The following is a 57671-nucleotide window of genomic DNA, read 5'->3' on the forward strand; positions in this document are numbered from 1 at the left end:
TTTGCTAGTTAAGGGATACTCTGCTCTTGATGAGCTGCGGAGATCATCCACGAGTAAAGGGGTGAGGCAATACCTTGACGGGCCTCATGCGAAATTCCGCGAATTCTATCGGGAATGGCGTCAAAATCTTATCGAGAATCAATTCAAGCTGACCCGGTACTATGGAGGCGATCTTGCTAATAATACAATTCATGTGGATGAGGTAGATAAGGCGCCGGTTGATAATTTAGGCTCATCCAATCCCTGTGCTGCTCCGGGCTCTGATGACAGCTATGATATTAACAAGATCGCGGTGCAGGTAGAGTGCTATGTTAGATTTGCGGCTATTACGCATGATAATATAAATTCTGATAGTTCTGCGGTTGATGGCTCTTTGGTTAGGAATATTGGTCGTATGTCCTCGATTGAAGGAGATCTGAATAACCTCATGAATAACTACGAAGTTTCATACGTGAAAATGCTTCGAAGTTTGGATGACCGTCTGACGCAGCTCGGCGCTAGAAAAGTTGTTGTCGTCGTGCGCCCTGACTCAGCACAAAAGAGCACCGAATCGTACTGAAGGATGGAGGCTGCATCCTCCGATGCGGATTATGGGGAGGGCGGCAGGCGCAAAGAGTTTGCTCTGCGGGAGGTGTGGCGTCCATCCATGGCTGGGCATTGGGGTCGAGCGATTTGGCCCGCTCATGGTGTGGTGGGCTTGCTGAAATGCGAGCTGCTTTACTAAAGCTCATCACGAATTGGTCATTTTGTTTCTGATCCCGGGACGCTCGTTTTGGCTACCAGCCAACTCGGCTTCCTCACTGCTTTTTGTTTTGCTGAGACCAGATTTCGATCAATTGCGAGGAGACTCAAACTCAGTCCATTTTCTTCAAGTGATTGCTGACCGTCTGACGAGCAACCCCCAACCGCCTGGCCGCCTCAGCCTGGCTCAACCCCTCATCAATAAGAGCCTTGATCCGTGCGCGCAGCTCCTCAGCCGCAACCGTTACCGGGTGCGATGTCTTGTGGGGAAGGGAAGGGATTTCGCACTCCAACAGCCCAGTAGCTGTGAGGTCGCCCAGGAGGTGACCCACGACCTGTTGCGGCGTCTGACCTCGCTCCGCAGCGTAAGTCAGTACCAAAAGCGTTAGAGGATCTACGTCCAGTGCCACAGCAATGGAGTGGCTTACGTCGAGAGTCACTGAGCGCTCACCCCGTTCAAGCCGGCTGATGTAGGAACGATCAATAGCATGGCCCAAATCTTCCTGAGAGGCGTCCTGGCGTGCACGCAGGAATTTCAGGGTAGAGCCGTATGCGATGCGGAGCGACATAAGCGTTTCCGGTTAAACGGAACGATATGCTGAATTTGCTTTGTCATACGCAAGTGCCTATAGTCACACAGATTGACGTTGAGTTCTCCGCTTGCTTGCGCGCAGCCCTGTCAGACGGATTTTCTCAATATAGCCATAACCCGACATTTAGCTCTGACGTGCAGAAAACGGGCCTTGGCCCCGCGAGCCACCCTGCGCACCACGTAGCAAACTCCTAAGCCTCGACGCCCATGAAAGTACTGCTCTACTCAGATTTGCATAACGAGTTCGACCGCTTCATCCCGCCGCAGCTGTCGGCAGATGTGGTCATCCTCGCTGGTGACATCGACCTTCAGGCACGCGGTGTTTTGTGGGCAAATGAGACCTTCAAAAGCCAGGTCATCTATTGCGCCGGCAATCATGAGCACTACAAAGGCAACATTAACCGAACAGTCGAGAAGATGAAGGCAGCGGCGGCGCCCCACGTGCACGTCATGGAGAACGAGTCATGGGTTTTCGAGGATGTGAGGTTTCTGGTAGCAACCGGCTGGACGGATTTCTCCAGCACTGGCGATGTGACTGCCGCGTCCATGACCTGCTCCAGGGAAATGAATGACTTCAAGATGATTCGCGCCGATACAAACTACCGTCGGTTGCGGCCGGCCGATGTCATTGCCAAAAACCAGGCCACCCGAGAGTTTCTCTCGCGAAAGCTGAGCCAGCCCTTTCCTGGCCAGACCTTTGTGGTGACCCACCACTGCCCGATTCCAGAGGTCGCGGGGGATGAGCATGATGGTCATGTCAGCGCCGCCTATTACAACAGGTGGCACAGCTTGGCCGAACAGGCGGACTACTGGGCGTTTGGCCACACGCATCACTCGATCGACACGGTGCTTGGTGGCTGCCGATTTTTGTCGAATCAGCGCGGATACCCGGGGGAAGAATGTGGTTTTGATCCTGCGAAAGTTATCGAAGTTTAGCGAGGAAGTATTGCGTGAGTGCTTGTGAACTGATGGAGCGTCCAGCCGCAATTGCGCGAGCCAGCGCTGTCGAGTGGGGCGTCATCGTTGATGCGTACCTGACAGACGCGGCGCGAGTAGGCGATCGTTATGCTGCTCTGGTTTATCACGACCTGTCCGGCGTCATCCCTGATGGGATGACGATTGTTACCCCTCCGATTCGGCCAGTAGTTGAGAGAGACGGCTATCTATTAGTGCGCAGTCTCGATGAGGGAGATCACTACGTGATCGTTTCCACCCTTTCGGAAAGCTATGGGCGATCGGCAGCCCTCGCTAGCCGTGCTGATTTATGAATGGGGATCAGTGTGTCCATTAACAGTAGGGCATCGAGTGTCTGATTAAACGTGGCTGATGATATTCGGATTAAAGCAAGCAGCTAGGTGACGTAACCCCAAAGAATACGTGGGGCCGACACGTGTACCCAATTTGTGTGTGAACAACGGAAATGGTTTTCTCGTAATTAAGGACAGTTATGTCAGATCTCAAGAAGCTTACCCTTACAATCAATAATTCTAATCTGAAGGCCAGTGGCGATTTCGATGCGCTGTACACCATGGTTCGCTGCGAGGACTCGGAGGGGAAAACCTTCCACTTCAAACGTGTCTTAGTGCTCGATTACCTCAAAAACCATGGCGCAATGGTGACTGACAAGCCGCGCACCTGGTTCTACAAACACCTTAGTAAAAAAGAAATTGTCATCGTGGCATTCGAGAAAAGTGACGGTAAGATTGAATACGACCTGGATCATATGAGCCTTATTGCAAGGTCGAGTCTTATCAAGGGCATCATTTATGGCCTGGGCTCTATACCTGGTGGCGTTATTGCAGCGACCGCCACCTTCGGCGTGGGCCTGTTGATCATCCCTGCCGGTCTCTATTACGGCTATCGACATATCTTCAAAGTACCCGCCATGTTGAGTCGCAAGACGCTAGTAAATGATTTGGCGGATTATGGGATTATCGTCAAATAGCAGTTTATTTGGTATCTGCGCGAGGCATGGTGCTCCAGCGTCAAAAGTTGCACGTACCAGGTACCAGCAACGACCCAAGCGTTCGTGTACTACCTGCATTAGCTACGCGTTGAAGTGGAAGGCGTTGAATAAACGCGCGTCTTCCTGTGGAAGATCAGAGGTTCAGGGGATTTTGAGGGCAGGGCATGAGTGAGGATGTAAAACGTGCAATCTTCGATTGGCTAGAGGGCCCAAGCCTCGTTGCAGAAGGGCTGGACGCGACGCTTCCAGACGCGGTCATGCTTGTGAAAGAACGCTTCCCTGATCGCAACTTCTGCATCGTCAGGGAATGGTGCTGGATAGAGTTCTCAGCTTCAGCCTTGATCAAAGAAGGAATGGCAGCTCAAGGAGAACTGCCAGCTCTTTTGCTCGCTAGCGGAATACTGCATGACAGTCGAGATCGGTTCAGACCAGGCAGGGGGGTGCGAACATCGTTTCTGGCCGAGCGGCACGAAGGGCCATTCTTTGTCACCAAAAACACCGTATACGTCCTGCTAGGCTCTGGTAGGCGTAAGCGAGCGCAATTCGATTCTCTGAGCCTGTTGTTCTGATCTCAGAGTGTACGGGGTCTTCTACGAACATCAAAACTATGCTCAACAAGCTTGTAGGCCGAGCGCTCCACCATCCGCAGTCCTCCCTGTATAACCTCAGCCGGCATTGCCGGTATTAATGAAGCATTAGCGTTAGCACCATGGGAAAGGGTAACCGTTGATGCCTTGCCAATGGTTAGCCTTACCAATCTACGATTATTGCGGTGCCGGAGATTTCGCTCGGCCTCAAGCCGTGGCTCCCCTGCCGTGGGAGAGTGGGCGGACTTTGCTCGCATAATGATTCGACTTGTGGTTCGATTCCCATTGTCCGCGCAGCACCCCATTTACGTCTGCGCGCGTTCTCCTGCATGCAAGATGCAAAACGGACTGTCCGACTCGCGATAGGGATCATCAATGAAGCCCAGTATTTCTGAGTTCTCGTATGGCTATGCGGTGACCAACGAAGTGGTGAAGTTCCTGGGGACGTCTATCGCGGCCGCCCCGCAGTTTCCTACGCTGTACGCTGAAGGTCAGGCAGGAGGAGGGTATGACGTCAAGATCGTAGGGGGCAGCCCGATTTTCTTGCAGTTCAAGCTGAGTCACCACATGGTGCGAAGCAATTGCAAGGAATACGGACTCATGGGCGGCCCATACTATCGCTGGCACCTGCATTCGCTCCAGCGCTCAGATCAGCACAACCTGCTCCTTGATCTAGAAAGCAAAGGAAACCTCGTACTCTACACAGCCCCGATGTTCCATGAGGCTGCAGAGCTGAACAGCCATTTCTTGCATGACGGAATCCTGGATAGCTCTGCCGCCTTTGCCCCTTCCGACATTGGGCCACTTCCGGATGAGAAGGATCACTATATGGTCTTCAACAGAGCAGGTGTGGTTCATCGCTGCTCTGAAGACCCCGTTCCGGCAAAATTCCATATCCTGAGTCGATTCCTACAAGATCAGGTGAACAAGCCTGCGACGCGATCGCTGGAAGCCGGAGGGGTAATCAAATTGGGCGATCAGATCGTTGAGGCTGTTAAGGTCGCCAGGTCGCGCCGTAGCCAAGACAGCGTTTCTCGACCATCAGAGATTGATACCGAGGAACTGAGCAAGGTGATCCGAGCACGGCCTTCGCTGGAGACCCTTTCACTGATCTCCCGGACAGTCCTCGACTCTGAACTGCTTGTGATCAACCCTCAGTGGCAACGCACGGCCAAGCACTCACCGTAACCGTTGTGAACACTCTCGACCGTCACGGTGCCCCGGTGAAGGCTCATGATGGTTCTCACGATCGCAAGTCCCAGGCCTGTCCCACCTTCATGCCTGGATCGGCTCGCATGCACCCTGTAGAACCTGTCGAAGAGTCTTGGGAAGTGTATGGGGTCGATGCCTTCACCCGCATTGGTTACCTCGATCTCGACCGATTCCTTGAACTCGGCAACGGCTATGACCACGACGGTGCTGGGCGGACTGTGGCGGATCGCGTTCGACAGCAGGTTCGAGATGGCTCGCTGGATCATGATTCGGTCACCGATCACCAGGCCTGAACTGGTACAGGTGAGCTGTATGTCCTTGTCTTCTGCCTGTAGCGAAAAGAGCTCGATGACCTTCTCGACCTCTTCTGAAAGCTGGACATCGGCTGTCGATCGTAAGGAAGATGGTTGGCTGACGCTGGCCAGGAAAAGCATCTGCGATACCATCTTCGAGAGTCGATCGAGTTCCTCAAGGCATGATTCCAGCGCCTGTCTGTACTCCGAGGAGGGGCGCTCTCGGGCCAGCGTGACTTGGGCCTTACCCATCAGATTATTGATCGGAGAGACGGTGCTGCGCGAGACTGTCACAAGTGTGGGGATGGGCTTGATATCCGCTACGGATCCGTAGTTGATGGTTGGGCTGGATTGAGGAGAGAGTGATACGATTTGGCGGTGCCGAGACGTTACAAGGAAGCGATTTAATGACACTACTGGACAACATCTGGCAAGAGATCCTTATCCAGGAAGACGCTGAGGAACCCATGTTTGTTTGTGTGGCCTGCATTGGCGACACTTGGCTCAAGCAATTGTCTTCTAGACGTTCGCAAGCCCATCTCTGCGCTCGTTGTGGAAAATCAGTGGTGGAGGCACTCACGTCCAGCAAAATTGCAGACACCATCAAAAAACACCTTTCAGATCACTTTGCCATCGACTATGGGCTTCACCCAGGCTACGAGATGGGTCTCAGCCGAATTGTTGGGCTTGCAATCCAGTGTGATTCGAAAGCCGTATGTGATGCGGTGGCAGGCCGACTTATTGATCCGGATGCCGATGAGGAAGACTTTTACTTCGACGGGCAAGAATACTGCTGGGCATCAAGCCCATTTGAGTCTGAAGAGCACGAGCGATGGTGGGTCGAAGGTGATTGGGCACGGATAGCGACTGAGCTTGTGCATGGCCGCAGATTTTTCAATACCAATGCCAGCACATTTTTCGAGTCCCTGATTTTTGAGGCGATGCGAGCCCAGAGCCTCGAAAATGCTGACGTTGCTTCGGTCGTCAAGATTGCCCCGCAAGGCACTCGTTTTTATCGAGCGCGGATCGCTTCTACGCATAGTCAGCTCCTTGCGTTTCAAGATGATCCCGCCAAGCAGCTAGGAGCACCTCCAAAGGAACGCGCGGCCAATAACCGGATGAGTCCTTCGGGCGTGCCGCTGCTTTACGTCGCGGACGACGCCCAGACGGGGATTGCGGAGGTGCGGCCCTCGATTGGCGACAAGGTTGTGGTGGCAGAATTTGTCTCGACTCGACCGTTGGAGTTCTTTGATTTCACGGCACTCACTGCGTTAAAACATCAAGCACTCAGCTGGTTTGAGCCCGGTTATCAGAAGCGAACTGACCGTCGTCTGTTGCTTGAGTATCTCCACGATCTGATCGCCCGGCCCGTGCGCGCGAACGATACGGATTATGTGGTGACTCAAGCGCTAGCTGAGTTCATTCGGTACTATGACAAGCAGAGGTTTGATGGCATCTCGTTCCGCTCAGTCCAGCGAGAGGGTGGCGTCAACTATGTGATTTTCGACAGAAGTCCGCTTGAGTCATTGCAAATTCCTGACTGGGTGCCTCAGTTCGATCTCGTCCCTTCAAAGGATGGTGTGTCGGTCTTTGAAATCGCGGGGGTTGAATTTCGCACGACCAAGCTAGGCGGTTAAGACCTTCCCCGTACCCTGCTCCAGGCTGAGTGCAACCGTACGTACGGGGGAGGGGCACCCCTGTTACCAGGCCTCGAAAGGTGGATTCGACGTTGGTGTGAGGTGGGGGCCGTTGAGTGATGACAAGCGAAAGGGCTTGACGATAATGCAGTGCTTTCCATACCATTCACTTAAGCCTGCATCGGGAAACCCGTAGCAGGTCGACTGAGAGATCGACCGGATTCCGTGAATCTAGGCGCATCTTGAGGGCTCTAGCAGCGCCAATGCGTCAACGGGTAAGGTGGTTCAGTCTGTTGAACGACGTGGCTAGTAGTTAAGGAACCAGGCTGACATGCATTCTTGGATACCCGCCATATGACTAGTATGTGGCGGGATATCCAACATTCTCTTGCCTGGAGTTTTTATGGAAGAATCCCTTTCAGTACCCTCCCTTATTGTCAAATTGGTTGCCCAGTGCTCGCCAGAGCCAGAGTTGGGTGCCCGATTGAAGCAACGCTTGAACCGTGACCTCAAAAAGCTTGGCCATCCGCGCTTCGACGAAAATGAGTTCGGTTATCGGAAATTTGCTGCCTATCTAGAAGGCACGCTTTCGACCCTGATCACTGTTGTTCACCCTAAGTCGTCAGGCGACATCCAGGTTTATTTGAAGGCTTCTCGTCCTGCGACTGAATCAAATGTGAAGCCAGAGAAAGGTTCGGCTCTGCGACTGCGCAGTGACGTTTGGCGCGCCTTCACCAACCCTGATCCGAAGCGATCAAGGTACTACGACCGCGAAACATCTGCGGTGCATCACTTTTCGGAAGAAGACAGCCAGAAAATGCTGCCAGCCCTTGAAAGCAAAGGGGCAGCGTTTGTAGAAATCAAGCGCATAGACAGCGAGACCCAGCTTGGCTGGATGCGTGGATTTCTGGACACTCAAGTGATCGACGTGACTCAACGCCAGAAGCTGACCGAGCTTTTGGCTGATGGCTACTCCAGCCAGGCGAATGCAGAGTTCACCGAGTTGCTGGGGGAACATGAGGATCAGTGGCGCAGATTGCGAACCCACTACATTACAGAGGTCATCAAGGCTTGGGCGATCGCTTCAGGCATTGCGATGGATCAGCTCTTGAAGCCAGCAGTCCCTGCGGTGTTGAAGCCAGCGCCTGTGCCTACTGAGGTGTCAAGCTTGGCCATTGCCCCGCGCCGTCAGGTGGAGCTGCTTCTCGCCAAAATGGATGATTCCGACATTACGGCGTTCGTGATTCCGACGCTGCTCAGTCACCTCCTGGCCGCTTCTCGCATCTGAGAACTAAGGGAAGTACTGATGTCTCACGTCCTCATCATCGGTATCCCTAAAAACATTCGCCAATTTGTGGAAACGCAACTTGGGCGACACGACTTCATCCCTACAATCGTGCCCTGCGATCTGAACAGGAGGGGTGATTTCACAATAGTGCCGAGCGAAGAGGACGCAATCCACGGCCTCTACAATTACTGCGACAATCTTGTCGACTCCTATGCGGATGCAGAAATTCTGGTCTTGCCCTATGCCACCTTCAAGCCGAGCCTCCAGGCAGAGCTGGACGCGTTGGAGCAAATGAACGCGAAAGTCCGCTACGTGGGTGGCCCCGGGACTGGCTGGCCTCAGCTCGTTCCAAGGGTGAAGCCTGATGATCGGTTCTACAACGGAATTCTAAAGTGCCTGATTGACGACCTTGTTGGGGTCGATAACGATGAGCCACCGTCCATTTACGTAAAGTATGTGATTGAAAATTCCCCAAATCTTGTCGTCGTGGATGATGCCCTTGATTTGTGCGATGAGGTGGCTGAGCACCGTTATACCTTCATGCGCGATTGCGTTGATGCGTTGCACGAATTGATCGAGCTCAACGGCGGAAATGGGCGCAAAGATGCTTTTTTTCGCAGTAAAAACCTTGTGCATGCACAAACCGGCGGCATTGAGATCAAGCTGACCATTTCGATAGATGGCCATGATTTAGGGACGTGCACCGTCCACTCACATTTGAGCAAGGGGCAGAAAACTACGGCGATCGCCGCGCCCCGGGTCTACTACCACGATGTCCATCACAATGGTCAGACGTATATCTTCCTTCTGTACATGGGGCCGCACCCCGATATCGACTTGGTGCGCTCATGCCATCACGTTACGGCCAAGGCTGTGGCTTGATTTCAGGTTGTGAGGCTGCAGCCACCCGCATGGGGTCGGCCCTTGTAGCTACCAAACTTCAGGCGTAGGCGCACTGGTCGATCGCCAAGTGTAGTGGTCTAATGAAACCGGACACCCATTTAGGCGAGAATGCTCGCCAGATAGAGGTGTCTGATGACCAAACAACGTCGTTCCTTTTCAGCTGAGTTCAAACGCGAGGCCGCAGCTCTCGTGCTCGATCAAGGCTATAGCCATATCGAGGCCTGCAGGTCGCTTGGGGTGGTCGAGTCCGCGTTGCGTCGCTGGGTGAACCAACTCCAGCAGGAGCGCAGCGGTGTTACTCCTCAAACAAAAGCGCTGACGCCTGAACAGCAAAAGATTCAAGAGTTGGAAGCCCGGATCGCTCGTCTTGAGCGAGAGAAATCCATTTTAAAAAAGGCTACCGCGCTCTTGATGTCGGAAGAGCACGAGCGCACGCGCTGATTGATCAGCTGAGCGCCCAGGAGCCGGTTGATTGGCTTTGCGCAGTCTTTGATGTCACTCGTTCGTGCTACTACGCCCATCGCCTCAGACGTCGAACTCCGGACGTTGAGCGACTTCGGTTGCGCAGCCGAGTCAATGAGCTGTTCACGCAGATTCGAAGCGCCGCCGGCAGCCGCAGTATCGTGTCGATGATGCAGGACGATGGCGAGCAAATCGGACGATTCAAGGTGCGCGGCCTGATGCGGGAGCTGGCGTTAGTCAGCAAACAGCCTGGATCACATGCCTACAAACAAGCGACGGTTGAGCGACCGGATATTCCGAATATCTTGAATCGAGAGTTTGAAGTGCCGGCACCCAATCAGGTCTGGTGTGGCGATATCACCTACATCTGGGCTCAAGGAAAATGGCATTACCTGGCTGTCGTGCTGGATCTCTATGCACGTCGAGTTGTGGGCTGGGCGCTGTCGAGCAAACCGGACACGGACTTGGTGATCAAGGCGTTGGACATGGCTTGCGAACAGCGTGGCCGGCCTCAAGGACTGCTATTCCACTCGGATCAGGGCTCGCAATACGGCAGTCGCCAGTTTCGCCAACGGCTGTGGCGTTACCGCATGCGCCAGAGCATGAGCCGTCGTGGAAACTGTTGGGATAATGCGCCGATGGAGCGCGTGTTTCGCAGTTTGAAAACTGAATGGATACCGACCGTGGGCTACATGACGGCTCAAGAAGCGCACCGAGACATCAGTCATTACCTGATGCATCGGTACAACTGGATTCGACCGCACCAGTTCAACGATGGGCTGGCCCCGGCTCAGGCCGAGAAAAAACTTAACGTCGTGTCCGGGATTAGTTGACCACTACAAAGGGAGGGGGATGCGGGGGCCGCTGAGTGTGATTATGCCGTTCGCGGCAATGCGGCAATGCGGCGAATTTGTTCCAATGTTCTGATCACTCCCCCCGGAGTAGAGGCCGATTTGCCTAGCATCCGGCTCATTGCGACGACTGCGAGCGCTTGGTTGCTCCATCCCTCCGTCAATTAACGGCTCACAGAGAATGTAAAGTTTGCCAGTTTGCAGCCGGCATGCGTTGCGCTGCTTTCACTTCACATACCCAGCTTTTGCCATGTGGTTGCGCGCCTCTAGGGGGAGCGCTGGCGCAGCTGTGCTGAGTTAATCGGATTGATACGGAACTTGTTGAAGGAATTTGTGGCGGGGCAATCTCAGCATAGTGATTGGCAATCAGGGCCGAGCCACGGCCACTTCAATACCTGCATTCTTACTCCACGAACCCACCCAAAAGGTTAAGGCGTTTTTCGCTGAAGACGTCATCACGGAGTAACGAAATGTACCGCATTTCCGTTGACACCGGCGGCACGTTCACTGATGTCGTAGTTACTGACGACATCATCGGTGGCGTGCGTTGACGGGCGGGCATATCTCCGTCCTCGCGACAGGGCTTGCCGTGGTTCTCGTCGTCCTTATCCAGAACGGCATGGTCTTGGTGGAAGTTGATCCTTACTGGGTGGATTTTCTGCTGGGGGCGCTGATCCTGGCCGCCGTGGGGATGAACAGATATCGGGCCGTCAAGGCTCAGAGGGCTCGATAATGAAGCTGACATTGGATCATATTGAAAAACGGTTTCCAGGCGTGGTGGCACTGAAGGGTGCATCCTTTGAAATCCAACCAGGAGAGATTCACGCTTTTCTGGGTGAGAATGGCGCTGGCAAATCTACCCTGATCAAAATAATTACCGGGCTGTACCGACCCGACGGCGGTGAGCTCAAGGTCAACGATCAGCCGGTCAAGTTCACCAAGCCTCAGGATGCACTGAAGGCTGGGATCGGCGCTGTGCACCAGGAACGCAACCTGATCCCTCGGTTTACTGTGGGAGAAAACATCCTCATTGAAAGGTTGCCTCACAAGCTTGGACTCGTTGATTACGATGAACGCTCAGCGCGTTTACCGTGAGCGTCCCGGCATTCACTTTCAGCCTGCTGTCCGGCCAAGGCTGTGATGGATCGTTAACGGGGTCGGTTGGATCGGCGATGGTCACGATCAAATCCCAAACAAGAGGCTTGCTGGCAGCGCTGGTGACTAGGTCATCGAACAAGGCCTGTGGGCTCGCTTGATCTCGGGACTCGACGGGCCATCCGCTGAATGGAAGCCGAGGCTGCCACGACCATCTAACAAACCGTTTCTGATGCTGTTTGTTGGTGAATGCAAAAGCGTTGATGCTGTAGAACGGAGTGCCGGAAAAACTGCGTGACCATGGCGCCTTGTCCGAAGCCTCTATGTATTTCCTTGCCTCTGGATACGCCTCATAAAAAGCCTCGATCTTTGCCGGCACTGGCTGATGCGTAATGGGATCAGGCGCGAAGGCTTCGCCCATTGCAACGAGTCCCTCAACAGAAGCGGTGGGGAAGAATGAGTCATTGATCATGGCCATCCTCCACTCGCCCCCGTCCGGCTGTCTGAACAGCAGCGACATGCTCAGGATGCGAGTGGAATTGTCGGCAGCATGCGGGTCACCGGCACCCAGTGAGAAGCGACCCACCACCGAAGTCTCGCTGTCCGAGAAAATGCGTGCAGACGACAGATCACCTGCCTGTTGCGTAGGCACGAATTGGCCTGTGAAGCACATGCCTTTACCGTGCGCGCGTCTGAATCCGGGTGGAAATGGATTCGGCGCGTCTTGCTCAACAGAGGTCAGAAGCTGATTGGCGGTCAGCCCACGGTGACCAATCCAATCTGCTGACCAGGCAAACGCCAAGCCCAGACCTGCAACTATCGATGCGATGCCCAAGATGGGCATCAGCCGCGACCTTGGCGTTTTTGAGGGGTGAGACACTCAGGATTCTCCACAATAAACAGGCTAAAAGAGCCCTCTGCCAGCCCGGGCATTTACTCAAGGCGAGCGGCGGGCTCATATGTGGAGTACTTTAATAACCCCACCGAAAATTGATAAAAATGAGCTTAAGATTGCTTTAGTGACAATCAGGAGTTGTCAATTGTTGTGATGGACTGCGTGATCTGGCGAGGGGGAACGTCGAGGTTTAGTCGCTACCGCAGACGGTGAGGTAGGACTTCGCCGGTTAGGATCAAAATGCATTGTTCTGGCCACTGGTTTCGGCTGAAAGTAGTTCGCAACCGAAACTTTGATTAGGAGTAGTTTTGTGCTCTTGAGTACGTCGGAGGCGACAGGGAATGTCTAGAGTCGACATCCGGAAGCTGGTGCTGGAATCCACGACCTGGTTCGAGCGGGACTGTCACCCAGCAGTCATCGAGTCTCAGCAAGAAGCGCTCGGACGCTACGGTCGGTTGAACGCCGCCTGCGACTCCCTTGAGTCGTTCATGGGCTTCAGGCCAGTGCATGATGAGGAATCTCTTCGAGCAACTGTCTGCGCGCCGTAGAGAGGTCGCTGAGGCGCTCGCGGCTTTGAACCTTGATGCGCACTCGCGGACGTGGGGGAGGGGATCTACCTAGCGATCCCGTTCTTCAGTCGCTGCTCTGACCTGCAGCCGACCTGGCTCGTCAACCGCACTCAGACGGATATCATCTACATCGGTCGCAAGCTCTACGTTTTTGCAAGCGCCGACGATGAGATCGCTGAGTACGCAAAGCAGGGCTCGGCCTTTGGGGACAGGATCGCCAATGCTTCGAGGATTGCACCGGGCAGCAAGCTGAAAATCGATGACTACTCAATGTCTTTTGATGGCGATTTCGCAGGTACCCACCGAGTAGTGTTGCTGCGCGGCGCTGAGCAGGTCGAGATGCTGGCCTCGATCGGAAAGCTGGCGGGATATCTCTGGGATCGGATGCTCATGGCATTCATCTGCTCAAAGAATTGGTGCCGACGCCTTAGGCCTGTGAGTCCCACACTTGCTGCCTGTTCGAGTCGTAGCGCGGCTGCCACACGAATGGTTAGGTGGGGCTGGTTACAGCAATCTGCAATGCCGTTAAGACATCAGCAGTTTGCAATTGGCATTTGGTTAATGCTTGGGTTTTGATTTCAACAGGCCGACCCGGTCTGAGGCTGCGTAGCCAATCGAATCTGTGATCTGAGCCTGCATGTCTTGAAATGTGCCCTCTAGCGCAGGATGGCGGCCAGCATCGCGCCACTCTTTGAGAACTTCGAGCATCTCGACAGCTTCAGCGATAGTCATTTTGATGTCGCAATACACGCTCTCACTGTCCATTGTCTCCAATCCCCCAATCGTTTCTGTTCGGATCGCTAGGCCTAAAAAGGTAAGCGGCCTGCACGTTAGCCGATCGCCCTTCCGATCGCCTCCGTATGAAGCCTCCTGCACTTAAAAAAATCTGCCACTCTTGAAAAATTGACCTAAAGTCAATTTCACCAAGTTAAAAAATGACTGAGGATCATGCTATGACGAATGCGGCTCTTCTAAAACAAGCGATGCAGTACCTCGACCTGACGGGCGTAGCTTTGGCGGAACGGGTTACAGCGTTGCGAGAGGATGAAAAGCGGACTGCGCCTGAGACAATTAGCCGATGGCTGAACGGGACAAATCCTGTTGATCCTTTCCTGATGGGCTGGATCACCGAATTGGTACGATCCAAGGCCAGCAAAAACATCAGTTCGATCGTTGAGCTGCCTCAAGATGGGCTCGTCATTGGGGTAGCCAGCCTCAAAGGTGGTACAGGGGTGACCAGCCTTTGCATGAACCTGGCTGCGACCGCGAAGTCCTTGCACATGAAGACGACGTACCTGCACGCTGAGTATGAAGATGCCCGGCGTAGTGCTGACCTCGTCCCAATGCTTCTCGAACCACTCTGGATCGACTGTCCCGATTTGAGCCCAGAAAAGATCCTTGGGTATAAGCCATCGCCTGATGAAATTGTGTTTGTGGACGTGTCCACCCGGCTCGTAAGGGACTCTCTGATATGGCCTTCACCCTCTGATCCCAACGCCGCACCCGCGCCAGATCCCAAGGGTTTCCTTGGTCGCTTTCGTCCCGATCTTTATCTCATTCCTGTCAACCTGGAGAGTTATATCGAAGCTTCTCCGGTCAAGGATCTGATAGACGCGGACGTGTTACACGCTCCGAAATGGATCGTGCACCGGCCTAGCGCGATGTCCATGGACTTCGCTAGTGTCGCTGCCAAAGCTGGCTTGGACGTCAGCAGCGAGCTTCTTTATCCGTATTTCATACCTCAGGCGGTTTCGACCTCCCCTCCGATCCCCCGACACATGCTCGGCGAATGGCAGAACGAAGATCAGTACAACCACCATTATCAGTTGCTTGAGCAAGCGCTCAACAAGCTGGGGGGGCAAATCATGGAGAGCTACAGCCTGCAGTTGAAGATTGGCAGGATGGACTTGTCCGAGCTGCTGGAACTGGTGGAGCTGACATCAGCTCCGCGTCGCAATTCTGCGTGAGGCGATCAGCTTTCCGCTTGTTTCAAAATTGCATGACCCTGAAAGTCATATCCAGGTAGCGATCGCTCCAGATAAGTCAGCGTTTGGACTTGGAGGCGGGCTTTAGCTTCAGGTAAGAAGTCACGCATTTCTGTCTCGGTCGGAATTCGCCCGAGCTTTTTTTCTTCGAACACTTTGGTCAGGAGTTGGCGTAGCCGGAATGACATTTGAGCAGGGGCGAGCCGTGCGAAGACAAAATTGCGCACAATGAACGTGGGAAAGGCTTCGCGGTAAGCATCGACGAGCCTGATCCACCTCGGGTCATTGTACTCGGGGCCCACAATGGCGTCGGCAAACCGCCAAGCCTCGCCGGTTGGCTCCTGGCTTTGTTTCCATGCAGCATGACTTTCTTCCATCTCAACTGCGTAGGCCATCTCCTGATCAAGAGTCCATTGCTCTATCCAGCGGATGACCTGTTGCGCTTCGGTCATGAGCGCTGGGGAATTCATGATGATGCCGACATCGAGTGCGAGAAGCGCCGCACCGTGGAGCATCTCCTCATTCATGGGATCCTTCTGGAAAGCCGAGAGTTTCCTCTGCAGCGCCTTGCTGACTGCCTGTAACGCGTTCAACGAGTGTCCTCCTACATTCTGATGGAACAAGACGCCTGAGACTTTCTCGCGACAGAATTCTACCCGTGGATCGACTTGGCAAAGCGTCGGGCCATCAAGTAATGCTATGAAACGGCGAGCAGCTTTTCCCGCCGAGCGTTTCCCCTATACCTGGCCGTTCCGTTGGTTCGCTTCGGTGTGGTTGAAGCCTTCAGAGATAGAGGCACAGACCAAAACCGCTGCCACGGTGATCAAGCGCGCGCTCTTCACAAGAGCTACGACACAGGGCCGAGCATGGCACAATGCCCTACGATATCGCGATCATTCATCCTTGAATTCACAGGCCAGCCCATGTTTCTCAGTTTTGATATCACCAAAAACATACTTCGGTTGATCTTTGAGGGCTCGCTTAAACTGCGCTTAGCTTTGCTGGCTGCATTCGTCACGATTGCAGCTGGAGGGATCGTTCACGGCTATCAGACCGCTTTTGCCCTCAAGAGCGAGCCAAGCGCTTTGGTGATCGGTCTTCTGGTTGCGGGCGGATTGATGCTTACTGGAGTGATTGGATATCAGGAGTACTTGGATCAAGAGGCTAAGGCCTCCGCGTTTGAGAAGGTCGAGAGCAGGGCACTCCAGCATCCTGAGAAGCCTCAATTTGCTTGGGATCTGGCTAGAATAAAGCTGGAAAGCTATCTAGACAGAAATTTGGCCCAAGTTAGGTCTATCTATTGGCTGACGCTTATCGTCATGTTGGCGGGTTTCGGCCTGATTATGTATGGCCTGTATCAAGCCTTCGAATCACCAGACCGTTTGCCGGTCGCTGTTGTGGCCTCTGCTTCAGGCGTGCTGGTCAGCTTGATAGGCGGATCGTTCCTCATTATTTACCGATCAATTTTGGGCCAATCCAAAGATTATGTGGGGGTGCTGGAGAGGATCAATGCAGTTGGCATGGCCGTTCAGGTGATTTCGAACATACCAGACACGTCGACTCCGCTGAAGGAGCAGACCACTGCTGAGCTCGCGAAGCAGCTACTCGGCCTTTATGCCAAACCCGGAGAATCGAAGCCGCGTGACTGACCGGCAGTCACCAATCGAACCTCAGTGCAACAACCAAAGCTCTCCGACCGCGTGTACTAGCCCCGAGCCTGCGCAGAACGCTGCGATGGCTCTCTAGCGCGGGCAAGGGGTAATGGGTGAAATGCTGGCCAGCCAGGAAGGCGCTTCGGCGCAAGCGACGACGCACAGCGTTTGAGAAAGGTTAGGGAGTTGGCCATGGCCATAGAAAAGATCGTTTGCTTCGACTGCGCAACTGAACCGTACCTGCGTCGGCAGATCCAGCGTAAAGGTACCTCGGCACCCTGTAGCCTCTGCGGAAACGAGCGCAAATGTGTCCCTTTATCCAAGATTACCGCTCAAGTGGAGAAGGTGCTGGGCTCGTACATCTGCGAAGGTGATTACATGCCTCGTTGGACATCCGATGGTGCTCGGGACGTCCAGGAAGGGGAGGATGCGGTGTACTGGATCAGTGAAATTTTTGACTGCGACACGATCGTTCCGATCGTCCAAGAGGTATATCGCGATCTGGCCTGTTACAACAACGACACCAATTATGTCCGCCTGCCATTCATTCCCAACAATGCCGGGCACCAGTGGTGCGAGTTCCAGGAAGGCATGACACACGGCAACCGCTACTTCAATGACAGTGCCAGGAAATTTCTGGGTTGGCTGTTCGAAGGGGTGGACAGCTACTCCGCATCCTCTGAGGAAAATTCGGTGGTGCGACTACTCACCCCCGATAATGCAGCCCCCTTTTTCCGTGCTCGGGCATGTTCAGGGCATGAAGACGTCGAGGTCATCTGCGCTGATCCAGCTCGCAATCTCGGTGCGCCCCCCAAGGCAAAAGCAGGCGAGGGCAGGATGAATCCTGCCGGGGTACCTGCGTTCTATGGCGCCTTTGATCGCGACACATGCGTTGCTGAGCTTCGACCTCGCGTGGGCAGCGATGTGGTCAGCGGCGAGTTTCGGTTGAATGCAGATGTGAGAGTGTTGGACTTCGGACGGCTTGAGAGCGCAGATCTTGGCCCGTCGCCAAGCTGTTTTGATCCCAAATACTTCGAAAAAAACAGGGCGGCAGGAATTTCTTCGCTACCTGCACAACGAGATCACAGCCCCTGTAAATCCCGGGAACCAACGCAGCTATCTGATCACACAGGTCATTGCCGAATACTTGGCAACCCATTACGTGCCACGCTTTGACGGGGTCATCTTCAAATCGGTGCAAAAAGAAGGTGGGCAGAACCTCGTGCTCTTCTCACACGTCGCTTGCGAGGCCACTTCGATGACCTGGCCGGTTTCAGGCGGATATCACCTGCGCGGCCGTAAGGCTTCGGATGCGCCGCGAATCGAATACGTCAATGGCAGCCTCATCAAGCACACCATCAGAGGTGTGGTCTTTGGCACTGATGAATACATGCTCCCCGAGACGCCGTCCGCCGCTGAGCCACAGCCGGTATTTGATTTCTAAGGTGGAAGGCTTGATAGCCCGCTGTCCAAAGGTAGTCAGGCATGAGTAGCCGCAACGGCCACCATGCCCGCTGGCGTGGCACCACACGCTAGGGAGGCTTTTGCTTAGATGCCAAGATCCAGCGCAAATTTTGTGTCTCGCAGATGTGCGGGCACAAGCTCAGGCGGACACCAGCCTAACGCTGCTGTGGTCAGGTGATACCACACCGGCGTTTGAATATAGAACGCGTCCTGATCGGCATTTTTGGCGGCCACACCCATCGGGCGCAACACGCGCATCAGGATCTTCATGATGCCGCGTGGGTATTCACCACGCCCGTTACAGTCCGACACTGGCTCGAACGAAAAGCAGCCCAAGTCAATTTTGTGGCTCGTCATGGTTTGAGTTACCCAGGCATGAACCTGCTTTTTGCTGTAGCACGCGGCAACAGTTGCCCATACCCATTCAACATCCCCGAGATCCCAGCCATCCGACAAATCAAGCATGGTTCGTGCTCGGCGCGATGGTGATTGGTGTCTGGCTCGCGAGTGCTCTGAGGTTGAGGATGGGGAGGTGGGAATGCACGTTGGTCATGAAGGCCGCTTTTTGAATGAGTCGAAGAAGGGGTGGCCGGCCGATTCTAACTGAGGGCCTAGGTGAGAGCATCGGGCCACGAAGCCGTTGTCCGACATTGCCCGCAATAACCCCGTTCGCGACTCCTGGTAGAGGCGGGCTATGATTTCTTGAGTGGCATCTGACGAATAGCCGAGAGCGTAGGCCATGAATTCGAACCGTACTGAGCTCGCACTGATCGCTCGTGGCCTCAACAGCGCCCTTGCCAAGCAACTACGCAAACAGGGGTTGACCCTGGCGAAGCTGCGGTTACTGGGGAACGATGAACTGGCAGGCCTGCAAATCTCCCCTCCGGATATTGCCGCTCTCAGGAAGGGCGCCAGGCCTCCAATCCCGATGGACGATTTGATCAAGGTGCTCTTTGCGAATCGCTGGGTGTGTTGCGTGTGTCGGGACGCCCTTCTGCCTGTCGTGGTTCACCATATCCGGCCCTGGTCTGAAAGCCGTGATCACTCCCCGACCAACCTCGCGGTGCTGTGCTCCAACCACCACAGCGAGGCGCACGCAAAGCGCTCACTCGACATGACGCTGTCAGCAGAGCGGTTACAGGCCCTCAAGGCCGCCTGGGAGAGCGGAGTCGAGCACCTTGACCGGATGAGCGTTCATATAGCCACCCAAGGACAGGGCTGTCATTGGTGGTATTTCAACCACCTCAGGCTTTTCGAGGTCGCAGAGGAAGTCGGGGTTGAGTTCGACCGGCTCGCGGGGTTTGAGCAATGCCGAATTTCTGCGTTTTGTGCAGAGGATGGCGCCGTCGTCAAAGAGGACAGCCGACAGGTGCTACACGACAGCGCCAGCGCGCGTTACCTGTACCTCTACATGACTCAAATGCTAAGTGCTGTGATCGATGCGAGCACCATTAGACACATCACCGATGAGCTCGACCGGGGCAAACTGTCCAACTGGGTCGTAGAAGGGGACTTCGTGTTTGTACAAGGGTTGTTCACGCTGACGGGGCTTGAGTCGGATGCCCCCGGTACGCAACCAGTCCTGGGGAAGCGCTCAGTAAACAACGTCGACATCACATTCGTGTTCGACCGAAACGAAGGCACCTCAACTTCGGCGAGGACTCTGTGGCTGCGGGGCTCTCAGAACCTCGGATGCTTTATCTTGGTGAACCGCATCCGGCGATCGTTGGGACGGTTAGAGCTCATCGGCACCGTTCTGGCCATACGCAACGCTCATCCTGATATGAAGAAGCGGATGTATCACGCCGGGCTTTACGAAGCGGGCCTGGTGGGCGATATCTATGATGATTCGCAAGAGGAAGATTTCGAGGAAATCCAGTAAAGACGGGACTGATCATTCGCAGCCACTTTGGTTGTGGCCCATCCAATGGCTGCGAATGTTCGGGAGGATGCGATCCGGACTCAGTGGGAGTTTGATCGCAGGAGCCTTGCAATACTCCCCATGACTGCGCTCATTTTGTTGATCCAGCGATAGGTGACCGCAGGGCTGGTGACGAGGTGATAGCGATCGTCGAGATCCTTGATTCGATTCACGACATGCTCATGCTCCGAGGCGCTCAGATCCTGCTCCAACAGACGTGCTTTCAGGGGAGCCATCTTGGCTTCGTACTCACGAGCCCACTCTGGCCGCACGTAGTCTTGAATCTTCTCCAGGTTGAGCAGCAAGACTGCCGAGGCGGACAACGTCATCGCGCTGGACACCATGGTCAAATCACCCTGGTTCCATAACACGCCCATTGCCAGGCAAGGACACAGCGCCACCAACCACAGGTACAAAACGCGTTTGGGTGGGTCTTTGCGATCTATCGGAGCGGTACGGCTTAGAGCTGCAATCATGGGGTTCACCCGTCAGTGAGTTCGGCGTTGATCGTCTCACAGAGGATTGCGGGTTAGGCTTGGAATTCGTTACCAGATTTGTAGATCGACCAGGCGGTGTATGTGATCGAGTGAGGCCAGCCCATTGCTGTTCCCCTCAGCGTTTGAACACGAGTTAGGCAAGTGAGTGGGCTGCGGGATGAGCGTCCCTGCTCAACGCGGCAAGCATCAGAAACGGAAGTCCAGTTTCTTCTGCACCGCGAACTCATCCGGAGCCTTGCCCTGTTCGAAGGCAATCAGGTAAGTCATCTGGACAGTCATGGGTTTTGCATCTGGCTGGCTGCCCGTCGCCTTCAGGTGAATTTCACGCGTCGCGCACTGAATAGACACCTGCAGCATGAGCAGCTCATCGATGAGCTCCTGCATCTCGTCGTACACCGCAAATTTTGAGGTTTCCGGGTAATCGCTGGCGCAGTCCCGATATTCGCGGAAATAGTCGACGAGGGCCGCAAAGACCTCATGAGCCTCACGCTTGATTTCAAAAACAGGCTGGCAGATATCGACCGTTGAGCCTTCTGCGAGCTTCGCGAGCTGGTGGCCAGTCAATACGGGGACTGCCGGCAGCGTGATGTAGTCGCGGTCAAAGCGGGCTTTCTCTTCTATGAGTTCTTCCTCACTAGGAATGATGTAGGGCTTGTTGAATGCGTCGATGTCCTTGATCTCGAATGCTCGTGCGAGTGCGCGGCGGGTGTCGAAACTCGCCGACTTGGCGTTCTCGACGCGCTGCACCGTCCGCACGTGCAAACCCGCAAGCTCGGCCAGGGTCTCTTGAGACCACTGAAAGACCTCGCGCATTTTGCGGATGAGGGCCGCGAATTCTTCAAGGTTCAACAGGCGAGGTTGGCCAGACGTGGTGCTGTTCATTGTTTCGCTCCATCAGAAGGTTGGTAGGACTCATGATGAAGAAGCTACCAATGACACGACACGACAGGAGCACGACAGGCGCCTGCGCTCCCAGCTGCCGGCTGCCAGATGAGCTTGCATGCTATTACCAGGTCTTCACTGAGGCATGAGCTGCATTTGGGCTAGGACGTTCTGTTTTCGACCTTAAGCCCAGCATGGAGAGTGTCCCCTATATCGCAAAGACTGATACTAACCCTGGCCAGCAAGGTTGCTCCAATCGTGACTGGATTAGCGTCTTCGGCGGTATGCAGATCGCGTAGCGCGTCCTCCAGATCTTTCTTGGAAGGCAGGTGAGCGTCGCCCAGGCGAAGGCCGTAAGCAATATGAAGCGGCGTCAGTATCTGGCGCGCCACGTCCTTGTCGCTGTACTTCAACAGCAGGCGCTCCAGAAGTTTCAGGCTTCCCAGTTTTTCCTTGGGATCTACCTTCACAAGCTTCTTCAAGAGGTCGATGTCGACAGAGTCCACAGTCAGTCTGGAAATGTCTTTGGCCAGTGCCAGCACGCCATTTTTGTCCAACGCTCGGAAGCGGTGACAGTTGCGTAGAATTTCAGCCGCGTGGTCATGGGGTTTAAACAGCGGGCCGTCGAAGTGCTGGGAGAAGAAAGCGTTGAGATCGCCGATCACCAACTTGAGCATTTCTTCCGGAGCAGTGGTATCTGCGGGACTACTTTCGAATTGCGATGCTACCAGCTCGCGCGAAGGGCGGCCGTCTGGGGAGATGTTGAACCCATGCCAGATCTTTTGTTGCCAAAGCGGTAGCTTGACGATGTCGTAGGCATGCGCGTTGATATGGCTCTGCTCGTTTACGCCAAAATGAATGCTGTAGTCAGGCGAGCATTTGATAGAGCCAGTGTCCGATGTGTACCACTCCAACGCTGATCCCTTGAACGCCAGGAGAGCTTCAATTACCTCGGCCTTGAACCATAGGTACAGCCCGATCTCCTCATTGTCGAGCACGCTCGCCGGCAGCCTTTCGCCGGCGGCTCCAGTCGTGTAGTACAGCTCCTCCTCAGGCCGGTCTCCACGAACTCGTTCGCTCCGCAACGCGGGCTCCACCCACTCTTCACGCCAGAGCCTACCGTCAACCTGCTCATAAGTGAGCCCTGAGTGTTCGACTTCATAATGCTCGTAGTCGGTGTTGCTATTGTTCTCTGCAGCGAATGCTGGGACGTCTTCCTCAGGGTCAACATCTGTTCGCCATACCCTCATCACCGACATGCGGCCCAACAGGCCTCCATCGGCTCTGATGCTGAAGGTGTGCAGCTTGAAGAGCTCATTGGCCTGCTTCTCTTCGACAGGAGCCCTGTGCCATGGGATGTGAGATGCATCTGCCACGTACTGCTTGCGCTCCCGGTATTGCGCCAACCTGAGGGCCAGGCCACGTGCACATAAATAATCGCGTAAATGTTCGGCACGGATTTCGATGGCGATCACTCGACCCTCTTTATTTCTGCGCTGCCGGATAACCTCCATGTAACCCTCGTTGGGGCTGACCCATACATCACCTTGCTGCATCAGTCGCAGCGCCAGAATCAAATCCTGGTTTACCAGCCACTGGGTGTCGTGGTCGCTGTTCAGATGATTGAGAAGAACGAGCTCCACGCCCACTGGTGGCTCTTCTTCATCGTGGAGGTATTGATCTGCTGGTTTGTATCGGCCATCGCCGAACGCATAGGGCCCAGGAGTATGTATTAACCCAATAGAGCTCCAACCCAGAGTGTCACCTAACTCCCGCTGATCCGTGTAGACCGCCAGTGAACCGACGCAAAGCGTTTCTTCAAATGTGCCAGGCTCTCTATCGATGCCTTGCTGATGCAACACCTCGGATTGACGCAGGGGAATCCAGATGGAAGCTGATAGCCGACGCCGCCGGACGTCCGCCATCTTGAACCACTCTGGTGGGTAATTGACTGGCATGGTGCACTCCTTGGCAGTGGTTCCGGGAAGAGACCCGCGTGGCGTGTCGGCTCGTCGCAGGATCAGTCAAATCTTGAGGGAAGGTTGCCAAGCAGAATAGGCCAACAACTACAGGAGGAGCGATGTCCGTCGCGCGAAAGCTCTGATTTCGCACCTTGGTAAAAGTGCGTTAGACATGGCAACCGGTAAGTGCTGAGTTCTGAAACCCTGTCTGCTTCGCGCTCACCCTCTCCCGGAGAGGGTGGTCAGAAGTTGAATGACAGGCGTATCCAGGAGGGCGGATCAAGGGGCTGGTCGAGCAGCCAGGCGCAATTTCCTCCTGGCTGGTATATGCCGACACTTAAGCGTCGTCGGTTCTGGGCAGCTGACTCAGGAATTTCCGCCCATCTTCGATTTCATGTAACGCTTCTTTATCCGCGATCAAACCATAGGCGCTCCAGAGCCCAGGAATATCTTTCGCCGGAACGTCAAATATCTTCGTCACTCCTTTGAACTGTTCGCGCATTGTGCTGTAGACCGCGAGCGTAGTGTTTAGATACAGACTTAGCTTTCTGATGGTCTCTTGGGCGTTTGCATCCACCAACGCATTCGATTGATCCCCCGTTTTGATGCTGCTTAGCCTGTCTTTCAACAAGTTGAGCTGAGCGTTGAGACTTGAGATCTTCAGCAATGCCTCTTCTGAAACCATTTCGGGTTGCTCAAGCGCCTCACGGCTCTGATCAAATGTCGCGTCGACCATGCGCCTATAGTCATCATTACGCAGCAGCGTGATGTAGCTGAATTTGCGCACTCTTTTGTTGTAAAAAGGCGTAGTGGGATCCCCGGCCTTGGCCTCGCGCACATCCGAGATGACAGCTGCCAAGGCTTTGCAATAGTCAGTAACGTTGCCGTACTTTTGAGCATCGACGTACCGCAAAGCCTGTTGGAGCATCTTCTCAATCTGAGCAGACCGGGCAGCTACATACTCATCGAACCTGGAGGGCTTCTTTGAGGGTTTGCCCTCACGATTATTCTTCTTCATTCGTAAGCCCTGTTACGCCACCATGTGCGTGAGTTGAAGCATAGAGTCAGCGCCTGAGACCAGTCGTTTGATGGTGTTGACATCGCCGGAGCTGGCAGCGAATACGTCGAATTCGCTGATAGCCCCTGACTTGACCATGCTACTGATCTGAGCCGCCAATCTGGTTGCGATTGGTTTCGCGCTGTCAGGATCCACCCCGAGAATTTTGGCAATGTCGCCTTCCTTCATTAGCAGGATGTGGCGCAGCTGAGCCAGTCTCATGCTCAGGTCTTCGGAGGATGTGTCCGGGAAGTTTTGGACGTCAATCAATCGCTTGAGCACTCGTGCCTCCTCCGGCAGGGACATATGCTCGTAGTGTTGTTGAACACCTTCGCGGTCTTTGACAATCAGCTCCTCGTCGAGGCCGTGCTCATGCATGTAAATGAGCTGGTTCTCGATAGCTTCCAGAAGACAAGCTTCGCGGGCGAATCGGTCGTTCTCGGCCTCAAGCTGATCGAGTTCCGTACTGATGCGCGCCGAGGGCTTGCGTGTCAGATACTGCTGGATAAGAGTCAGCGTGCTCGCCATCAACTCACGGTACTTGTCCTTCTTGGCGGAGATCGCTGGAAGGTGCATGACGCCCCTGATTGCAAAATGACACGCAGAGCAGCAATTGGGCTCGCCGAACAGGTCAAGCACCTCTTTTGGGCAGATGTTGCTGAAGGGACAAATGTGAGTGGTGTTGAACGCGAATTCGCTCACTTCTTTGGCGATGATCCGGTCAAGGCCAGTGTCAGACTCGCGTTTGACGCTCGATAGGCTCATCAGTCTGTGCTTGGCAATAGCGCCTGCCGGGTCAGCGGCAATGTCCTGCTGAAGCGTTTGGTTGAGCCTTGCGATTGTTGCTGCCAGGTCAGGGAAGTCACCTGCGGTGAGTTTGTCTTGATTGCTCATGAGTGACATGCAAAGCATCTGTTGATGCGTCATCCCGAGGTCGTTCTCATCGAAGATGGAGTAATAGGACACTAGCGCTTCAGACTGACCAGTGAGCCACTGACCTACGATCGAGGGAGGCAGGAACTTGATTGCCTCTGAGACGAATCCGGCACGCAGACCATGTGGCGTGTAGTCAGAAGTCAGCGTACTGGCTGTGATCCACGACAAGCTTTCTACAGTGTGGTTCGTGATGTATTGGCGCTCCTCCGTCGAGTCTGCAAAGGGTTTGCACCACACGATGTCAGGGCAGCTTACGTCGCCCTGTTCGGCTTTGATGAAGTACTGCAGACAGAGCAGAAGGAGTCGGAAGGGGTCATAGTTCATCCAGTTCTTCGGGGTAGTCGCAAGTCTGAACAAAGGACGAAGCCGACCAAATTTGGAGCCTTCGTTCTCGTTGTACCAAATCTGCTCTTGGAAGCTGGGGCAGGTGCACCGACGGTACCATGCGTTTTGCCTGTCCAGAATTTGAATGACGCGGTCTGAAACGATGGATGTCCATTCGCCATGAGCTTTGTCGGTACTCACCAACAGCGGCGCTAGAGGCCTCTTCATCTGACGCTCCACGTAGTTCGCGTAACGGTCAAGATCAAGCCACAGCAAGTGTTGCTGACGGATGCCCGTCTCGCACATCAAAAGCGTGGAGCGAACATCATTCATGACGACGCGTGGCTGTACTTCACCGTTGATGTGCCTGTCGGAGATGCGATAGAACCGAGGGATATAGGTGAAAGGGCGAGGTTTGCCTTGAAAATAAAAGATAGGGGTATAATTCAAAGCCTTGAGGTCAACGCTCGCGCAGCTCATTTGGCCTGTTCCCCAAAGTCCCGCCCATTCCGAGCTGTGGACAAGTTCGCTAAGATTTGGCCACTTGAGCTTTCCAGCGACAACACCTGGCTCGGTGCCGTCCGCCATGGCATTGAGGTGCATAGTCAGGTACTCAAGCGAGTACATCATGCTGATGAACGTCGAGAAATACATTCGAGGAATCGGCTTTTTTACCGTTCCCCACTTTTTGGACTGCGGCGGGTAGCAGTCGGCTGAGAAACTATTTCTGACTTTGTCAGCATTCGGGATGACAGCGGATTGTCCGATGATGTATTCGAAGAATTTTTCGATGGGATAAATCTTGGCGTAGTGGGTGTCCGGTGTGTTCTGGTTGATGCCCACGATGGTGTTGATCATCGTCAGAAGCGTTTCTGGAAGCTCCTTCTCATAATTTCCGACCTCCTTTAACAGATCGGCATCGGCTGTGACGTAGATAGCGCAGGTAAAGTCGTTGAACGTAGTTGGGTATGCATCCAGGTTCCCATCACGATCCATAAAGAACTGATAGAGGTAGGGGCCGCAGTAGGCGATCATGTGGTACAGGGATGACCTGTGGTTCTTCTTGCTTTCAAGCCGTTTGGACTTGAGAAATGCCCGATAGGTCGCGTTGATCAGCCTGCAAAACTTGACGACCTTCTCGGGAAGCAGCTCCAGGCCCGGCGGCAGTGTGTCCACGCCGTCCATCCGAAAGGCGCGGTTTAGAGCGTTAGCATCGGAGAATAGAGCTGCAAATGTTGGGATGCCATGCTCCGAACCTTCCAAGTATGAACGAGTTTTCTCGACAAGCTGGGCGTGGTATCGGCTGACCTGATTCTGCTTGCCCGTCTCCTGTCCCTGCTTGCGTGCTTCGCGGGACTTATCGCGACTCTCGGCGAGAATGCGATCGACTTGCTCGCGCATCCAAGGGTTGTCCGATGCATCAGCGAAGAATACAGAGAAGTCATCTGTGTAGAATCGTGCGAGCTCGGACTTGTACCCGAAGCTACGCTCCTTCAGATCACGAGCGAGCTCTGCAGTGAAGCTTGCAGGGTTCTGCAGGTTGGATGCAACCAGCAGCCGCAGCCACCCGGTCGACCTCAGCTCGCGATTTTTATCGCTCATGGTGCCGTCGAAAACGAGTGACGACTTGGGATTGAGCGCTCTGATCTTAAACAGCATCGGGCATCTCTCTTTATGCTCCTGGATCAACTCATCCAGCAATCCGTCGCTGTTGATAGGGTTGTTCCAACCTAGAGGGAGGACAACTTTTTTCTCGATCCAGAGACGCAGAAAAGTCATTTTCAGCATGGAGGTCAGCGGCGCAATCAAAGAGGCGACCACCGAGGCTGGCATATCCGGAATGGCCGTTTTGATGATCTCTTCGCGCTCTCGGGTTCCTGAAAAGCAGCAGATGAGCAACTGCTCGACCTGGGCACGGCGGATTGCAAAGAAAGGGCGTGGGCCCAAGTCGTTCAGAGCCAACAACGCCTTTAGCGTTCGTCCACCGTCCGGGTTGTTGTAAAGCTTCCAGTAACGATGGCGCACATCGATCATTGCCAAGTCGAAAGCTGGGCCAATTTCTTTGCTTTTGATCAGCCAGATGGGTTTTTCGTGCGAACGATTGATCATGCTGCCTCCAAGGCGAGTTGCTGTAGTTGTTTGATTTCTTGCTGGTGATAAGCAATTCGCGCTTGAAGGACTGTTTTGGGCCCTCCGCTCAACCGTGCGAAGTTTGCAGCGGCCATTGATGCGTATAGAAGATGAGCATCTTGGCGCGCATAGCGTTTAGTCGTTTTTACCCGTGAATGCCCCATGAACTGTTTAACCCTATCGAGTTCCAGTCCATATTTACGGTTACTGTGAGGGTTTGGGTTCGGGCAGTGATTGACCAGGTAATATCCATACATGTGCCGTAAGGAATGGAACCCGTACGAGCGACCAGTAAGCTTCTGGGCGGCCTTACTGAAGCGCTCATACAATCCTTGATAACCGTTATGCATCGGCTCGCCGTCTTTCAGGCTTCGCACCAGAAAGTCATGTCTCACAGGTGCCATGAGACGCTGCTTTCGCATTTCTGCCTTATATTGATCCAAGGCTACCCAGAACATCGAGGCGAAAGGTTCAATCAAGAACGTTTCCGAGTGGGCTCTTCCCTTATGGGGTAAGCCGTCAATTTCTGTCGCTGTCATGTACTTGATGAGCACGTTGCGCCTGGTGTTGGGATCAACAATGCTCACGCGGTTCAACACTGGATCAATGTCAATAATGATGTCTTCATTGAGCATGGTCAGCGCTTCAGACACGCGGGCTCCCGACGCCGCAAGCAGACTCCAAAGCATCTTGTCCCTGAAGCTCGGGGCCGACTCGATCAGCTCCTTACACCGGTCAATAGGGAAAGCGAATTCATCTCCGCCGTAGATGTCGGTGTGAGCGATTTCTGATGGCTTCGAGACGGGTGACAGGCCCGCACGTTTAATCCGTTTGGCACCACCAGCCAGACATCCAGCTAACCAGCTATTTTTCTTGATTGCGCTCCTGACACTTGCGGTGGTATCCACCTTGACGGCCTGTGCCAGAGAGAAGCCTGATAGTGTGACCGAGGAGATGTATCCCTGAGCTTCCAGTTCCAACATGCCCAGGCGAAAACGCTCACTTGCGTCAACAAAGCTGTTAAGTGCAGCCAGAGCAACACTTACGGAACTCCCCGATAAGTTGCGATCGCCTAACAGAGAAGCTGCTTGTGCAATCAGGGGGATATCGCTGGCTGAACCGAATACCAGATAGCTCTCGTAGTTCTCGATAGTCTGGCTCAGGAGTAATGGCGTCAGACCACCACTGAGCTGGGCGACACACTGTAGTAATTCCAAGAAGACACGGTTATAGCTGGCATAGGATTTAACCGTTTTAAACTTCCTTCTCTTGCTCAGGCCATAACACCAGCTTTCGAAAAAGTCGTCCATGAGCTTGTCCGTTGAAACAAGCGTGTAAATGTTTTTCTCATTCCTGGTGATGGGGATGAGAATTGGCGGGGCGAACGAATACAGCTCGCGACGTAATGCGACGGCGTTCATCTTAGGTTCCAATACTGCTGGGATGAACAAATGGTTGCACGGGAGATTATAAGTACGCAACTGCACACTACTGCATACTTAATTAACTAAAATGGTTGATTCTTGGAATGGTGATTTCAGTGTTATATAAAATTGTATAACGGCGTTATGCGTGGCTGTCGAAGGGTTGCCGCTGCCTAGGCCTTGTGTTCCGAGGGGGATGCGAATTGGGGGGAACGCACCAGTGACCGCTGGTGAACGCAGATGGCATGCGAATCCATTTGTGAAATCTCATGGAGTGCGTGCGACTGTTAATGTCAATGTGATCGAAAAAATTTATATTTTTTTCAAAAAACGCAGCTTTTAGCGGTGTGAATGCCAAAAAAGCAGGCGAGGAGAGTCGGATTACCCGAGACCGGATGGCTTTTTCACCGCGCCGCTGATTTCGGTGATGTGGCGCCCTAGCACGGGGCCACGTTAGGCGTGTTGCGTGAAAGGAATCTGCGATATTTGAGGGCAGTGTTTGACGCATCGCTAGAACCAGTCATCCAAGTGTGCAGTTGGCTTGGGCGCTCGATTGAGGGATTACTGCAGGTTGAGGATGTATTGGCATCTGGGTGCTGTGCCCGATTGAACAACCACCGCGCCGCAGATTAACCAGACGCAATTCTTTCTAACCATTCCCCGAGCATCCAGCGCTCCCTCGTGGTGAGTACCTTGACCTCACCAAGATTGGCATTCAGCTCTGATGCGAGGCTAGGGACTCTCCTGCTTTCATCAGGCTTTAAATCCTCGGGTGCCTCCATCGTTTTTATTGCGCTTTTCTTAAGCAGAGGCTTAATCGACTCCCACGCTAGCCAGCTCGGGTCATGAGGGCGACTCGTGTCATGTAACCAGGTGAATATCATCCCCACGCTAAATGGAAGAATGAAGTCAACGGCTTGTGTTTTTCCAACCTTTAGCAACCCAGCTTTAGCAACCAGGTCAACAGCGGTTCCTAATTCATCGACCTGTCGACGCCATTGAGTCGTGAGCTTACCCGGACGCGGCTTGCTGATATGGAGAAAGATATCCGGGTTGTCTATCCCAAATACGATCAGATCTTGGATCGCATGAAGCAAACCGTCGATCGGGAGATCGGATTCCGTGCGAGTTCGAGGCCGAGCTTGCCAGAGATGAAGCGCTACATCGTCCAAGAGCTGCTCGATACTCCCGACATGCTTGTAGATCTGGGGTGGTAAGACTTTGGCATGCTTTGCAATATTGCGGATGGTTGCAGCCGCCATCCCTCCCTCTGCGATCAACTTCGCGGTGGTCGTGATGATTATTTCGGCCAAAGGGCTGGAGTACATTTGGTAGTCAGCCTTCTTAGGCAGGTAGAACGAGGCACTGCGGTATGCTGATGCGCTTGGGGGCTGGATGATACGTATGCCTACGAGGGCGGGCAAATCGGGTCAGGATCGATATTGTTGTTTTGCTCCCTCTGGTTCTTCGGTCTGTGTTTTGCTCCGGTCATCAAGGGCGCGGAAATATGGCGTACTGGAAGCTGCAAGTTTCAGAGTGCATCCCGTCCGGCCCAACACGTCTCGGGCCCATCAGGAACATCGCAGAGTCCATGCAGGTCAACCGGGAAGATGCTCGCGAACACAAGCGGAGCGCGCAGGCCTTTACGGCCGAAGGCGTGAGGATGGAAGTCCGGCCTGGGCGTTAGTGTTAGCCGACTGGCCTGGTTTACGACAGCCGTCCCCGAGAGCTTACGGGTTCAGTTATTTTAAATTATGGCTCAGCGGTAATTATTGCTGAGCCATAATTCTGAGGGCAGATTCGCAGACATCAACGCTTGTGCCGGGAATGCGGCGATCAGATAGCCACGGACTAGATTGATCATCGTGATCACAGAATCTCGACTTCCTCAGGGGTAAGCCAGCCGGCCTCAATAGCGCGCTGAATGGCGGTTTTAGGCTGAGAGGTGTACACGACAATGGCGAGGCTTTCCTCAGCCCTGCTGCAAGTGACGTACAGCAATCGTCGCGTCCGAGAAAGGGCATCGTCCTTGCCTGCTTGCTGGTTCTTGATGTCGTTGTCTGAGGGCGCCTTAACGCCTAACAGCTTGTCGTAGCTGAACAGGAATCCTCCGGCCTCTTCATCATTGAGAATCACCATGACCCTTGGAAACTCCAAGCCTTTCACCCCTTGGTGTGTATCGAAGGGAGACAGGCCTTCTGCGTATCCGGCGAATGCGGCCATTTCAGAGTAAGGCCGTCCCAGGAGCACACGGTACGCGTGCACTTCAAGCGCCTCGCGGTCGATGGTATCCGGCGGCTCCTCGTCGGTCACACCTTGTGCAACGGCCATCAGTAGCCGTTCCGGTATTTCGAGCAGACCTGTTTCTACTAGTGCCCACACGACATCGGCCAAGGATGGATTGTTGTCGGCGAATAGTCCGCACAGCGTTTGACAGCCCATACCTGCCTGCTGAAGCAATGCCAACTGATCAGGGGCCGCTTTCATCCGATCACTGTCCAGCAGAGGCGACATCAACCGTACAGCTTCCATCAGAGCAAATTCGCTCTCGTTGGCGGCGGCCAGGATAGGCATGACACCCTCGAAGAACATTTTGAGTACTGGTAGCGTCCCATCCAGCAAACCGGTGCGCAGATGCTCTACCGCATAAAGAGGCGTGAAGACCCCCTCGAAGCCTAGGCGTCTACCGGCCATTTTGTGCTCAAGGATTAGAGTTTTGCGCTCTGAGGTTCCAGCCGCCCACTGCTGATCGCCTGTGATTTGCGCCATACGCTCGGCAATCCGACTTTCCAACTCAAAACCTGTGCCCGCAGCTTGATGAGTGCAGAACAGGCGGACGGCACCTCGTATCGCGTCAGGTTTTGGAGTCTGTTGGTGATCATCGGCGGCACTGCGAATGACATTGATCAGTTCAACGACCCTTGTCGGGCATCGTCGGTTTATGGGCTTCTCGGGAATAGCCCAGTCATCGGGAATCACCCGCTCCAAATGTTCTTTCCCATCATTGTAAATTCGTTGCATGGTGTCGCCGAGAAGGCCTAGGCAAAACCTTTCAGGGATAAGCGATTGGGCGGTCAGGAAAGCGTCCATTAGCGCCCCATTGGTATCCTGGCTTTCATCGATCAGAAGCACCGGGTACTGATCGGCCATAACGTCCAGCAGAGGCGGGTGCTGAATAAATGCAGCCGCCATCTGGATAACCTCCGCGTGATTCAGCGCTTGGCGCCCTCGGTTCTCTCCGGTGGGGCTGTAAGTGAAGCTGACGACTTCATCCAAGGCAGCGAGCCGCCTCGTCTTGCTATCAAGGGATGCTCTATTGGCGCGAGCCGTTTTGTTGTTCGGATCTCGTGCATTGAGGAGCTTTCCATTCAGTTCTTTAATGCTTTCGCCAAGCTTTACGCGAAGCCATTCACGGATGTCGTCATTGAACCCTTGGATCATTCGCCATGAAAACGCATGGATGGTTGAAACGACCACCAAGGGGTCATGCTCCAGACGACGTGCAATCTCCTCGCATGCCGCGTTGGTGTAGGTGATGATTGCCACCTGACGCCCTTCGAACGTCAACCGTTTGTGCTCTCGGGATTTTAGCTCTCTGACAGCTGTAACCAAGGAATGTGTTTTCCCTGAGCCTGCGCCGGCGTAAAGAAAAAAGCTTTTCGGATGATCCAAGTCCAAGCACTCTCGGATCACCTCATCGGCATCACGGGCACCTTCGGCGTACTCAGTCGTCGCGGGGCTCATTCTGCCACCTCAACGATCTCTGTTACCTCAACGATCGCGGCAGGAACGACCAGTAGATCCTTGCGTTTGAGCTCCAGCTTGGACTGCAGCCACGTCAGACCTTCATGGATGTATGCGGGTATTACGAGCTGACCGAACGCCGGATCACCGAGCACCTCAAGTGCGAATTCGGCTTTGTCGCCCGTACGCAGCGTATCGAAAAGCGCCGCGCCCAAAGCTTGTCCTGTTTCAGCCTCCTGGATAGCCTGGCTGAAAGCACGCATCAATCCACGTCGGGGATTTGCCGTGAAGCACTGGATATTGGTTAATGCCAAGCTGTCTTCGAACGTATTTGGCAACGCTTCGTCTTGCGCGCCCGTTTTCGGCAACTGAACGGAGATAGGGGTTTGGTAGGCGATTCTGATTGAGTATAGGGAGTCGATCTCTTCGACTTTATGCGCATCCTCTAGGTCGAGCAGCGTATCCACATCATGGCCGAGTCCTTTCACTCTCATCCAATGGCGGACTGTCGGGTTGTTAGTAATCTGTTCTGCGCCCCTAGCCACTGGTTGAGCCGCTTTGTTTTTCCCCGCGTCGAGATCGGTGATGACCAGCGTGGCGATACCCAACGCATCCACCAATGGCCTTAGTCGGTGTGCATGGCTTCCACCAATATCCAGGATGGTGATGTAGCATTGGTCGAGGAACTTGAAATGCTGCCTCAGGAAATGGGGCAGGATCATTCGCTCTGCAGCGCCTTCCACCAGGATCACAGCATCAGCAAAGAAGAGGTCAGCGTGGTGCGCTCGCAGGTACCGTGTGACGAATTCTTTAGTTTTGCCTGCTTGGCCAAATACGGTGCTCAGGTTTGAAACGGTCGAAACAGGAATTGGAATGCCCGCCATGCCGGACGGCAGCCGCCGGAAGTAGCGCAGGTGCTCATATTCGATTTCGTGAGCGACGTGGCTTGAGTGGGAGCTAACGACCAACTGGGTTTTCAGGTTTGGAAACTCCTCAAGCAACGGGTCGTTACACAGCACGTGATACGCATGCTTTATAAACGCTTGCTGAACTTGAACGTGTAGGTGCGCCTCGGGCTCTTCCACCAGCACCAGGTGAATGGGCTCGACGTTGGCAGTCGTACGTTCTTCGGGGACTCGGGACTTCCTCAACCAGCTGTCACGGAATGCCATGAGCCGGAAGATCATGGAGATCAGATTCTGGTAACCCAACCCGTTCGATGTTTCTGGAAGCGTCAAACGAGGTTCCCCAGGCGCACCCGCGACCGAGTCCAGTTCAAACAGCACTGCGGCCTCATGATCTAAGCCATCAGTTGGGCCTAGGTGTGTTGCCACTTTGATGCTGGGGTCGCTGTTGTTAGGATAACCGAGGCCTGCGACCTCTCTAAGCGCCGACGCAAAGCTCGTTGTCAGCCTGCTATCAAAAGCGCTCTGGGCAGCTTCAATAGCCCTCAGTGCTTCAAGATCTGATACGTCTGGGCTGTCACCGGGATCAAGGTGGCGGCGATAGTAGTTTCGCAGCTGCTCAGATAACTTCCGACCACTTCCCGTTTTGCCCTCATCTTGCCCTTCATCGGCGCTGTCTCCGAAGCCGCGCTGAGCGTTGATCTCATGAATCCTGATCAGACTGAGGAGCGGATTGCGCTCAAGTGGCACCGCAGTGTCGGCCAGCGCTTGGAGAGTCGCTGTCCTGCTTTCGGTAGACGGAGCAGCAAGCATCTGCGGGTTAAGCCGGTACCAGCGCACCTTGAACGACTTGACCAGACGCCGGTTTAAATAGTCGTGAAGGCTCTGTGGCCATAGCTTTAGGGCAGGGCGCTCTTGCCCTTGTTCAGCTTGATTGTGGATCTCTTCAAGCAGCGTGGCCACACGTGCACGCTCCTTGCGATAATCGGTATAGAGCGTCGGTAGATCGTCAGGCTCCAGTCGAAACCGCATTCCCACCATCCCTTCAGACCATGAGAAATTCGGAATCAGATCGCGAATGTGATGGAGCTCCCCCTGAGCGGCCTGTATCCACACATCTAGTGTCGGCAGCCAGTCAGCCCAGGTATTAGCCTCTGGAATCGCAACGCCTTCTCCTGCCTGCTCCCACTCGCGTCCAATAGCGTCAAGCGTGGCTATATGGCAGAGAGTCAAATCCTGCAGTCTGAATGTGCTGGGCTTCACCAGGAACTTGCGCAGCGCCAACATCGCTGAGGACTTGCCGCTATTGTTGGCTCCCACCAAGAGTGTTGTCTCGGCGGCCAGATCGATTCTGACTGACTTCAGCTTGCGAAAATTCGCGATTTCCAAGTGCTGGATACGCATAGATTCATCCTTGAAAAAATGGAGGGGCGCGGGACTCCGCCTGTCCGGGTCGTTAAACCTTAGCTCAGCAATTGCTAGGTACCAAGATGGCTGGGCGACCGGGCGACGGCTTGAGTGTGGTAGGGGCACGACCGCCATCATCGCAAGTGCGCTTGATTTGTCCGGCCCGACATAATCAACCGCCAGGGCTTTGACCTAAAGCTCGTGACCTTCTGCCCACGCTTTCTCGAAAAGCTGTGAGCGCGTCCGTACGTATAAATCGGCAGAATGAAATCCGACCGCTGATTCAAGCTTGCCGGCCTTTCCAAAGTTGCTGCTAGAGATCCAGACTGTTTCAGGCGCTACAAAGACGGCTTTTGCCCCGATGTCAGGATGTACAGCGATCCGAATCCAAGGTCTCGCGGCCTTCAGGGCTTTGGCCTCGGCAGTGGAGTCTGTGTGCGCCACAATCCAGATGTCTTTCGGACGTTTATCCAGAATTCTGGTGATGTAGTCAATGTCAAGCAGGGCGCGGGTAAGAATAAGAATTTCACCAGTTGCTGTGCCCATCTGACTGAGCCGCGTCGCCCAGGTGGACGCACCAATGGACATCTTCGCGTCTGCGCATGAAAAAGCGAACCCGCCACCGTCATCACTGAAAGCCATGTCATGTCCATCCCTGTAGTCTGGACACGATCGTGGCACAAAAGTCCTGTTCAGGTCGAACACGGTTGAGGTTCTTCTTGATCATCCTGAACGGCTTGGCTGCGACCTTACCGTCCTCGAACATGTACTCAAAGGAACGGCTGCAGATTGGTTGGATCTGATTGAGGGGGCTGGGCAGGGCCTTGTATTGCATCGCGACATCTTGAGTCAGGTAAAACTCAGGATCTAATGGGTAGTTGTTTGGAGCCTCTTTCAGTTCGTCCGAAGAATCTTTCTCACGCTTCAGAATGAATGGTCTCCATTTGGGGTTCGGATGGATCGGATCGATCAATGTTCGGTGTTGCGTTTGTTGATCTAGGAATCGGCTTGAAAGCTCGCCAGTTTAGTCCTCAACTGAGATCTGGACGCTACTCCAACTCGGGCGCTTCAGATCGCGGTTTACAATTCAAAATGAGCGTTTGGAGAGCGGCCAGGTTGTTGATGGCGGGGATGTGTAGAGCTAGTGAGCCCTCGAATCGAGGTGATTTGGCAAGGTAGCAATGTTTGAAAAGCATGCAGTCAGGTGCACGCTTATGGGCGAAAATCGGGGTTGCTAAAGTCCCAGTATTTGCTAGAGTTTGATGACTTTGCGAGTGGGCAGAATGACCTCCAGAAATGAAGACAAGGGGGGAACCTAGGATAAGGGTTCGAATCTCTATGCTTCCGCCATATTCGAGACGTCAAAGCCCTGATTATTCAGGGCTTTTTCGTTTCTGGCCTTCAGAGGGCTTCGCGAATGAATTCGCTCCTGCGCGTACTGTGTGGGAGCAAATCGGGCGGCGCTCCGCTCATTCGCGAAAAGGCCCCTGACGCACCTCCACCCAGGCCAACGAGCGCTCCAGCTCAGCCTTGGCCATGCCAATCAAATGCGCCACTGAAAATGCCAGGTCGCGTTTTGGGCCGTTGAGGCTATCTCCGGTTTCGTAGTGGCTGCATGCCCAACCTTTGTCCGATGCGACGGAGTGCTAGATGACTGACACCTACAGCGCCCACGATCATGCCAATAATAATCAGGCAGAAATTCTGCTCAGTAGCGAGTGTGCATGCTTTGGCTGTTACGCAGCTTTTCCTGCGCATGAGGTAACTCGCTGGACGGGCTCAACGGCATGGTGCCCCAAATGTGAGGCATTCGGCACCTTGCTGGGGGATGCCTCAGGTTTACCGCTGACTCGGGAGTTCCTGGAGTCGGTCCACGACCACTGGATCGGCCCGCAAGAGTGGCTGGATGAGCTGGCCGAGCAGACCCATAAAATTGCGACTGCACTCTATAAGCCAGTAGATGGCACTGCCGATGTGAGGAAAAGCCGACCCTGGTGGCGGTTCTGGTAGTGGTGCCTATGCTATGGGATCTGGCTTTGTAGTGATGAGTGATGGCGTCTTTGGACGGCTGGGGTGGCGACACGCCGTCTGGAAATGTGCGGCTATGTGCAAGCGCGTCATGCAAAGCTGAGAGATTTTTGCCCAACATACTTAAGCCAGTATTGAACTCCACCAGCATGTCTTGAAGCATGGCGATCTCTGCCTGGTGAGTACCGTTCGCCTTGGCCTGATCGATAAGAAACTCGACCTGCGAGCTGAGTTCGATCTAATTCTGCAAGACGTCGCTCAAGTAGGATGTGAACAGGTCTTTCATGGCGAGATACCTAAGAGGGTGACGTCCATGGAGGCGGTGTGTTGGGTATCTCAATCATAGGTTCTGCTAAGCCTCTGTGTAGTTGCAGAGGGTGAAAAACTGATGCTCATTGGGACGAGTCGAAAATGAGGGCTCCAGCGTGGATGCCCTCTGTCGGGTAATCAGCCTTACAGTCTGGACTGATCTTGCAGGCGCTGGTACCGAGGATCATTCAGTAGGGCTGGTTCGCTATCACCGATGTGTTTCAAGCACTCTCGGAGCTCTTTGAAGACCCTGCGGTCATTTTCCATTATCAAGCTAAGCAGCTTCAGCGCAGCAGCAGGGAAACGCTCGCAGAACGTCGACTCTTCGAGAGTTGATACGATGAAATATGGATGTTCCAGAGGACAGAGCCAGGCCTCAAGGGTTTCCAGAGCCGATGGGAATTTCTCGCCGGCAGCCAGCGTCAATCGAGCCAGTGATTCGGCAATTCTCACGGTTTTCCGGTCTCGATCCTTGGGCCAGATATTTTGCCAGAATGGCAGAATCCGATTCTCCCAGAATTCCTCGCGTTGACCTGCGGCACCCTCAAGGGCTTGTGAGAGTGCTTTGGCTGCCTCATCCAGCCCCTCAGACGGCAATACATGCAACGCCCTTCTTAGGTCCTCGACTGAGTAGCCTTCGATAGGGTCAATGGCTGCAAAAGTAAAGAGGCTGGCGAATTGCTGGCTATGCTCACCGAGCTCATGGTAATGCTGCGTCGTTTGTAGGAACTCGGTTTTGAATGCTTCCAGCAGTGGAGCATAGAGCCGAGGAGACCATAGAAAGCCCTCCCATGCGCCTTTAGCCTCCACCGGGTACTGATCCCAATTCATAAGTGGAAGGAGCTGGCGTGTCGTCCATTCTCTGTCCACACGAAAGAGCGCGATCAGATTCGATCCGAGGATCACTCGGGCATAGCGGTAATGGCTGAAGCTGGTGTCGGCGAGGCTAGTGAAAAATTCAGCAAACGGCGATGACAGTTTCCCGTTGTCGTGCAAAGGATGTTTGAACCATCGATTCACAAGTGCTTGGGTCACCATGCCAATAGGATGGTTTATGGCATCTGTGACAGGGCGGGCCATGGAGCCGTCCTCCTGCACGACCTCGTCAGGATTTTGTGGCAGAGCCATTATTCGGCGGCATAGCGTGAACAGCGCGTCCTCGTTCGTGAGAGCGTGATCAGAAACGGCTTCTAGCCAGCTTGATACGCTGTACACAAGTCCGGTCAGAGCATGATCGGGTAGGGCCTCGATTACTGGAGCTGCATGCGTCCAGAATCGAATGTTCGACGCGTTGTTGTTCCACACTCGAAATAATTCACGCCAGCGTTCAACCGGTAGGGTGTTTTGTCGAACGAGGTCATTGAGCGCATAGAGGCAGTTCAAGGGATGCCGGCGACAGGTCTCGCCCCAATTGTCCCGGCTGAGCCCGTATGGATTTTTGAGCGGCTTCTTCAGCCAATCTACCAATTGTGCCCGCTTGGTGGGGGCAGTTATCTGGACGATACTGTTCTCAAAGTCAGCATCGCCCGTTCCGCTCATCCAGCGCGAGAACTCGTCGCTCTGGTTATCTGCAAGCCTCCATACAGGGTGTGACCTGGATAACTTGGTAAGGCGTTTGGTCGAGGTTGCATTGAGCTGCAATCCGGAGCTCTGAAGCTTTGCCAGCGTAAGCCATACCATACGATCAGAAAGCTGTTGCACGCGTTCGGGCTCGACATCCTCTCTGAACATCTCGCGTGGCGGGCCTTTCAAGATTGCTCGCTGAAGCTCATTGGCGATGACATCGCTGGGCTGGCGACCTTGTGAAACCAGAAGGCGTAGCGTCTCTCGCCTCACGTCCACTGCCCATAGCCACCGGCCCTCGTCGCCAGTGAGCCATGACACCCAAAGCTTGGGAGCAATGCAGTCATTCTGGCTGGCTGCAAAGAACGCCAGACGCTTGAAAGTTGGGTAGGGAACCTCGAACCATCGCACGGCAATCCGAGTCGCTCTTGCAGGATCACGCTCTCGAATAGCGAGCCAAGCATCACGCAGCAGTTCGATCAGCGCAACCCAGTCACGAGACCGTTTGTTTTGATCATGATCCAGAATCGAGGGTAAGTCCCAATTCGAGCGATCAGAGCGCTCTGTTGCATCGCCCAAAACGCTTCGAATGTTTAAAGCTTCCGTCAGCAGATGTTCGAAGTCATTAATCAGGCCAGGCAGGAATTCTTCCAGATCTCGGTCGAAAATCTCCTTGAGTGTCGAGCGGACATTGTCTGCCGTCAGCGTGAGCTCCCAATCCACAAAGCTTCTAATGGTTTTAGGCTTATCCGTATCACTTTCATCCTCGCCCCAACGGAACGGTTTTCTGAGCACTACCTTCGGCGTAAGGAGCTCGCGAAGTTCGAGCTTCAGCAACAACGTCATGCCCCCCAGCTTCAAGCGCTCTGCCCAGTGATACAAATCGAGATCCCGCCAAGGCGACTTCACTCGCCCGCTCAGCAATAACCGCCAGAGAATTTCCATCTCCGGAGATGGCAAGGCGTTGGGGGAGTGAGTCTGGATCTCCTTGAGCTCTGTGCTTGATCCGTTGCGTTGGTGGGTGGCGAGCTCATTCAGTTGGGAGTCGATCATCGACCTTAGCTCGTTGTGCAGATGCCCGCCTTGACTGACGACCCACAAGATCAGTTCAGGATCGTTCAGGTGTCTGAGCAACCACCGTGAAAGCTGGAACATCACTTTGTCCCACTTCGTACTTTCCAAGCCTGCGGAGACAAGTCGCATGTGCGGGGAGAGCGAGTAGGGGGTAGGGCGGGCAACCAAATTGAACAGCAGTTTGGTATCAGCGTCCAATCTGGCGGTCACGCCGAACCGATCAAGGTCGCTGTGCTTGAATCGAGGCTCTGAGAATGCAGCGGTCAACCATTCTAGGGCTGGTGTTGGACTGAATTCCGCAAATCGTTTCGCGGGTACTCCAGATTTGTCCGAAATTGCCCAGAGCATTCGCCCTACAAAATCATCTTCCTTTGTGCTGGCAGATGGGCGAGCGCGGGCGATTAATGAGACGATCTGCTCCTTGCCGGTAGTTCCTTCTCGGTAGGTTTCACCCCACTGATGGAGCGTAGTGTGCAGTCGTGAGTGATCATGGCTGCCAGGCAGAACCTTATAGAGGATCGGAGTAACTCCTTTCGCTTCCCATTCAATCGTTTTAAGAGCTTCTTGGTCTGGCTCGCAGTCGCCGAAGGCCCAAGCCTGCGGAGTAACCTCTCCCGATCTGCGGTCTGCCGCCAGCGCATCCATCATGTAGCGCAAGACAGGATCGTTGATGCTGTACCCGATGAAGCAAACGACGTAGTTACGAAACAGTTCACCAACGAATCGTGCAGCCCATCGCTCGGTCAAGTAAGCCAAGCCAAAATCCCCACTGGTCACCACCAGCCGGCGCAGTTCATGATCATCCACAGTTTTGGGTAGCAAACCGTGCAGAAATACCAGTCCGTCCCATCGGCTTTTCTTGGGGATCGGGAGCATCGGAGCGGTAAAGGTTTGATACCTCACGTTAAGACGTTTGGCTGCAGTCTCAAAAATCCGATCAAAGTTGGTGGTCACCATCCGAAGGGTGCCTGAGCGAGTCCGGGCAAGCTTAAGTAGAGCTTGGTGGGTTTTCGTAGCCCCTTTGCGTCTGAGGTTGGGTTTCAGAGCTTCAAACAGGGCAGTCCTCACTGCCTTATGCTCGCCGGGTATTCGCCGCTCTAGTAGATCAAGCACTGCGTCATATTGCCCTTTCTCATAGGCTTGACGCTCGATAGCACTGAGGGAAGTGCCTGCTTTTTTGTAGATGTCATCAACCAAACCGCCGAATCCTGGCAGGCCTGCTGGGTAGGAGATTCCTGCTCCGCAAAAGAAGACGACTCGTCCTTCCTCATGCGCCTGCAAAAGCTCTTCAGGGACATCTGGCCCGTCTGCTACAAACTGCATTCCTTTGCTCCCGGAGAGTTAGTCGGTGTTGTCTCAGCATCGTTAAGTAAAGTCTCTCTCTATACAAGCTGAGTGACGTCAGTTACGTCGGCTTTGGCTTCGGTGCCGTGAAGGCTGTCGCTTCGCATGAAGTGTCTGAGGAGCAGCCACGATGCCGGCTGCTTGATCGGCCAGATCTCGCGCAGTGCATTTCCACCATGTTTTTCCAGTGCCGGACTCCATGGCGCCAGGTCGAGATGCGTAGCTTGAGCCATTCGCGAGTTAGCCCAAGCAACTCCAAGTGCTGATCGGCATCTCCAACGATACCGTCTTTGAGTGAAACCTTCGGTGCTGGATTGAAGGAGAAGGCCAGTGGAAACTGCTTCTGCAATGACTGTACCCTCAACTTCCTACCCAACGGCTCCGGATATGCCGAGAATGAACGAGCGAAAATTCTTCGACAGGATCTGCATCGTCTTTGCGCCAAGCCAAATGCAGCTCCGCGCATGTTCCTCCCAATTCGATCTCCTGGAAGATGATGCGTTCTCACGGTAGATGCTGAGCTGTGCTGGGTACCAGCGCGATTCCCATTCCAATACTCACCAACGAGAGGATGGTGTGAGTCTGATACAGGTACTGAACGTAGCTTGGCTCAACCCCGGCGGCCCTGAACACGCCCGACAACAGCTCGAATGAGTATCGGCCCTCTGACGGTGAATACATGATGAAAGGCTGCCGATCGAGATCGTGAATGGTCGGCCTTTCCCGTTTCGCGAGAGGATGATCATAGGGTGTTGCCGCTGACCGAAAACTGACCCATTAGAGGCTGCCCTGCCGAGGTGGAAATCACAAAACGCTGAAGGCTTGGAAAGATGAGGTTGAATCCTGGCTTGCTCAGTAATTACCTGAGCTGATTAAGAGCCGCCCGTATGGGCGGCTTTTCCATAAAGCTCGTAATCCATCAGTGTGACTAAAGCGATATCGCAGAATAGTGGTATCTACTACCCAAAACACAAGGCGGTATCAGTTTTCTTCTATCGAATTGTCAGTAGGCGCGGTAGTGGAGGATGGGTTCGCCAGCTGTGGCCTCAGTGTAGGCTCAAGGAGCAGTCGGTGATGTTCGGTGACCGCGGATATTTCCACGCTATTGACCGTGATACTTGATTGGCCGTCGAGCAGAGTCGCTAGGTCTCTGGAAATGATGAACGCGGATTTCTCAATGTGTTCGTCCATTCCGAGAGTATCCAGGCCGGCAGCTTTTAGTCTGGCGTTCAGCCCAAGCATGGCATCGACAGCTTCTATCTTCATCGCAACGCTTGAGATCTTCCCTTCCGAAGTCTGATTCCGATACATCCATTTCGCAGCCTCTTGGATGAAGGTTGTTATAAGCCCAATCACCCTCGACTCGCCGAAAAATTTTGCCCAGAGACTCCCTGACTCAATTTTTGAAATTCGTAGAGGATGTTCACTCTCCGATATGGAAAGCAGCATGCATAGCTCGGAGTAAAGAGTCTGCATGGCTAGGAGACGGCGCGCGAAGCTTCCAAGGTCGAAATGAGCTGGTAACCATATCGCCAAAGGTTCTTCTGAGTTGCCGGCAATGTCGTGGTTTCCAGTCAGCTCATCGAATAGCTCGACAGCCTGCATGAGGACTTGAATTCTGGAATACAGGGCCTGGGCAGCAAGAACAACAGGTAGGGCATTAGCTGCTGACCCGCTTGTGATGAAGGTATCGTAGATGTTAGAGAAGTCTTCCACATCTTGGACGATTATAGCGAGCAGATCAGCTTGGGTGAGCTGTGTTGGTGATAGCTGGGACAGCGCGGTCTGGAAATGATCAAGCGCCTTGAAAAATTGCCGCTGACTCATCGACGAGGTTGCTTGGTGCACTGAGGCTAGGTGGCTGTGAAGATACGCTGCCCCCTCATTTTGATGTTGTGCCCCTTTAGCGATCCTTTCCAAAAACGGGTTCATGCCGTCGGCGTGCCTCGCCAGTTCGGACAAAACAGCTAAAAATGGTTGGAATTTTTCAGATTGATCAAAGAAATGCTCAATGCGGTGCTGTAATTCAAATCCGTGCATGTTCTGTCCTGTCGCTGCATGATTACTGTCAATCATACATTAGGGAAAATTATTTAAGGCCACCGATCACACCAATGAGACTCTTGTTAGCAACTTGGTTGTTTGTGGCGGGCATACATTGCGGCACTCCCACCAGAGGCACTTCGTGCCTGAAGTTCAAAAGCGTGAGGGTTACCCTTAATCAGGTCGCTCAGCTTCTTGTAGTCGTGCGTGCGAGGATCAAACTCAGGCCGTAACTTCGTGATGTTTGTGCCCAGCGCGCCTAGATGTGCCCAGCCATCTTCGTCCGCAATGTCGTCTAGGATCTTGAATGAACACCTCGGAAAAAAGGGGCATGAGCTTTCTGCGCACTCCGGTTATCCACCGAGCACGAATCAGGCCTTTGGGAAAAGGCACCTTTTTGTTCCTGAAGGCCAACATGAGTATGAGCAAGGCAACCGCAGACGCGGCCAGCGATGTCAGAAAATGCTCGATGAGATCAGTGCATTGAAGATCGTGTTGATGGTCGAATCCAGCCGGAAGCGACTGACCAGCGCCAAAGAGGAGCCTGCGAAGGCGATTAGCAAAACTACCCAGAATAGCTGACGAGGGAGACCCGGTTTCTGCATGTTTTCATCCTGGAGTGAATTCCCGATCACTGAAAAAGTGATCTAGGCCAAGCATAAGGACTTCAGGGCGGTGCGCAATCCAAAAACCGTAGGTCTTTTCCGGAGCCTGGCTACAGTGATGGGGCCGACTGCCGAGATGGAGCACTGATTCAAGACGGGCTCTCGAAGGGGAGATGCGGGCCTGTGCTGTGGGAAATGTGAACGGAGAACCGATCAAACAGATATCGCAAATGGCGCAGATGACACAGATGGCAGAGTCGGCGCGGACATGTCGGCCTTCCGGCGTCGATGTTTAGCGCAAGTGGGTAGTTCCAAGCCCCCGAAACAGCCAACCGTCTCCCTCTTGTTCAACCTGTCTGCACTAGATTTAGCCGAAGCCTTTGGAGGGAGTCCATGATCGTTGGCAGGTGAGCGGCAAGCGGAGCGCGCAGGCCGTAAGACCGAAGGCGTGAGGATGGAAGCCCGCAGGGCCAGAACAACGGCGAAGCCGATGGCCTGGTTCACGACAGCCGCCCTTTGGGAGGGGCACGCGAGCCCCTCGGCCCCACGCTCCATGGAAATGTGAAGCTGAGGGGATCTAGACCACATAGTGGCGCCTGTTGTGGCCTATGGATATTTCAGAGCGGGGTCATCGAGAAAGCACATTAGAAGATCTTGAAGTGCCATGGATTCCTCCTCCGTCAGGTTAAATGGCTCGCAGTCTTCGATGTAGTACGTGTACTGCTCATAGCGGTAATCCTGCATCTTGCTGTGCACGAGCTTGCCGTTCATGAAGTGGACTTTTCCACGACTCGACGGATGAAGCTCGCTGAGCAGGTTGTTGATGTCCTGGCCGGTGAGTATGTAGGAAGTTTCATCTATGTCTAGATGGAGGTGATCTCCCTTCCACTCCATCGCTGAGAACCTGTCTCGCGCTCTTGCGCTGACAATCTTGAACGGGCGCAGCAGTTGGTTAGCACTACGAAAGCTCGCGTAGAGCTCAGGGAGTTCAGGCAAACCGGAGAATTCGGAATGCACAATTTTGTTGCGCAAGCCTTTGAGCTTCTTGGCTTCTTCTATGAAATTCGGCCAGAGCTCGGGAATTTCAGGATACATCGGGTACTTCTTCAACTCATGCTTGATCAGCTTACCCAGCTCGACGTCTTTGGGCCACGTGCCGGTTTGGCTCTCGATGTACGCCTTTACGGCCTTCTCAAACTCAATGGCTTCGTAGCGAACATCATCGACTGACGGGGTCTCACTGCCGGGCAAATCCTTGTAGTCCTCACTCATCATGGCGTGTAGAAGGCCTGGCGGTCGTTTCTCTCGGCGAAGCCACCTGAATAGGTTGAACAAGCTAAAACCTCTGCATTTCTCTGGTGAACAATAAGGCCACTAATGGGTTTGATGCGTGGCCAGCGAATCGAACAGCTAGGGATCAGCTGTCCACGTCTTCTTTGGCTGATGCGTCAATGGGATAGATGAAGGTCGTAAGTCAAGACTGTGCCGGCGATGGACGCAGGTCGAAACTCCGTCAAGCCTGTTTCCCCAAGAGGTGTGGTCGCTGCCAAAGGCTGTTTAAGGGCATAGGTCTGGCCTGTGCTGACTAGCTGGATTTCAGTCCAACGCACGTCATGGCGGCCATTGACTATCTTGACTTGATGTCCGAATAAGCGACTTCCTTTATGGATGACGATGTTGTTGAAATGGTCGTAGACATCTTGGTAGACCATCCCTGAGACGAAGCTTGGGTCGACGCTCTCAAGCGCAACCCCTATAAAAGTCCCAATGTCCAATTCATACGGTTTCGGGTTGTGAATCTGGGCCATTGCAGGTGCCTGCTCCGCATGGGCTGATTGCACCGTGAATGCTGCGATTGGAACGAGTCCCAGAGCCGCTAAGACCAGGGAAATGGACAACGTTCGCTTCAGGTGAAGTGTGAGTAGGTGCTTATTTATTGAATCGGTCATTTTTTAATGTATTGCTTGGGGTTTGGGGTTTGGTTTTTTGGTTCTGGGGTGGGGCGGCTTTGGTTCTGCGTTGGGCCGGTGGGCTGGCCTGGCTCGGGCTCAGCTGGCGTGAGCTTGATCAGACAAAACGACTCGCAACTGCTATGGCCGATACGCAGAGATTTCTGATCTACATCACATCAAGCACCAGCTGTTCGAACTCCTAGGCACTGAGTGCTTTATTGCCATACCCCCGAATTCGCGTCAGCTTCACGTTGGCAGCTTTGAAGATCGCGTCTTTCATGGCGTCATTCTCCTGAGCTTGAACGCCGTCGTGATGCACGCTGTCCAGCTCGAAGAAGAACTTGGGTGACTACCTCACTGGATGTCTTGGTTGGATGACACTGTCCGATCGAACATGCCACTGAGTTTACATACAGTGATGGCGTTTTATGCGAGAGCGGTGTTGGTGTCGGCTGGGCGAGGGTGGAGAGCAGAGGGAAGTGATGTTGCAGATTTGAGGGGATTTGGCTGCTTGGCAGTCTTTGGGAAAGCATGCAGTCAGCTGCACGCTTTGGAGATCAATTAGGGGGTTGCTAAAGTCCCCGGATTTGCTAACCTTTGGCGACTTTGCGGCTAGGCAGAAAGACCTCCGGAAAAAGAGATACAGGGGGGCACCTAGGATAAGGGTTCGAATCTCTATGCTTCCGCCATATTCGAGACGTCAAAGCCCTGATTATTCAGGGCTTTTTCGTTTCTGGCCTTCAGAGGGCTTCGCGAATGAATTCGCTCCTGCGCGTATTGTGTGGGAGCGAATCGGGCGGCTCTCCGCTCATTCGCGAAAAGGCCCCTGACGCACCGCCACCCAGGCCAACGAGCGCTCCAGCTCAGCCTTGGCCATGCCAATCAAATGTCACTGAAAACGCCAGATCGCGTTTTGGGCCGTTGAGGCTATCTCCTGTTTCGTAGTGGCTGCATGCCCAACCTTTGTCCGATGCAATGGAGTGCGAGATGACTGACACCTACAGCGCCCATGATCATGCCAATAATAATCAGGCAGAAATTCTGATCAGTAGCGAGTGCGCATGCTTTGGCTGTTACGCAGCTTTTCCTGCGCATGAGGTAACGCGCTGGACGGACTCAACGGCATGGTGTCCCAAATGTGAGGCATTCGGCACCTTGCTGGGGGATGCCTCAGGTTTACCGTTGGCTCGGGAGTTTCTGGAGTCGGTCCACGACCACTGGATTGGCCCGCAAGAGTGGCTGGATGAGCTGGCCGAGCAGACCCATAAGGTTGCGACTGCACTCTATAAGCCAGTAGATGGCACGGCTGATGTGAGGAACAGCCGACCCTGGTGGCGGTTCTGGTAGTGAAGTGGGACGCCGGTGGCCAGCCCGAAGTGGTTGGCCAAGAAGTGGGTTACGTTGTGTATTTCGACTTTCATATTGGGCTTAGCCAGCCAGCAGTTCCTTTACGTCCTCATGGCTAGGAGCGTAAGCCCCGGAATGAGCACAAGATACTGATGCACAAGCCGCTGAAAATTCAAGGCGGGCCTGAGGCTCTCGGATGCCTAGAAATTGAGAGGCCAGCCATCCAGCCATGCTTGCGTCGCCGGCACCTACTGTGTCGGCAACCTCTACGGGAATAGCGGGCTGTTCTATCTTCTGACCAGCGGTAAACAACACCATACCGTTTTCTCCTCTGGTGAATAGAATTTCGGCACGGATGTTCATCGTGCGCAACTCCTTCAGAGCTTGTTCTTCGCTCAACCCAGGGTATATCTGGCGAAGATCCTCATCCGACAATTTGATAACATCTGCAAGCTCCACCATGGCCCGATAAGTCACTTCGCGATAGCGGGAGTCCATCAGGTTGCGCCAGTTCGGGTCATAGCTGATGAGCTTGCCCCTCTGCTTCACCATTTTCGCGATCTCTACCAGTCTGTCGCCCAATGGCTGACGGGCAAGGCTTATGCAGCTGAAATGGCATAGTTCAGCGGCCTCTAGCCAACCTTCCGGTAGTTGGTTCACATCGAAATGCAGATCGGCCTCACCCGCGAAGAAATAACGAGGAGGGTGGCTAGACGGTACGATCGCGACCAGAGGATCAGCATCGACCCTTTGGATAAATCTCATGTCCAGGCCAGCAGCCCTTGATTTCTGATCAAGCTCATCCCCTAAAGAGTCCTTACTGATTGAACCGGCGAATGCAGTACTTACGCCCAGGCGGCTCATCGCGCGGGCCACGTTCCAAGGTGCGCCGCCTGGATAGCCCTGCCACTGGCCAGGCGCGTGTTGAACCACGTCAGTGAGCGCCTCGCCAAACACCACGACACTTGGCAATTGCATGTTCATACTCCCTTTAGATTGGTTGTGGATCATTGCGAGTGGGTGATTGGTAGCGACTGGTGGATACCGTCTCGGTTAAATAGCGACACGGCAGTGGAGCGTCGGTAGTCGCTCGGCGTCTGTTTCATTTCGTGCCGAAAATGTCGATTGAAATTGGAGACGTTCTCATAGCCAACCTCAAAGCAGATTTCGGCTACCGAGAGTTGGGTTTGGACGAGCAGTCGACATGCACGCTGGATCCGCAGCTTGCGCATCAGGTCAATGAATCCATGCCCCGTGATCCGTTTGAAGAAGCGCGAGAAGCCTGCCTCGCTCATCCCGATCCGCTCTGCGATAACGGACAACCGGAGGTCGGATGTGAGCTCGTTGATCAGGTAGTCGAACGCCTTGTTAATCCGTTCGGAGCTGCGTGCGTCCAGCGACGGCGAGTAGCAGGCACTGGCCAATACCCGAATGTCGCGCTTTGGCGCCCTTGCGAGTGTGCCTACCAATTGCAGGAACATGATCAGGCGCTGTAGTCCCTTTGCCTCGCCAATGGCCTCAAGCAACCGGGCGGCCTCCAGAGCCGTATCACCAGAGAACTCGATCCCACGTTGCGCGAGCCCAAAAAGCGTATTCAGTTCCGATAGCTCAGGCAGTGAACCACGGAGGTCGAGCAGGGCTGCGCCATCAAACTGCAGAACCACGTCGCGGCCTGTCAAGAGCTCCCCCGGAGCGACGTCTCCCATCCAATCATGAGGTAGGCCCGGCCCGATCAGTGCAACATGTCCTGCAGTGAAGGGCCCGATATAGTCCCCAGCCAAAAGCTTGCCACTTCCTTGCCTGATCAGGTGGATTTCATATTCTGGATGGTGGTTCCAGCGGGCGAGGGCGTATGGATAGTCGTGTTCGTACCATCGAAAGCTCTGATCGGCCTCCGGAAGAATGACCTCAAGATCAGCTGGACGGTGCTCGAACAAAGTAGCGCGGTTATCAGGCATTTTCTGCCCCTTTTATAATTGTTCTGCGGATCGAATGCGCTAACCATACGCCGAACCTCCTCATCACGGGTAGCCCATCTTTTGCAACCCAGTGATACTTTTTTGATCCGGCGCGTTCGCAGTTTGCTGGGTCAAAAAAGTATCAATCCGACGTCCGCGATTCGTTTGAGGGTGGGTTTGAGAGGTGATTTAATCGAGTCGTCCACCACTGCCGTGCGGTCTGTATCTGCCCACAGTGGTCAACAATAAAAATAATAGCTCCGGTCGAATCGGCTGGGAGTGGAGAGCCCCCATGAAGATTACGAATGCGCTAATCCTATCTGCTGGTCTGTCATTCGCCTTTACCAGCCACGCCGCTGAGACATTGACCATCGCGACGGTCAACAACGGCGACATGATCCGAATGCAGCGGCTGTCCAAAGTTTTTGAACAGCAGCATCCTGACATCAAACTTAATTGGGTCGTGCTAGAAGAGAATGTCCTGCGTCAGCGCCTGACCACTGACATTGCCACCCAAGGTGGCCAGTTCGACGTGTTGACCATCGGTACCTATGAAACGCCGCTCTGGGGCGCAAAGAATTGGCTTGAACCGATAAAGGATCTTCCCGCGAGTTACGACGTCGACGATATCTTCCCGGCGGTGCGCCAGGGACTGTCGGTTAATAGCACGCTTTACGCGCTGCCGTTCTACGGTGAAAGCACCGTCACCTACTACCGCACCGATCTATTCAAGTCTGCCGGACTGACCATGCCGGAGAATCCTACTTGGTCGCAACTAGGCGAGTTCGCTGCCAAGCTCAATGAAACCTCTAAAGACCAGTACGGCATGTGCCTGCGCGGCAAGGCTGGGTGGGGCGAAAACATGGCGCTGTTGAGCACGATGGCTAATGCCTTCGGGGCGCGCTGGTTCGATGAGCAGTGGCGACCACAACTGGACAGCCCTGAATGGAAAGCCGCAGCTACGTTCTACGTCGATACGCTCAAGAAGTACGGCCCTCCAGGTGTTTCCAGTAACGGTTTCAACGAAACACTGGCGCTGTTCAACAGTGGGAAGTGCGCGATTTGGGTCGATGCCAGCGTCGCCGGCTCATTCACTACCGATAAAGAGCAGAGCAGGGTAGTCGACAGTGTAGGATTTGCTCCGGCGCCCACTGAAGCCACAGACAAAGGCTCGTCTTGGCTTTACGCGTGGTCACTGGCTATTCCTGCTACTTCCAAGCATAAGGACGCGGCGAAGTCCTTCATCACTTGGGCGACCTCTAAAGAGTATATCCAGCTGGTCACTGACAAGGACGGCATCACTAACGTTCCGCCGGGTACGCGCCTTTCAACCTACAGCGATGCTTACCTTAAAGCAGCTCCGTTCGCTCAAGTGACGCTGCAGATGATGAAGCATGCAGATCCATCTCAGCCTTCAGCCAAACCTGTTCCGTACGTCGGCATTCAATACGTCGTGATCCCTGAGTTCCAGTCAATAGGCACCTCTGTGGGCAAGCTTCTCTCTGCGGCACTGACTGGTCAAATGTCAGTCGAGCAAGCATTGGCTTCTGCCCAGTCCACCACTGAGCGCGAGATGAAGCGAGCGGGCTACCCAAAGAAATAATCAGCCCACTGCCGTCGGCGGTTCAACGCCGGCGGCCTCTGCCGCAAAGGTAAACAATCATGAACTTATCTATCGTTCGAGCTCAGCTTGGGGGCTCGACCCGGTCGCGCACGCGCCGAATGCTCAATCCGGGCTGGTTTTTGGTGTCGCCATCGGTCGCACTCTTGTTGCTCTGGATGATCGTGCCGCTGGCTATGACCGTTTATTTTTCGGTAATCCGCTACAACCTGCTTAATCCTGGTGAAAATGAATTCATAGGTCTGGAAAATTTCACCTACTTCATGACGGACTCAGGATTTCTTCCGGGGGCCTTGAATACATTGATACTGGTGGGCAGCGTGCTGCTAATCAGCGTTGTTCTTGGCGTCTTGATCGCAGCCTTGTTAGAGGCTAGCGAGTTCTTTGGACGCGGCATAGTCAGAGTGCTGCTCATTTCGCCGTTTTTCATCATGCCGACGGTAGGATCTTTGATCTTCAAGAATCTGATCTTCCACCCGGTTTCCGGGATCCTTGCGGCGGTATGGAAGCTATTCGGGGCGCAACCCATCGACTGGCTGGCCCACTATCCACTCTTCTCGATCATCGTCATCGTTTCCTGGCAGTGGTTGCCTTTTGCGATCCTGCTCCTGATGACGGCCATGCAGTCGCTTGATCAGGAGCAAAAAGAGGCTGCTCGTTTAGATGGCGCAGGGCCGTTGGCTATTTTCTGGCATCTAACCCTGCCACACCTGGCTAGACCCATTGCGGTAGTTGTGATGATCGAGACGATCTTCCTGCTGTCGGTATTTGCCGAAATCTTCACTACAACGAACGGTGGCCCTGGGTTCGCTTCGACCAATCTCGCGTATCTGATCTATAACCAGGCCCTGGTGCAGTTTGATGTGGGCATGGCCTCTGCTGGCGGCCTGATCGCGGTGGTGATAGCCAACATTGCGGCGATTGTGCTGGTGCGCATGATCGGCAAGAACTTAACCGACAAAGCCTGAGGACGACGCCATGATGACGCTTAAACAATCCCGGCGCCTGCAGAGCGTGCTGCTAGGTACCCTGGCCTGGGCCGTTGCTTTATTGCTGTTCTTCCCGATCTTCTGGATGGTTTTGACCAGTTTCAAGACTGAAATAGATGCCTTTGCGACCCCGCCCCAATTCATCTTCATGCCGACGCTGGAGAACTATCTGCATATCCAGGAGCGCAGTGACTACTTTCACTTCGCCTGGAACTCGGTATTGATCTCCTTCAGCGCCACCGCTCTGTGCATGTTAATCGCCGTGCCGGCGGCGTACTCAATGGCCTTTTATGAGACCAAGCGCACCAAGCAGACGTTACTGTGGATGTTGTCGACCAAGATGCTGCCACCTGTTGGTGTGCTGATGCCGATCTATCTGCTGGCGAAGGGGGCAGGGCTGTTGGACACCCGGCTGGCGCTCATCATCATTTACACCCTGATCAACCTGCCGATTGTGGTGTGGATGGTCTACACGTACTTCAAGGACACCCCGCGGGAAATCCTGGAGGCGGCGAGGCTGGACGGTGCGACCCTGCGGCAGGAAATGCTGCGCGTGCTATTGCCTATCAGCAAGGGAGGGTTGGCGTCGACCATTTTGCTTTCGCTGATCCTTTGTTGGAACGAGGCCTTCTGGTCACTCAACCTGACAAGCTCAAGCGCCGCGCCGCTTACCGCTTTGATCGCTTCTTACTCGAGTCCCGAGGGCCTGTTCTGGGCGAAGCTGTCTGCGGTATCCACATTGGCGTGCGCCCCCATCCTGATATTCGGCTGGATCAGTCAGAAACAACTGGTTCGTGGGCTGTCTTTCGGCGCCGTCAAATGATGACGTCGAAAGTTTACTGATTTCGCGAAGGCTCCACTTTCATACAGGACTTTACGCATGGCCACTTTGAAAATAAAAAATCTCAAGAAGGGTTTCGAGGGACTGTCCATCATCAAGGGCATTGATCTTGAGGTTGAAGACAAAGAGTTTGTGGTGTTCGTCGGGCCGTCTGGGTGTGGCAAGTCCACCCTGTTACGTCTTATTGCGGGCCTGGAGGAGGTCACGAGTGGCACGATTGAACTTGATGGTCGTGATATCACACAGGTCACGCCGGCCAAGCGCGACTTGGCCATGGTGTTCCAGACCTACGCCCTGTATCCCCATATGACTGTGCGCAAGAACTTGTCCTTCGCATTGGATCTGGCCGGTGAGAAAAAGCCGGAGGTCGACAAGAAGGTCAGCGAGGCTGCCAGGATTCTGGAACTCGATGCCATGCTGGATCGCAAGCCCAAGCAACTCTCTGGTGGACAGCGTCAACGGGTCGCTATTGGAAGGGCCATTGTCCGAAACCCTAAGATTTTTCTTTTTGATGAGCCTTTGTCGAATCTCGACGCCGCGCTGCGAGTCCAGACACGCCTTGAGTTGGCGAGGCTCCACAAAGAGCTGCAAGCAACCATGATCTACGTGACGCATGACCAGGTAGAGGCTATGACACTCGCCACCAAGGTCGTGGTGTTGAACGGTGGGCGCATTGAACAGATCGGTTCACCGCTGGATCTCTACCATAACCCCGCCAATCTGTTTGTTGCCGGCTTCCTTGGTACACCGAAGATGGGTTTTTTGCAGGCAACCGTGCAATCAACGCATGCAGCAGGTGTAGAGGTTAGGTTTGATTCGGGAACAACCCTGGCAATTCCCCGCGAAAGCGGCGGGCTGTCTGTTGGGCAATCCGTAACGATTGGCATACGGCCAGAGCATCTGACTCTTGGTAGTGAAGGGCAAGTGCCTGTCACCACGGATGTCACAGAGCGTTTGGGCAGTGACACTTTCTGCCATGTGAATGTTTTATCAGGGGAAAGCCTGACCGTGCGTGTCCATGGCGATTGCGAAGTTCCTTATGGTGTCAGGAAGTATCTGACCTTTGATGTTGCTCACTGCCACCTCTTTGATGACAGCGGTATTGCAGTTCGCCGCATGGTATCGCGCGCAGCCTAACTCCCACTAATCGTGCTCTTTTGATAAAGCGCACCAGAACTCTGAAGGTGAACTCAATGAACCGTCTCGAAGGAAAAAGTGCGCTGATCACAGGCTCAGCGCGCGGTATCGGCCGCTCGTTTGCTCAGGCATATATCCGAGAAGGAGCGACAGTGGCGATCGCCGATATAAATTTGGAGCGAGCCCAAGCAACTGCCATCGAGCTTGGGCCACAGGCTTACGCTGTAGAGATGGATGTCACCCGTCAGGAATCCATAGATGCAGCGATTGCTGAGGTGGTAGCCCATGCGGGTAAATTAGATATCCTGGTGAACAATGCAGCGTTGTTCGATTTGGCACCTGTCACCGAGATCACTCGAGAAAGCTATGACAGGCTTTTCGCAATCAATGTCGGCGGAACTCTGTTTACGCTCCAGGCGGCGGCAAAGCAGATGATCCATCAAGGGCATGGTGGAAAGATCATCAACATGGCCAGCCAGGCTGGTCGACGCGGTGAAGCGCTCGTAGGCGTTTATTGTGCTACCAAGGCGGCCGTCATCAGCCTCACGCAGTCCGCGGGGCTAAACCTCATCAAGGACAAGATCAACGTTAATGCGATCGCGCCCGGTGTCGTCGATGGGGAGCATTGGGATGGCGTCGACGCGCTGTTCGCCAAACATGAGAATCGTCCACTGGGAGAGAAAAAACGTCTCGTCGGCCTTGAAGTACCGTTTGGGCGGATGGGTACCGCTGAGGATTTGGTCGGCATGGCCATTTTCCTGGCGGGCTCAGAAAGCGATTACATCGTTGCGCAGACCTACAATGTCGATGGCGGTAACTGGATGAGTTGATTATTGAACGATTGACGCGACGTCACGCCATGATGATTACATAGAACTCCGGTCTGACGGCCTACGTCGCTGATGCATGTTTAAATAGCACAGACGCTCTTGCGCGATCTGCCCGAGCATTTCGGTAAATGGAACACCTAGCCCTGCAAATAACCAATAACCGGCGCAATGCTGCTCAATTGCGGGGCCTTGGCAATGACGTCGTCTACCTGGCACCAGGGGTAACCGAGGCCTTGCAGCCAGTTCATCACCGGCACCAGGTCTGCGGCCGGGCTGACCTGCATGTGATCAATGGTAATAGTCAGATGCACGACGAGCCCGGACTGAGAGTCAAAGCGCCAGTCATACTGGCCGCAGCCGACACGTACTGCTCCTGTTTCCTTGACGGTCATCCCTACCAGCCATTTGCAGGTGTGCGCCGAGGCATTGCTCACCGGTGGTTCACCGAGGCAGAAGGTGTAAACGTTTTCATAGGTCTGGCCAAAGCCGCGCACCAATGTTTGCGCAATGGCACCCAACCCTTCCAGCGTGGACGGAAATGAAATGGCGTCGGTATGCACGAGCATTTCAACCGTGGCTTCGGGGCTGAATGCCTGGCGCAGAAGATCAGGTCGATTGCCATCCTTGGCCAGGATGTACTGTTCTATGGAGTGGCGGTTGCTCGGCATAGGTGTGCTCATTGTTGTAGGTACTCCATCACTACGGTAATAGGGGGGAGTCATTGTTTGAGCACCGCGCTGGTGGTGTCTATCCAACAATAATCGCGAGACATGTTCAGTTTAATTGAACAGGCAAGAAGCGATTGGCGTGCAATTTCCACGCTGAAATGCTGTAAGGAATACTGGTTCAACCCAGATTGATCTCCGTGGTGTTTATGGCTCTTCGCGAATAAATTCGCTCCCACACAGCCCGCGTAGGAGCGAATCTGGCGGTGCTCAGCCGCTTGGATGTGGATATCTTACATTGTAGGCGATTGCCTGTTTGGTACAGATATCCTGTGGTTAGCGCAGATGCGTTCTTCAGTTCACAACCTGAATATAGGTGAGCTGGAATACGCATTTTTGAGGTAAATAAAGGCCTTGTTATTCTGAGCTATTTTTTTTGTTGTCGTAATAATCTAAAAAGGCAATCCCCGCACGTACCAAGCTTGATATATCTATAATTAGTCGCCAAATTCTGTTGGTAAGGTCTTTCATGTACTATCCTTTTTCTGGTCTTGTCAAATTGCTGAGGTGAAGTGGAAGGAAGGCGTTGGGCAGTTCATACCCCATAAGATTTCTGCGAGTTCATCTGTAATTTGTTCCAATTCCACTGCGGCGATAGAGTCGGGAGCCACATCGATCACTGTATCAAAATAGCCGAATTCTTCTACGTCCAGGTTGCTATCATATAAACTAATGTGAAACTCATAGTCTCCCGTAAATCTAGAGCGCAGAATAGGGATGGATAGTTTACGTATCTTTCTATAGTTTTTTAGGGTTAGATGTGAGTTGAACATGCAGTTGGCAAGGATTTTATTTTTATTTGCGTTCCTAACGTCTATCTGACCATTGATCCTAGGGATTGCGGAGAAATTAGTTAGCAGGATATGTATTGATTCTAGTTTCTCCTTGTTGAGATGTGTTATTTGTTCGTAAAAATTTTTCGTGCTATTTGGGGAGTAAGGACATGTGGAGTCCACAAGCAGAACTATTTCATCTGACCTGAGCAAGGTTTGAATAAGGTTTCTATTCAAGTCTAAGAAAATTAGATCGTAGTTTTTTTTCAGTTGTTCAAATTCAAAAGCAGCCGCTTTTTTTCTCGCTAAAATTTCTAGCTCGTCAGAAAACATGTATATTCCTGGTGTCTGTCTCCTATGTTGATCTTCTGCCTCTAATTTCATCACTTCCCCAGAGTAGAGGGCGACATCAAGTTCGTCATAGAAATCTATTTTCGCAGCTAGACGAGTTGAGCTTTTTATAGTTGTTTTTTCCTTTTTTGAGTATGCTCGATAAACCTCGTCACTGGTAACTACGGCAACTTTTAGCCCCTCCTGTACGAAGGATGCAGCAAGTGCTACCGTAATTGGAGACTTTCCTATCCCTCCTTTGTATGCTGCGATACTTACAACCTTTGCGTGTGGCCATGTAATTTTAAACTTCCAGAGAAAAAGTTTAAAAACTTCATCTGGGATTTTTGGTTTGGCGACTTCACTTTCGTAGTCTCGCCAGGACTTGATAGATCTATTTACTGCTTGCGCAGCTTGTTCTGCCGAAATCCCTCTAGATTTTCGTAATGCTTTTAACTCAGTGGGTCGAATTTTCTGCGTCATACTGTTTCCTCGTGGGTCTAAAAACTATACGGCAGGTTTGTTGAGGATGAATAGAGGAAAGCTTCGCCGCTTGATTTTTACACGAAAGTGTGATTTGAAGAGTGGCATAAAGATAGGTAGGTGACTTCACTCAGGGTTTTTCCCATTGTGATAGTTAAGTCGGTATTGAGTCTCTATACCTTCGCCATATTCAGGCTGCTTAAGTCCTGATTGGTAAAGAGTTTTTTGTTTATAGGTCTTGGTGAATACACCGTCCAGTCTTCGCGAATAAATTCGCTCCCACACAGCCCGCGTGGGAGCGAATCGGGCGGCGTTCCGCTCATTCGCGAAAAAGCCCTA

General features: G+C 53.7%; 51 protein-coding genes and 4 pseudogenes (2 of these 55 cut by a window edge). 25 read left to right on the plus strand and 30 right to left on the minus strand.

Annotated features, from left to right (window positions below):
* On the plus strand, positions 1–559 hold the 3' portion of the coding sequence (locus ACODS3_RS03070) for a hypothetical protein (RefSeq protein ID WP_489033189.1). The gene continues 212 nt to the left of window position 1, outside the view; the window shows 559 of its 771 coding nt (coding positions 213–771); its start codon lies off the left edge, out of view; its stop codon occupies positions 557–559.
* 295 nt (positions 560–854) lie between these two features.
* On the opposite strand, the gene ACODS3_RS03075 is transcribed toward ACODS3_RS03070, so the two are convergent.
* Positions 855–1310, minus strand: a complete 456-nt coding sequence (locus tag ACODS3_RS03075) for a helix-turn-helix domain-containing protein (protein WP_489033191.1) — start codon at positions 1308–1310, stop codon at positions 855–857.
* Positions 1311–1540: 230 nt separating this feature from the next.
* Here ACODS3_RS03075 and ACODS3_RS03080 point away from each other — a divergent pair, with 230 nt between their 5' ends.
* The 5 genes from ACODS3_RS03080 to ACODS3_RS03100 all read left to right on the plus strand — a co-directional run bounded on the left by ACODS3_RS03080 (position 1541) and on the right by ACODS3_RS03100 (position 5074).
* Positions 1541–2269, plus strand: coding sequence for a metallophosphoesterase (locus ACODS3_RS03080; protein ID WP_489033193.1), 729 nt, complete (start codon positions 1541–1543; stop codon positions 2267–2269).
* Positions 2270–2283: 14 nt separating this feature from the next.
* Positions 2284–2601, plus strand: coding sequence for a hypothetical protein (locus ACODS3_RS03085; protein WP_489033195.1), 318 nt, complete (start codon positions 2284–2286; stop codon positions 2599–2601).
* 179 nt (positions 2602–2780) lie between these two features.
* Positions 2781–3278, plus strand: a complete 498-nt coding sequence (locus ACODS3_RS03090) for a hypothetical protein (RefSeq protein ID WP_489033197.1) — start codon at positions 2781–2783, stop codon at positions 3276–3278.
* A 185-nt stretch (positions 3279–3463) separates the two neighbouring features.
* Positions 3464–3868: a DUF6957 family protein gene (locus ACODS3_RS03095; RefSeq protein ID WP_489033199.1), complete on the plus strand. Its 405-nt coding sequence runs from the start codon at positions 3464–3466 to the stop codon at positions 3866–3868.
* Between the two features lie 393 nt (positions 3869–4261).
* Positions 4262–5074 carry a hypothetical protein gene (locus ACODS3_RS03100; protein WP_489033201.1) on the plus strand — a complete coding sequence of 271 codons (813 nt, stop codon included), beginning with the start codon at positions 4262–4264 and terminating at the stop codon, positions 5072–5074.
* Here the strand turns inward: ACODS3_RS03100 and ACODS3_RS03105 are convergent.
* Positions 5041–5661, minus strand: a pseudogene (locus tag ACODS3_RS03105) (ATP-binding protein); the annotation flags it as partial. The gene ACODS3_RS03100 and the pseudogene ACODS3_RS03105 sit on opposite strands and share 34 nt — an antisense overlap.
* 137 nt (positions 5662–5798) lie before the next feature.
* On the opposite strand from ACODS3_RS03105, the gene ACODS3_RS03110 reads away from it, so the two are divergent.
* The 6 genes from ACODS3_RS03110 (at position 5799) to ACODS3_RS03135 (ending at position 11627) form a co-directional block, all read left to right on the plus strand.
* Positions 5799–7028, plus strand: a complete 1230-nt coding sequence (locus ACODS3_RS03110; RefSeq protein ID WP_489033203.1) for an RES family NAD+ phosphorylase — start codon at positions 5799–5801, stop codon at positions 7026–7028.
* Positions 7029–7431: 403 nt separating this feature from the next.
* Positions 7432–8316 (plus strand): UPF0158 family protein, encoded by an 885-nt coding sequence (locus tag ACODS3_RS03115; RefSeq protein ID WP_489033205.1) that lies wholly within the window; start codon positions 7432–7434, stop codon positions 8314–8316.
* A gap of 18 nt (positions 8317–8334) precedes the next feature.
* Positions 8335–9198, plus strand: coding sequence for a hypothetical protein (locus ACODS3_RS03120; protein WP_489033206.1), 864 nt, complete (start codon positions 8335–8337; stop codon positions 9196–9198).
* 153 nt (positions 9199–9351) lie between these two features.
* A protein-coding gene (locus ACODS3_RS03125; RefSeq protein WP_489033208.1) for an IS3 family transposase occupies positions 9352–10514 on the plus strand; the annotation gives its coding sequence in 2 pieces (ribosomal slippage) (positions 9352–9607 and positions 9607–10514; 1164 coding nt in all).
* Positions 10515–11121: 607 nt separating this feature from the next.
* Positions 11122–11265 (plus strand): hypothetical protein, encoded by a 144-nt coding sequence (locus ACODS3_RS03130; protein ID WP_489033210.1) that lies wholly within the window; start codon positions 11122–11124, stop codon positions 11263–11265.
* Complete coding sequence (locus ACODS3_RS03135) at positions 11265–11627, plus strand: ATP-binding cassette domain-containing protein (RefSeq protein ID WP_489033212.1); 363 nt, start codon at positions 11265–11267, stop codon at positions 11625–11627. The genes ACODS3_RS03130 and ACODS3_RS03135 overlap by 1 nt, the downstream gene beginning before the upstream one ends.
* Here the strand turns inward: ACODS3_RS03135 and ACODS3_RS03140 are convergent.
* Positions 11560–12471, minus strand: a complete 912-nt coding sequence (locus tag ACODS3_RS03140; RefSeq protein WP_489033214.1) for a catalase — start codon at positions 12469–12471, stop codon at positions 11560–11562. The two genes, ACODS3_RS03135 and ACODS3_RS03140, sit on opposite strands and share 68 nt — an antisense overlap.
* Positions 12472–13121: 650 nt before the next feature.
* Here ACODS3_RS03140 and ACODS3_RS03145 point away from each other — a divergent pair.
* On the plus strand, positions 13122–13667 hold the full coding sequence (locus ACODS3_RS03145) for a hypothetical protein (protein ID WP_489033216.1): 546 nt from the start codon (positions 13122–13124) through the stop codon (positions 13665–13667).
* Here the strand turns inward: ACODS3_RS03145 and ACODS3_RS03150 are convergent.
* On the minus strand, positions 13650–13856 hold the full coding sequence (locus ACODS3_RS03150) for a hypothetical protein (protein ID WP_489033218.1): 207 nt from the start codon (positions 13854–13856) through the stop codon (positions 13650–13652). The genes ACODS3_RS03145 and ACODS3_RS03150 overlap by 18 nt on opposite strands.
* 188 nt (positions 13857–14044) lie before the next feature.
* Between ACODS3_RS03150 and ACODS3_RS03155 the strand changes: the two genes are divergently transcribed.
* Positions 14045–15058, plus strand: coding sequence for a P-loop NTPase family protein (locus ACODS3_RS03155; RefSeq protein ID WP_489033220.1), 1014 nt, complete (start codon positions 14045–14047; stop codon positions 15056–15058).
* 5 nt (positions 15059–15063) lie between these two features.
* On the opposite strand, the gene ACODS3_RS03160 is transcribed toward ACODS3_RS03155, so the two are convergent.
* Positions 15064–15669 (minus strand): hypothetical protein, encoded by a 606-nt coding sequence (locus ACODS3_RS03160; RefSeq protein ID WP_489033222.1) that lies wholly within the window; start codon positions 15667–15669, stop codon positions 15064–15066.
* Between the two features lie 330 nt (positions 15670–15999).
* On the opposite strand from ACODS3_RS03160, the gene ACODS3_RS03165 reads away from it, so the two are divergent.
* The 3 genes from ACODS3_RS03165 to ACODS3_RS03175 all read left to right on the plus strand — a co-directional run bounded on the left by ACODS3_RS03165 (position 16000) and on the right by ACODS3_RS03175 (position 18172).
* Positions 16000–16725, plus strand: a complete 726-nt coding sequence (locus ACODS3_RS03165) for a TRADD-N-associated membrane domain-containing protein (RefSeq protein ID WP_489033223.1) — start codon at positions 16000–16002, stop codon at positions 16723–16725.
* A gap of 195 nt (positions 16726–16920) precedes the next feature.
* A complete protein-coding gene (locus tag ACODS3_RS03170) occupies positions 16921–17904 on the plus strand; it encodes an RES family NAD+ phosphorylase (RefSeq protein ID WP_489033225.1) in 984 nt (327 codons plus the stop codon).
* Positions 17891–18172: a hypothetical protein gene (locus ACODS3_RS03175; RefSeq protein ID WP_489033227.1), complete on the plus strand. Its 282-nt coding sequence runs from the start codon at positions 17891–17893 to the stop codon at positions 18170–18172. The genes ACODS3_RS03170 and ACODS3_RS03175 overlap by 14 nt, the downstream gene beginning before the upstream one ends.
* Positions 18173–18276: 104 nt before the next feature.
* Here ACODS3_RS03175 and ACODS3_RS03180 read toward each other — a convergent pair whose 3' ends face one another.
* Entirely contained in the window at positions 18277–18657 is a 381-nt protein-coding gene (locus tag ACODS3_RS03180) for a hypothetical protein (protein WP_489033229.1), read from the minus strand.
* Positions 18658–18931: 274 nt separating this feature from the next.
* Between ACODS3_RS03180 and ACODS3_RS03185 the strand changes: the two genes are divergently transcribed.
* Positions 18932–20074, plus strand: a complete 1143-nt coding sequence (locus ACODS3_RS03185; protein WP_489033231.1) for an HNH endonuclease signature motif containing protein — start codon at positions 18932–18934, stop codon at positions 20072–20074.
* Between the two features lie 80 nt (positions 20075–20154).
* Here the strand turns inward: ACODS3_RS03185 and ACODS3_RS03190 are convergent, their stop codons facing one another.
* From ACODS3_RS03190 to ACODS3_RS03240, 11 genes are all read right to left on the minus strand, one after another.
* Positions 20155–20589 (minus strand): hypothetical protein, encoded by a 435-nt coding sequence (locus tag ACODS3_RS03190; protein WP_489033233.1) that lies wholly within the window; start codon positions 20587–20589, stop codon positions 20155–20157.
* A 207-nt stretch (positions 20590–20796) separates the two neighbouring features.
* A complete protein-coding gene (locus tag ACODS3_RS03195; RefSeq protein ID WP_489033235.1) occupies positions 20797–21492 on the minus strand; it encodes a helix-turn-helix domain-containing protein in 696 nt (231 codons plus the stop codon).
* A 161-nt stretch (positions 21493–21653) separates the two neighbouring features.
* On the minus strand, positions 21654–23450 hold the full coding sequence (locus ACODS3_RS03200; RefSeq protein WP_489033236.1) for a hypothetical protein: 1797 nt from the start codon (positions 23448–23450) through the stop codon (positions 21654–21656).
* Between the two features lie 340 nt (positions 23451–23790).
* The gene (locus ACODS3_RS03205; protein WP_489033238.1) at positions 23791–24471 is read right to left on the minus strand and encodes a hypothetical protein; all 681 of its coding nucleotides are present in this window, start codon (positions 24469–24471) and stop codon (positions 23791–23793) included.
* A 12-nt stretch (positions 24472–24483) separates the two neighbouring features.
* The gene (locus ACODS3_RS03210; protein WP_489033240.1) at positions 24484–27879 is read right to left on the minus strand and encodes a hypothetical protein; all 3396 of its coding nucleotides are present in this window, start codon (positions 27877–27879) and stop codon (positions 24484–24486) included.
* Positions 27876–29321, minus strand: coding sequence for a tyrosine-type recombinase/integrase (locus tag ACODS3_RS03215; protein ID WP_489033242.1), 1446 nt, complete (start codon positions 29319–29321; stop codon positions 27876–27878). The genes ACODS3_RS03210 and ACODS3_RS03215 overlap by 4 nt, the downstream gene beginning before the upstream one ends.
* Positions 29322–29953: 632 nt before the next feature.
* Positions 29954–30652, minus strand: a complete 699-nt coding sequence (locus ACODS3_RS03220) for a TetR/AcrR family transcriptional regulator (RefSeq protein WP_489033243.1) — start codon at positions 30650–30652, stop codon at positions 29954–29956.
* Positions 30653–31193: 541 nt separating this feature from the next.
* Positions 31194–33068 (minus strand): UvrD-helicase domain-containing protein, encoded by a 1875-nt coding sequence (locus ACODS3_RS03225; protein ID WP_489033245.1) that lies wholly within the window; start codon positions 33066–33068, stop codon positions 31194–31196.
* Positions 33065–35377: an AAA family ATPase gene (locus tag ACODS3_RS03230; protein ID WP_489033247.1), complete on the minus strand. Its 2313-nt coding sequence runs from the start codon at positions 35375–35377 to the stop codon at positions 33065–33067. The genes ACODS3_RS03225 and ACODS3_RS03230 overlap by 4 nt, the downstream gene beginning before the upstream one ends.
* 195 nt (positions 35378–35572) lie before the next feature.
* On the minus strand, positions 35573–36022 hold the full coding sequence (locus ACODS3_RS03235; RefSeq protein WP_489033249.1) for a hypothetical protein: 450 nt from the start codon (positions 36020–36022) through the stop codon (positions 35573–35575).
* 1 nt (position 36023) lies between these two features.
* Positions 36024–36353: a hypothetical protein gene (locus ACODS3_RS03240; RefSeq protein ID WP_489033250.1), complete on the minus strand. Its 330-nt coding sequence runs from the start codon at positions 36351–36353 to the stop codon at positions 36024–36026.
* Positions 36354–37030: 677 nt separating this feature from the next.
* On the opposite strand from ACODS3_RS03240, the gene ACODS3_RS03245 reads away from it, so the two are divergent.
* Positions 37031–37390, plus strand: a complete 360-nt coding sequence (locus ACODS3_RS03245; RefSeq protein WP_489033252.1) for a hypothetical protein — start codon at positions 37031–37033, stop codon at positions 37388–37390.
* A gap of 471 nt (positions 37391–37861) precedes the next feature.
* Here ACODS3_RS03245 and dsr1 read toward each other — a convergent pair whose 3' ends face one another.
* From dsr1 to ACODS3_RS03285, 8 genes and pseudogenes are all read right to left on the minus strand, one after another.
* Positions 37862–41677, minus strand: coding sequence for an anti-phage defense-associated sirtuin Dsr1 (gene dsr1, locus ACODS3_RS03250; protein WP_489033254.1), 3816 nt, complete (start codon positions 41675–41677; stop codon positions 37862–37864).
* Positions 41678–41758: 81 nt separating this feature from the next.
* Positions 41759–42047, minus strand: a pseudogene (locus ACODS3_RS03255) (ProQ/FINO family protein); the annotation flags it as partial.
* A gap of 155 nt (positions 42048–42202) precedes the next feature.
* Positions 42203–42442 (minus strand): annotated as a pseudogene (locus tag ACODS3_RS03260) (LysR substrate-binding domain-containing protein); the annotation flags it as partial.
* A gap of 237 nt (positions 42443–42679) precedes the next feature.
* Positions 42680–43738, minus strand: coding sequence for a hypothetical protein (locus ACODS3_RS03265; protein ID WP_489033256.1), 1059 nt, complete (start codon positions 43736–43738; stop codon positions 42680–42682).
* Between the two features lie 86 nt (positions 43739–43824).
* A pseudogene (locus ACODS3_RS03270) lies at positions 43825–44046 on the minus strand (OST-HTH/LOTUS domain-containing protein); the annotation flags it as partial.
* 150 nt (positions 44047–44196) lie between these two features.
* A complete protein-coding gene (locus tag ACODS3_RS03275; protein ID WP_489033258.1) occupies positions 44197–44346 on the minus strand; it encodes a hypothetical protein in 150 nt (49 codons plus the stop codon).
* Positions 44347–44952: 606 nt separating this feature from the next.
* Positions 44953–45621, minus strand: coding sequence for a hypothetical protein (locus tag ACODS3_RS03280; RefSeq protein ID WP_489033260.1), 669 nt, complete (start codon positions 45619–45621; stop codon positions 44953–44955).
* Positions 45622–45794: 173 nt separating this feature from the next.
* Positions 45795–46244, minus strand: a complete 450-nt coding sequence (locus ACODS3_RS03285; RefSeq protein ID WP_489033262.1) for a TraB/TrbI/VirB10 family type IV secretion system protein — start codon at positions 46242–46244, stop codon at positions 45795–45797.
* 1041 nt (positions 46245–47285) lie between these two features.
* Here ACODS3_RS03285 and ACODS3_RS03290 point away from each other — a divergent pair.
* Complete coding sequence (locus ACODS3_RS03290) at positions 47286–47645, plus strand: hypothetical protein (protein ID WP_489033263.1); 360 nt, start codon at positions 47286–47288, stop codon at positions 47643–47645.
* Between the two features lie 81 nt (positions 47646–47726).
* Here ACODS3_RS03290 and ACODS3_RS03295 read toward each other — a convergent pair whose 3' ends face one another.
* Entirely contained in the window at positions 47727–48623 is an 897-nt protein-coding gene (locus ACODS3_RS03295; RefSeq protein WP_489033265.1) for a carbohydrate kinase family protein, read from the minus strand.
* Positions 48624–48652: 29 nt separating this feature from the next.
* Positions 48653–49603 (minus strand): AraC family transcriptional regulator, encoded by a 951-nt coding sequence (locus ACODS3_RS03300; protein WP_489033267.1) that lies wholly within the window; start codon positions 49601–49603, stop codon positions 48653–48655.
* A 292-nt stretch (positions 49604–49895) separates the two neighbouring features.
* Here ACODS3_RS03300 and ACODS3_RS03305 point away from each other — a divergent pair, with 292 nt between their 5' ends.
* Genes ACODS3_RS03305 through ACODS3_RS03325 form a run of 5 tightly spaced genes read left to right on the plus strand, consistent with a single transcriptional unit; the run spans position 49896 to position 55021 of the window.
* A complete protein-coding gene (locus ACODS3_RS03305; RefSeq protein WP_489033269.1) occupies positions 49896–51206 on the plus strand; it encodes an ABC transporter substrate-binding protein in 1311 nt (436 codons plus the stop codon).
* A 59-nt stretch (positions 51207–51265) separates the two neighbouring features.
* A complete protein-coding gene (locus tag ACODS3_RS03310; protein WP_489033271.1) occupies positions 51266–52192 on the plus strand; it encodes a carbohydrate ABC transporter permease in 927 nt (308 codons plus the stop codon).
* 10 nt (positions 52193–52202) lie between these two features.
* On the plus strand, positions 52203–53036 hold the full coding sequence (locus tag ACODS3_RS03315; RefSeq protein ID WP_489033272.1) for a carbohydrate ABC transporter permease: 834 nt from the start codon (positions 52203–52205) through the stop codon (positions 53034–53036).
* 57 nt (positions 53037–53093) lie between these two features.
* Positions 53094–54191 (plus strand): ABC transporter ATP-binding protein, encoded by a 1098-nt coding sequence (locus ACODS3_RS03320; protein ID WP_489033273.1) that lies wholly within the window; start codon positions 53094–53096, stop codon positions 54189–54191.
* Positions 54192–54247: 56 nt separating this feature from the next.
* Positions 54248–55021, plus strand: a complete 774-nt coding sequence (locus ACODS3_RS03325; RefSeq protein WP_489033274.1) for an L-iditol 2-dehydrogenase — start codon at positions 54248–54250, stop codon at positions 55019–55021.
* Positions 55022–55158: 137 nt separating this feature from the next.
* Here the strand turns inward: ACODS3_RS03325 and ACODS3_RS03330 are convergent, their stop codons facing one another.
* From ACODS3_RS03330 to ACODS3_RS03340, 3 genes are all read right to left on the minus strand, one after another.
* Positions 55159–55689, minus strand: a complete 531-nt coding sequence (locus ACODS3_RS03330) for a hypothetical protein (protein WP_489033536.1) — start codon at positions 55687–55689, stop codon at positions 55159–55161.
* Positions 55690–56240: 551 nt separating this feature from the next.
* Complete coding sequence (locus tag ACODS3_RS03335) at positions 56241–57332, minus strand: AAA family ATPase (RefSeq protein ID WP_489033275.1); 1092 nt, start codon at positions 57330–57332, stop codon at positions 56241–56243.
* A gap of 336 nt (positions 57333–57668) precedes the next feature.
* A protein-coding gene (locus tag ACODS3_RS03340; protein ID WP_489033276.1) for a DUF6124 family protein crosses the window boundary here: on the minus strand, positions 57669–57671 show its 3' portion. The gene runs 210 nt beyond the window's last position; the window shows 3 of its 213 coding nt (coding positions 211–213); its start codon lies off the right edge, out of view — the gene reads right to left on this strand; it ends in the stop codon at positions 57669–57671.

The organism is Pseudomonas sp. FG43, from assembly GCF_057809175.1.

Excerpts from the sequence above, each read along its gene's own strand:
- ACODS3_RS03075 (WP_489033191.1), bottom strand. The coding sequence starts at position 1,310 with ATGTCGCTCCGCATCGCATACGGCTCTACCCTGAAATTCCTGCGTGCA.
- ACODS3_RS03080 (WP_489033193.1), top strand. The coding sequence starts at position 1,541 with ATGAAAGTACTGCTCTACTCAGATTTGCATAACGAGTTCGACCGCTTC.
- ACODS3_RS03090 (WP_489033197.1), top strand. The coding sequence starts at position 2,781 with ATGTCAGATCTCAAGAAGCTTACCCTTACAATCAATAATTCTAATCTG.
- ACODS3_RS03095 (WP_489033199.1), top strand. The coding sequence starts at position 3,464 with ATGAGTGAGGATGTAAAACGTGCAATCTTCGATTGGCTAGAGGGCCCA.
- ACODS3_RS03100 (WP_489033201.1), top strand. The coding sequence starts at position 4,262 with ATGAAGCCCAGTATTTCTGAGTTCTCGTATGGCTATGCGGTGACCAAC.
- ACODS3_RS03110 (WP_489033203.1), top strand. The coding sequence starts at position 5,799 with ATGACACTACTGGACAACATCTGGCAAGAGATCCTTATCCAGGAAGAC.
- ACODS3_RS03115 (WP_489033205.1), top strand. The coding sequence starts at position 7,432 with ATGGAAGAATCCCTTTCAGTACCCTCCCTTATTGTCAAATTGGTTGCC.
- ACODS3_RS03120 (WP_489033206.1), top strand. The coding sequence starts at position 8,335 with ATGTCTCACGTCCTCATCATCGGTATCCCTAAAAACATTCGCCAATTT.
- ACODS3_RS03135 (WP_489033212.1), top strand. The coding sequence starts at position 11,265 with ATGAAGCTGACATTGGATCATATTGAAAAACGGTTTCCAGGCGTGGTG.
- ACODS3_RS03140 (WP_489033214.1), bottom strand. The coding sequence starts at position 12,471 with ATGCCCATCTTGGGCATCGCATCGATAGTTGCAGGTCTGGGCTTGGCG.
- ACODS3_RS03150 (WP_489033218.1), bottom strand. The coding sequence starts at position 13,856 with ATGGACAGTGAGAGCGTGTATTGCGACATCAAAATGACTATCGCTGAA.
- ACODS3_RS03155 (WP_489033220.1), top strand. The coding sequence starts at position 14,045 with ATGACGAATGCGGCTCTTCTAAAACAAGCGATGCAGTACCTCGACCTG.
- ACODS3_RS03165 (WP_489033223.1), top strand. The coding sequence starts at position 16,000 with ATGTTTCTCAGTTTTGATATCACCAAAAACATACTTCGGTTGATCTTT.
- ACODS3_RS03170 (WP_489033225.1), top strand. The coding sequence starts at position 16,921 with ATGGCCATAGAAAAGATCGTTTGCTTCGACTGCGCAACTGAACCGTAC.
- ACODS3_RS03180 (WP_489033229.1), bottom strand. The coding sequence starts at position 18,657 with ATGCTTGATTTGTCGGATGGCTGGGATCTCGGGGATGTTGAATGGGTA.
- ACODS3_RS03185 (WP_489033231.1), top strand. The coding sequence starts at position 18,932 with ATGAATTCGAACCGTACTGAGCTCGCACTGATCGCTCGTGGCCTCAAC.
- ACODS3_RS03190 (WP_489033233.1), bottom strand. The coding sequence starts at position 20,589 with ATGATTGCAGCTCTAAGCCGTACCGCTCCGATAGATCGCAAAGACCCA.
- ACODS3_RS03195 (WP_489033235.1), bottom strand. The coding sequence starts at position 21,492 with ATGAACAGCACCACGTCTGGCCAACCTCGCCTGTTGAACCTTGAAGAA.
- ACODS3_RS03200 (WP_489033236.1), bottom strand. The coding sequence starts at position 23,450 with ATGCCAGTCAATTACCCACCAGAGTGGTTCAAGATGGCGGACGTCCGG.
- ACODS3_RS03205 (WP_489033238.1), bottom strand. The coding sequence starts at position 24,471 with ATGAAGAAGAATAATCGTGAGGGCAAACCCTCAAAGAAGCCCTCCAGG.
- ACODS3_RS03210 (WP_489033240.1), bottom strand. The coding sequence starts at position 27,879 with ATGATCAATCGTTCGCACGAAAAACCCATCTGGCTGATCAAAAGCAAA.
- ACODS3_RS03215 (WP_489033242.1), bottom strand. The coding sequence starts at position 29,321 with ATGAACGCCGTCGCATTACGTCGCGAGCTGTATTCGTTCGCCCCGCCA.
- ACODS3_RS03220 (WP_489033243.1), bottom strand. The coding sequence starts at position 30,652 with ATGTACTCCAGCCCTTTGGCCGAAATAATCATCACGACCACCGCGAAG.
- ACODS3_RS03225 (WP_489033245.1), bottom strand. The coding sequence starts at position 33,068 with ATGAGCCCCGCGACGACTGAGTACGCCGAAGGTGCCCGTGATGCCGAT.
- ACODS3_RS03230 (WP_489033247.1), bottom strand. The coding sequence starts at position 35,377 with ATGCGTATCCAGCACTTGGAAATCGCGAATTTTCGCAAGCTGAAGTCA.
- ACODS3_RS03235 (WP_489033249.1), bottom strand. The coding sequence starts at position 36,022 with ATGGCTTTCAGTGATGACGGTGGCGGGTTCGCTTTTTCATGCGCAGAC.
- ACODS3_RS03245 (WP_489033252.1), top strand. The coding sequence starts at position 37,031 with ATGACTGACACCTACAGCGCCCACGATCATGCCAATAATAATCAGGCA.
- dsr1 (WP_489033254.1), bottom strand. The coding sequence starts at position 41,677 with ATGCAGTTTGTAGCAGACGGGCCAGATGTCCCTGAAGAGCTTTTGCAG.
- ACODS3_RS03265 (WP_489033256.1), bottom strand. The coding sequence starts at position 43,738 with ATGCACGGATTTGAATTACAGCACCGCATTGAGCATTTCTTTGATCAA.
- ACODS3_RS03275 (WP_489033258.1), bottom strand. The coding sequence starts at position 44,346 with ATGCAGAAACCGGGTCTCCCTCGTCAGCTATTCTGGGTAGTTTTGCTA.
- ACODS3_RS03280 (WP_489033260.1), bottom strand. The coding sequence starts at position 45,621 with ATGATGAGTGAGGACTACAAGGATTTGCCCGGCAGTGAGACCCCGTCA.
- ACODS3_RS03290 (WP_489033263.1), top strand. The coding sequence starts at position 47,286 with ATGACTGACACCTACAGCGCCCATGATCATGCCAATAATAATCAGGCA.
- ACODS3_RS03295 (WP_489033265.1), bottom strand. The coding sequence starts at position 48,623 with ATGCAATTGCCAAGTGTCGTGGTGTTTGGCGAGGCGCTCACTGACGTG.
- ACODS3_RS03300 (WP_489033267.1), bottom strand. The coding sequence starts at position 49,603 with ATGCCTGATAACCGCGCTACTTTGTTCGAGCACCGTCCAGCTGATCTT.
- ACODS3_RS03305 (WP_489033269.1), top strand. The coding sequence starts at position 49,896 with ATGAAGATTACGAATGCGCTAATCCTATCTGCTGGTCTGTCATTCGCC.
- ACODS3_RS03310 (WP_489033271.1), top strand. The coding sequence starts at position 51,266 with ATGAACTTATCTATCGTTCGAGCTCAGCTTGGGGGCTCGACCCGGTCG.
- ACODS3_RS03315 (WP_489033272.1), top strand. The coding sequence starts at position 52,203 with ATGATGACGCTTAAACAATCCCGGCGCCTGCAGAGCGTGCTGCTAGGT.
- ACODS3_RS03320 (WP_489033273.1), top strand. The coding sequence starts at position 53,094 with ATGGCCACTTTGAAAATAAAAAATCTCAAGAAGGGTTTCGAGGGACTG.
- ACODS3_RS03325 (WP_489033274.1), top strand. The coding sequence starts at position 54,248 with ATGAACCGTCTCGAAGGAAAAAGTGCGCTGATCACAGGCTCAGCGCGC.
- ACODS3_RS03330 (WP_489033536.1), bottom strand. The coding sequence starts at position 55,689 with ATGCCGAGCAACCGCCACTCCATAGAACAGTACATCCTGGCCAAGGAT.
- ACODS3_RS03335 (WP_489033275.1), bottom strand. The coding sequence starts at position 57,332 with ATGACGCAGAAAATTCGACCCACTGAGTTAAAAGCATTACGAAAATCT.